The organism is Micromonospora wenchangensis, from assembly GCF_002210435.1.
GTDB classification, from domain to species: domain Bacteria; phylum Actinomycetota; class Actinomycetes; order Mycobacteriales; family Micromonosporaceae; genus Micromonospora; species Micromonospora wenchangensis.
Window position 1 is genome coordinate 1 of sequence record NZ_MZMV01000044.1, and the last position, 56749, is coordinate 56749.

The 56749-nt window shown below is 73.5% G+C and carries 54 protein-coding genes (1 of these 54 cut by a window edge); 19 read left to right on the forward strand and 35 right to left on the reverse strand.

Translation table 11 applies throughout. The features are described 5' to 3' along the window. The 4 genes from B5D80_RS22835 to B5D80_RS22850 form a co-directional block, all read right to left on the reverse strand. Positions 1–334, reverse strand: a 334-nt coding sequence (locus tag B5D80_RS22835) for a hypothetical protein (protein ID WP_211291616.1), incomplete at its 3' end; no start/stop codon positions are given. Between the two features lie 48 nt (positions 335–382). After that, complete coding sequence (gene cutA / locus B5D80_RS22840) at positions 383–703, reverse strand: divalent-cation tolerance protein CutA (RefSeq protein WP_088645978.1); 321 nt, start codon at positions 701–703, stop codon at positions 383–385. Positions 704–755: 52 nt separating this feature from the next. After that, positions 756–1775, reverse strand: coding sequence for a 1-acyl-sn-glycerol-3-phosphate acyltransferase (locus B5D80_RS22845; protein ID WP_088645979.1), 1020 nt, complete (start codon positions 1773–1775; stop codon positions 756–758). Next, complete coding sequence (locus B5D80_RS22850; protein WP_088645980.1) at positions 1775–2605, reverse strand: patatin-like phospholipase family protein; 831 nt, start codon at positions 2603–2605, stop codon at positions 1775–1777. Before B5D80_RS22850 ends, B5D80_RS22845 begins: the two co-directional genes overlap by 1 nt. 191 nt (positions 2606–2796) lie before the next feature. On the opposite strand from B5D80_RS22850, the gene B5D80_RS34495 reads away from it, so the two are divergent. After that, a complete protein-coding gene (locus B5D80_RS34495) occupies positions 2797–4518 on the forward strand; it encodes a serine/threonine-protein kinase (RefSeq protein ID WP_245854892.1) in 1722 nt (573 codons plus the stop codon). Between the two features lie 18 nt (positions 4519–4536). Here B5D80_RS34495 and B5D80_RS22865 read toward each other — a convergent pair whose 3' ends face one another. The 8 genes from B5D80_RS22865 to B5D80_RS22900 form a co-directional block, all read right to left on the reverse strand. Next, entirely contained in the window at positions 4537–5592 is a 1056-nt protein-coding gene (locus B5D80_RS22865; protein ID WP_088646019.1) for a glycosyltransferase family 4 protein, read from the reverse strand. Between the two features lie 244 nt (positions 5593–5836). Beyond that, positions 5837–7462 carry a S1C family serine protease gene (locus B5D80_RS22870; RefSeq protein WP_088645982.1) on the reverse strand — a complete coding sequence of 542 codons (1626 nt, stop codon included), beginning with the start codon at positions 7460–7462 and terminating at the stop codon, positions 5837–5839. Between the two features lie 84 nt (positions 7463–7546). Next, complete coding sequence (locus B5D80_RS22875) at positions 7547–9097, reverse strand: sensor histidine kinase (RefSeq protein WP_088645983.1); 1551 nt, start codon at positions 9095–9097, stop codon at positions 7547–7549. Next, on the reverse strand, positions 9094–9795 hold the full coding sequence (locus B5D80_RS22880; protein ID WP_088646020.1) for a response regulator transcription factor: 702 nt from the start codon (positions 9793–9795) through the stop codon (positions 9094–9096). The genes B5D80_RS22875 and B5D80_RS22880 overlap by 4 nt, the downstream gene beginning before the upstream one ends. A 119-nt stretch (positions 9796–9914) precedes the next feature. Then, positions 9915–10532 carry a PadR family transcriptional regulator gene (locus B5D80_RS22885; RefSeq protein ID WP_088645984.1) on the reverse strand — a complete coding sequence of 206 codons (618 nt, stop codon included), beginning with the start codon at positions 10530–10532 and terminating at the stop codon, positions 9915–9917. Further along, positions 10529–11359, reverse strand: coding sequence for a DUF4097 family beta strand repeat-containing protein (locus B5D80_RS22890; RefSeq protein WP_088645985.1), 831 nt, complete (start codon positions 11357–11359; stop codon positions 10529–10531). The genes B5D80_RS22885 and B5D80_RS22890 overlap by 4 nt, the downstream gene beginning before the upstream one ends. Positions 11360–11658: 299 nt before the next feature. Then, positions 11659–12639 carry a lysophospholipid acyltransferase family protein gene (locus B5D80_RS22895; protein ID WP_088645986.1) on the reverse strand — a complete coding sequence of 327 codons (981 nt, stop codon included), beginning with the start codon at positions 12637–12639 and terminating at the stop codon, positions 11659–11661. Next, positions 12636–13412, reverse strand: coding sequence for a GNAT family N-acetyltransferase (locus tag B5D80_RS22900; protein WP_088645987.1), 777 nt, complete (start codon positions 13410–13412; stop codon positions 12636–12638). The genes B5D80_RS22895 and B5D80_RS22900 overlap by 4 nt, the downstream gene beginning before the upstream one ends. A gap of 198 nt (positions 13413–13610) precedes the next feature. Here B5D80_RS22900 and B5D80_RS22905 point away from each other — a divergent pair, with 198 nt between their 5' ends. The 5 genes from B5D80_RS22905 (at position 13611) to B5D80_RS22925 (ending at position 20559) form a co-directional block, all read left to right on the forward strand. Continuing rightward, a complete protein-coding gene (locus B5D80_RS22905) occupies positions 13611–14276 on the forward strand; it encodes a hotdog family protein (protein ID WP_088645988.1) in 666 nt (221 codons plus the stop codon). Positions 14277–14426: 150 nt separating this feature from the next. Continuing rightward, positions 14427–15359 (forward strand): ABC transporter ATP-binding protein, encoded by a 933-nt coding sequence (locus B5D80_RS22910; protein WP_088645989.1) that lies wholly within the window; start codon positions 14427–14429, stop codon positions 15357–15359. Continuing rightward, positions 15356–16180 carry a DUF2705 family protein gene (locus B5D80_RS22915; protein WP_088645990.1) on the forward strand — a complete coding sequence of 275 codons (825 nt, stop codon included), beginning with the start codon at positions 15356–15358 and terminating at the stop codon, positions 16178–16180. Before B5D80_RS22910 ends, B5D80_RS22915 begins: the two co-directional genes overlap by 4 nt. 302 nt (positions 16181–16482) lie before the next feature. Further along, positions 16483–20301 (forward strand): multifunctional oxoglutarate decarboxylase/oxoglutarate dehydrogenase thiamine pyrophosphate-binding subunit/dihydrolipoyllysine-residue succinyltransferase subunit, encoded by a 3819-nt coding sequence (locus B5D80_RS22920; RefSeq protein WP_088645991.1) that lies wholly within the window; start codon positions 16483–16485, stop codon positions 20299–20301. Between the two features lie 78 nt (positions 20302–20379). After that, entirely contained in the window at positions 20380–20559 is a 180-nt protein-coding gene (locus B5D80_RS22925) for a DUF6104 family protein (protein WP_088645992.1), read from the forward strand. A 35-nt stretch (positions 20560–20594) separates the two neighbouring features. Here B5D80_RS22925 and B5D80_RS22930 read toward each other — a convergent pair whose 3' ends face one another. Both B5D80_RS22930 and B5D80_RS33455 read right to left on the reverse strand, forming a co-directional pair. Continuing rightward, positions 20595–22805 carry a bifunctional polysaccharide deacetylase/glycosyltransferase family 2 protein gene (locus B5D80_RS22930; RefSeq protein ID WP_088646021.1) on the reverse strand — a complete coding sequence of 737 codons (2211 nt, stop codon included), beginning with the start codon at positions 22803–22805 and terminating at the stop codon, positions 20595–20597. Beyond that, entirely contained in the window at positions 22798–23394 is a 597-nt protein-coding gene (locus B5D80_RS33455; protein ID WP_158224229.1) for a hypothetical protein, read from the reverse strand. Before B5D80_RS33455 ends, B5D80_RS22930 begins: the two co-directional genes overlap by 8 nt. 255 nt (positions 23395–23649) lie before the next feature. Between B5D80_RS33455 and pta the strand changes: the two genes are divergently transcribed. The 4 genes from pta (at position 23650) to B5D80_RS22955 (ending at position 28850) form a co-directional block, all read left to right on the forward strand. After that, a complete protein-coding gene (gene pta, locus B5D80_RS22940; RefSeq protein WP_088645994.1) occupies positions 23650–25725 on the forward strand; it encodes a phosphate acetyltransferase in 2076 nt (691 codons plus the stop codon). Beyond that, positions 25722–26843 (forward strand): acetate/propionate family kinase, encoded by a 1122-nt coding sequence (locus B5D80_RS22945; protein WP_088645995.1) that lies wholly within the window; start codon positions 25722–25724, stop codon positions 26841–26843. The genes pta and B5D80_RS22945 overlap by 4 nt, the downstream gene beginning before the upstream one ends. A gap of 87 nt (positions 26844–26930) precedes the next feature. Then, positions 26931–27833, forward strand: a complete 903-nt coding sequence (locus B5D80_RS22950) for an alpha/beta hydrolase family protein (protein ID WP_088645996.1) — start codon at positions 26931–26933, stop codon at positions 27831–27833. 39 nt (positions 27834–27872) lie between these two features. Beyond that, positions 27873–28850 (forward strand): alpha/beta hydrolase family protein, encoded by a 978-nt coding sequence (locus B5D80_RS22955; protein WP_088645997.1) that lies wholly within the window; start codon positions 27873–27875, stop codon positions 28848–28850. Between the two features lie 12 nt (positions 28851–28862). On the opposite strand, the gene B5D80_RS22960 is transcribed toward B5D80_RS22955, so the two are convergent. The 3 genes from B5D80_RS22960 to B5D80_RS22970 all read right to left on the reverse strand — a co-directional run bounded on the left by B5D80_RS22960 (position 28863) and on the right by B5D80_RS22970 (position 31612). Continuing rightward, complete coding sequence (locus B5D80_RS22960) at positions 28863–29825, reverse strand: zinc-binding dehydrogenase (protein WP_169733094.1); 963 nt, start codon at positions 29823–29825, stop codon at positions 28863–28865. A 110-nt stretch (positions 29826–29935) separates the two neighbouring features. Next, positions 29936–31114, reverse strand: a complete 1179-nt coding sequence (locus B5D80_RS22965) for an NAD(P)-dependent malic enzyme (RefSeq protein ID WP_088645998.1) — start codon at positions 31112–31114, stop codon at positions 29936–29938. Between the two features lie 147 nt (positions 31115–31261). Next, a complete protein-coding gene (locus B5D80_RS22970) occupies positions 31262–31612 on the reverse strand; it encodes a S24/S26 family peptidase (protein WP_281253492.1) in 351 nt (116 codons plus the stop codon). 84 nt (positions 31613–31696) lie between these two features. Between B5D80_RS22970 and sodN the strand changes: the two genes are divergently transcribed. From sodN to B5D80_RS22985, 3 genes are read left to right on the forward strand one after another with little or no spacing between them, the layout of a single operon-like run. After that, positions 31697–32101, forward strand: a complete 405-nt coding sequence (gene sodN / locus B5D80_RS22975) for a superoxide dismutase, Ni (protein ID WP_088645999.1) — start codon at positions 31697–31699, stop codon at positions 32099–32101. Next, positions 32098–32658, forward strand: a complete 561-nt coding sequence (locus B5D80_RS22980; protein WP_245854898.1) for a GNAT family N-acetyltransferase — start codon at positions 32098–32100, stop codon at positions 32656–32658. The genes sodN and B5D80_RS22980 overlap by 4 nt, the downstream gene beginning before the upstream one ends. After that, the gene (locus B5D80_RS22985) at positions 32655–33062 is read left to right on the forward strand and encodes an ATP-binding protein (protein WP_088646000.1); all 408 of its coding nucleotides are present in this window, start codon (positions 32655–32657) and stop codon (positions 33060–33062) included. The genes B5D80_RS22980 and B5D80_RS22985 overlap by 4 nt, the downstream gene beginning before the upstream one ends. 45 nt (positions 33063–33107) lie before the next feature. Here the strand turns inward: B5D80_RS22985 and B5D80_RS22990 are convergent, their stop codons facing one another. Next, entirely contained in the window at positions 33108–33497 is a 390-nt protein-coding gene (locus B5D80_RS22990) for a hypothetical protein (protein WP_088646001.1), read from the reverse strand. Between the two features lie 42 nt (positions 33498–33539). Here B5D80_RS22990 and B5D80_RS22995 point away from each other — a divergent pair, with 42 nt between their 5' ends. After that, entirely contained in the window at positions 33540–34490 is a 951-nt protein-coding gene (locus B5D80_RS22995) for a diacylglycerol/lipid kinase family protein (protein WP_088646002.1), read from the forward strand. A 443-nt stretch (positions 34491–34933) separates the two neighbouring features. Next, the gene (locus B5D80_RS23000) at positions 34934–35191 is read left to right on the forward strand and encodes a WhiB family transcriptional regulator (protein WP_067311984.1); all 258 of its coding nucleotides are present in this window, start codon (positions 34934–34936) and stop codon (positions 35189–35191) included. 108 nt (positions 35192–35299) lie between these two features. Here B5D80_RS23000 and B5D80_RS23005 read toward each other — a convergent pair whose 3' ends face one another. The 4 genes from B5D80_RS23005 to B5D80_RS23015 are packed head-to-tail and all read right to left on the reverse strand — an operon-like array spanning position 35300 to position 38743. Further along, the gene (locus B5D80_RS23005) at positions 35300–36124 is read right to left on the reverse strand and encodes a sirohydrochlorin chelatase (protein WP_425437238.1); all 825 of its coding nucleotides are present in this window, start codon (positions 36122–36124) and stop codon (positions 35300–35302) included. Further along, on the reverse strand, positions 36106–36870 hold the full coding sequence (locus B5D80_RS23010) for a phosphoadenylyl-sulfate reductase (protein WP_088646003.1): 765 nt from the start codon (positions 36868–36870) through the stop codon (positions 36106–36108). The genes B5D80_RS23005 and B5D80_RS23010 overlap by 19 nt, the downstream gene beginning before the upstream one ends. Further along, positions 36867–37025, reverse strand: a complete 159-nt coding sequence (locus tag B5D80_RS33725; RefSeq protein ID WP_141723017.1) for an IS1 family transposase — start codon at positions 37023–37025, stop codon at positions 36867–36869. Before B5D80_RS33725 ends, B5D80_RS23010 begins: the two co-directional genes overlap by 4 nt. Further along, entirely contained in the window at positions 37022–38743 is a 1722-nt protein-coding gene (locus tag B5D80_RS23015; protein WP_088646004.1) for a nitrite/sulfite reductase, read from the reverse strand. Before B5D80_RS23015 ends, B5D80_RS33725 begins: the two co-directional genes overlap by 4 nt. An 875-nt stretch (positions 38744–39618) precedes the next feature. Here B5D80_RS23015 and B5D80_RS23020 point away from each other — a divergent pair. Further along, positions 39619–41181, forward strand: coding sequence for a glycosyltransferase family 39 protein (locus tag B5D80_RS23020; protein ID WP_245854901.1), 1563 nt, complete (start codon positions 39619–39621; stop codon positions 41179–41181). Positions 41182–41196: 15 nt separating this feature from the next. Here the strand turns inward: B5D80_RS23020 and B5D80_RS23025 are convergent, their stop codons facing one another. The 5 genes from B5D80_RS23025 to B5D80_RS23045 all read right to left on the reverse strand — a co-directional run bounded on the left by B5D80_RS23025 (position 41197) and on the right by B5D80_RS23045 (position 48246). After that, positions 41197–42732, reverse strand: a complete 1536-nt coding sequence (locus tag B5D80_RS23025; protein ID WP_088646006.1) for a glycosyltransferase family 39 protein — start codon at positions 42730–42732, stop codon at positions 41197–41199. Further along, entirely contained in the window at positions 42729–43727 is a 999-nt protein-coding gene (locus tag B5D80_RS23030; RefSeq protein ID WP_088646007.1) for a glycoside hydrolase family 26 protein, read from the reverse strand. Before B5D80_RS23030 ends, B5D80_RS23025 begins: the two co-directional genes overlap by 4 nt. Beyond that, complete coding sequence (locus B5D80_RS23035; RefSeq protein WP_211291617.1) at positions 43724–45376, reverse strand: glycosyltransferase family 2 protein; 1653 nt, start codon at positions 45374–45376, stop codon at positions 43724–43726. The genes B5D80_RS23030 and B5D80_RS23035 overlap by 4 nt, the downstream gene beginning before the upstream one ends. Before the next feature lie 262 nt (positions 45377–45638). Next, positions 45639–47162: a sensor histidine kinase gene (locus tag B5D80_RS23040; protein WP_088646008.1), complete on the reverse strand. Its 1524-nt coding sequence runs from the start codon at positions 47160–47162 to the stop codon at positions 45639–45641. Positions 47163–47214: 52 nt separating this feature from the next. Beyond that, entirely contained in the window at positions 47215–48246 is a 1032-nt protein-coding gene (locus B5D80_RS23045) for an SIS domain-containing protein (RefSeq protein ID WP_088646009.1), read from the reverse strand. A 188-nt stretch (positions 48247–48434) separates the two neighbouring features. On the opposite strand from B5D80_RS23045, the gene B5D80_RS23050 reads away from it, so the two are divergent. Next, positions 48435–50276, forward strand: a complete 1842-nt coding sequence (locus tag B5D80_RS23050; RefSeq protein ID WP_088646010.1) for a tetratricopeptide repeat protein — start codon at positions 48435–48437, stop codon at positions 50274–50276. A 163-nt stretch (positions 50277–50439) separates the two neighbouring features. Here B5D80_RS23050 and B5D80_RS23055 read toward each other — a convergent pair whose 3' ends face one another. Beyond that, a complete protein-coding gene (locus tag B5D80_RS23055; protein WP_088646011.1) occupies positions 50440–52029 on the reverse strand; it encodes an MDR family MFS transporter in 1590 nt (529 codons plus the stop codon). A gap of 116 nt (positions 52030–52145) precedes the next feature. Between B5D80_RS23055 and B5D80_RS23060 the strand changes: the two genes are divergently transcribed. Beyond that, positions 52146–52727 (forward strand): TetR/AcrR family transcriptional regulator, encoded by a 582-nt coding sequence (locus B5D80_RS23060; RefSeq protein WP_088646012.1) that lies wholly within the window; start codon positions 52146–52148, stop codon positions 52725–52727. Between the two features lie 6 nt (positions 52728–52733). Here B5D80_RS23060 and B5D80_RS23065 read toward each other — a convergent pair whose 3' ends face one another. Both B5D80_RS23065 and B5D80_RS23070 read right to left on the reverse strand, forming a co-directional pair. Continuing rightward, the gene (locus B5D80_RS23065; RefSeq protein WP_088646013.1) at positions 52734–53282 is read right to left on the reverse strand and encodes a GNAT family N-acetyltransferase; all 549 of its coding nucleotides are present in this window, start codon (positions 53280–53282) and stop codon (positions 52734–52736) included. Continuing rightward, positions 53279–53494: a biotin/lipoyl-binding carrier protein gene (locus B5D80_RS23070; RefSeq protein ID WP_088646014.1), complete on the reverse strand. Its 216-nt coding sequence runs from the start codon at positions 53492–53494 to the stop codon at positions 53279–53281. Before B5D80_RS23070 ends, B5D80_RS23065 begins: the two co-directional genes overlap by 4 nt. A gap of 235 nt (positions 53495–53729) precedes the next feature. On the opposite strand from B5D80_RS23070, the gene B5D80_RS35150 reads away from it, so the two are divergent. Then, entirely contained in the window at positions 53730–53804 is a 75-nt protein-coding gene (locus B5D80_RS35150; protein ID WP_369700219.1) for a 50S ribosomal protein bL37, read from the forward strand. Between the two features lie 126 nt (positions 53805–53930). Here B5D80_RS35150 and rsrA read toward each other — a convergent pair whose 3' ends face one another. The 5 genes from rsrA to B5D80_RS23095 form a co-directional block, all read right to left on the reverse strand. Then, positions 53931–54218, reverse strand: coding sequence for a mycothiol system anti-sigma-R factor (gene rsrA, locus B5D80_RS23075; RefSeq protein WP_088646015.1), 288 nt, complete (start codon positions 54216–54218; stop codon positions 53931–53933). 1 nt (position 54219) lies between these two features. After that, positions 54220–55041, reverse strand: a complete 822-nt coding sequence (locus B5D80_RS23080; protein WP_088646016.1) for a sigma-70 family RNA polymerase sigma factor — start codon at positions 55039–55041, stop codon at positions 54220–54222. Between the two features lie 259 nt (positions 55042–55300). Next, positions 55301–55912 carry an alpha/beta hydrolase family protein gene (locus B5D80_RS23085; RefSeq protein ID WP_088646017.1) on the reverse strand — a complete coding sequence of 204 codons (612 nt, stop codon included), beginning with the start codon at positions 55910–55912 and terminating at the stop codon, positions 55301–55303. A gap of 32 nt (positions 55913–55944) precedes the next feature. Continuing rightward, complete coding sequence (locus B5D80_RS23090; protein ID WP_088646027.1) at positions 55945–56337, reverse strand: WhiB family transcriptional regulator; 393 nt, start codon at positions 56335–56337, stop codon at positions 55945–55947. Between the two features lie 200 nt (positions 56338–56537). Then, positions 56538–56749, reverse strand: the final stretch of a protein-coding gene (locus tag B5D80_RS23095; protein ID WP_088646018.1) for an SOS response-associated peptidase. The gene runs 487 nt beyond the window's last position; the window shows 212 of its 699 coding nt (coding positions 488–699); the start codon falls outside the window, past its right edge; its stop codon occupies positions 56538–56540.

The window sequence follows — 56749 nt, forward strand, 5'->3', positions numbered from 1 at the left end:
CCGGCGCGGCGACCGGAGGGCCCGCCGGCGCGGCGGGGCGGGCTGCCGGCGCGGGCGGGCGGACCGCCGCGCCGACCGGGACCGGGGCGGGGATCTCCCGGCGGATGCGGGCCGCCAGCTCCGCCCGTCGGCGCTGCGCCGCGAGCAGTCGGGTACCGAGCCCCTGGTACGTCTGCCGGGCCCGCTCGACCTCCCGGCCGAGCGAGACGATCTCCCGGTCCAACCGGACCACCTCGGCGGCGGGCGGGTACGGCCCGAGCCCGCAGCCGGCGCACCCACGGGTCAGCTCGGCGGGTGCTCCGCAGCGGGGGCAGGGGTAACCGGTGTTCTGCACCCGGCCATCCTGCCGGTGGGCCGCAACCGGAGGCCAGAGTGCCCGTACCTAGGTACGGGTGTTCTCGTGCACCCAGGTGGCGTATGCCGGGTCGCCGCTCTCGGCGTGGGTGACCAGGATCTCGGGCACCTCGTAGGGATGGTTGGACCGGATCTGGGCGACCAGCGCCGTGGCCCGGTCGGGGGCGGTCTTGAACTGCACCGACCACTCGGTGCTGGTCTCCACCCCGGCCCGCCACCAGTACGTGCTGTCGACCTGGCCGCCGACCTGGGCGCAGGCGGCCAGTCGCCCGGCCACCGCGGCGGCCGCCATCAGGTCCGCGACGGAGCGCGAGTCCACCACCGTCGTCACCACGCAGATCTGGTCCACCTGCGCACCTTACGCGGGAACGGCGGCGAACCGGTCGACCGTCACGGCGCGTTCACCGTGCCGTCACGCTGTCCCGGTTGTCGGCGATCCACCTGTCGATCCGGTCCCACCAGTCGAAGAGCCAGTCGATCCGCTCCTGCCGGCCGGTCGGGACGTCCTCGGGCGGCACGGACCAGAACCGCATGATGATCCGTTTGTCCATCGGCAGTTCGCGCCACACGTCGGCGACGGTGAGCATCCGGTCCAGGCCGGTGTGCGCCACGAAGATCACCCCGGCCTCCGGGGCGGCGTCCAGGGCGGCGAGCACCCCACCGGGCTGCGGGGCGAGCACGTGCTGCATCCGCTCGGCGCGGACCGCCATCCGTTCCAGGCCGAGCGCGCGCAGCTTGGCGATCGCCCGCAGCCGCCGGCCGGGGGTGAAGTTGCCGCCCTCCGGGAAGATCACGAAGGCGTCGTCGTCGTCCAGCCCGGTGGCCAGGTGACCGATCTGCCGGACCGCCGCCCCCTGCCCGTCACCGGGGGCGATGAAGCGGTTGGGCAGGCGGTTGAGCAGCACGTCGATCGCCGGGTCCCACTGGAGCGTCTCCTTGAGCACGATCCGGGGCTCCCGCTGGAACCAGTTGACCAGGGAGTGGATCAGGATGAACGAGTCACCCGGGCCGGCGTGCCGGCAGAGCACCAGCTCCGGCCGGCCGGGCAGGGCGGTGTCCGGGTCGGTGCCGACCACGTCGATGCTCAGCCGCAGCGTCCACCGGGCCTGCCAGAACAGCACCCGCAGGAACCAGCCGGCGAGCACGTAGTGCGCCCGCTGGAAGGCCGGCGCGCGCTTCCACCTGCCGAACCCGGAGGCCAGCCAGAGCACGAAGAGGGCGACCAGCGCCGCGGCGTCCCAGACCAGGTAGACGCAACCGATCCAGAGCAGCCGCAGCGGGCGCAGCCGGCCCGGCACGAACGGCGACGCGGCCAGCGCGAGCAGCGCCCAGACCGGCACCGTGGTCAGCACCGTGACCGCGAGCAGGATCACCCCGGGCGCGAACAGCAGCCGGCGTACCCACCGAGGGGGCAGCGGCATCAGCGGTCCAGGCTCGCCAGGTAGTGCCGGGACGCGGTGTAGGCGCGGCTGATCCGCCGCCCCACCGCCGCCATGTCCCGGTACGCCCACGGGCTGTCGTCGCGCGGTTCCAGCCCGCCGGTCGGCAGGACGTGCACCCGTACCCCTTCGGGCAGGGCGGCCATCTCCCGGGCGAACCGGTGCCGGCGGGCGATCTCGAACGCGACCTGGGCGATCTCCCACGGCCGGCGGGGCGGCGTCAGCTCCCGCTCGATCCGCCCCACCTGGAGGACGAAGATCTGCGTCGCGCCGACGGCGACCGCCTCGCCGATCGGTATCGAGTTGACGATCCCGCCGTCTATGTAGTGCTGGCCGTCGATCTGTGCCGGTGGCAGCAGCCCCGGCACGGAGGCGGAGGCGAGCACCGCCGACACCAGTGGTCCGGTGTGGAACCAGTGTTCGGCGGCCCGCTCGATGTTGGCCGCGCAGCAGCGGAACGGCACCTTCAGGTCGGCGAAGGTGGTGTCCGCGCCCAACTCCCCCTCCAGCAGCTTGCGCAGCGGCCGGGGCGAGTGCAGGTGGGTACGGGCGGCGAAGCGGCGCAGTTGCCGGGCGACCGAGTCGCCGTACACCTCGCTCGCCTCCGGGGAGGCCCACAGCCGCACCAGCCGGTCGGTGACCGCCTCGGACGGGTCGGCGGCGACCAGCGCGCCGTTGACCGCGCCGATCGAGGTGCCGAGCACGACGTCGGGGCGGATCCGGGCCCGGAACAGGGCACGCAGCATCCCCACCTCGACCGCGCCGAGCACTCCCCCGCCGCCGAGCACGAACGCCACCGGACCGCCACTCATGCCGTTCATCCTGGCACGCCACCCCCCGTGACCGTGGCGCAGCCGCTGGTCACCGCTGCGCGCTCCGCACCGGTGGCGGTCGGCGAACCCACCACTGCGGAGGGTCATCGGGCAACTGGACAACCGTTGACAGGGGGGACACATTCCCGCAACCTGACACCACCCCGAACCCCAGGCAGGTGCGAACACTGATGGCAGCCCTGAACGCCGGTAGGTTGCTGGCCCGCAGGTACCGGCTACTCGACAGGATCGGGGCCGGCGGGATGTCGGTGATCTGGCGGGCCCGCGACGAGGTGCTCGACCGGGTCGTCGCGGTCAAGGTGCTCGCCCCGTCGCTGGCCGCCGACGCCCGTTTCCGGGACATGGTGCGCGAGGAGGCGCGGTCGGCCGCCCAGCTGGTCCACCCGCACGTGACCGCGGTGCACGACTACGGCGAGGCGCTCGCCCCGGACGGCGAGATCACCTCGTTCGTGGTGATGGAGCTGCTCACCGGCGAGGAGCTGGAGCACCGGCTGAGCGAGGGGCCGTTGCCCTGGCCGGAGGCGGTCGAGGTGGGCGCCCAGGTGGCCGAGGCGTTGGCGGCGGCGCACCGGCTCGGCATCGTGCACCGGGACATCACCCCGGCGAACGTGATGATGACCCGGATCGGCGCGAAGGTGCTCGACTTCGGCATCGCCACCCAGGCCGGCACCCCCGACGACGACGAGGACGGCGGCACCTTCGGTACCCCGGCGTACGTCGCGCCGGAACGGTTGGACGGCGCGCCGGCCCAGCCGTCCACCGACGTCTACTCCCTCGGTGTGCTGCTCTACGAGACGCTGACCGGCCAACCGCCGTACCCGGCGGAGACCTGGGAGCAGCTCGCCGCCGCGATCGCCGACGAGCGGCCGCCGACGCTGGACGGCGTACCGGGGCTGCCGCCGGTGGTGGTCGACGTCTGCCTGCGCTGCCTGGCCCGGGACCCGCACGAGCGGCCGACCGCGCACCAGGTCGCCACCGCCCTGCGTGACCAGCTGCTGCCGGGTGATCCGCAGGCGGCCACGATGCTCTCCCCGACGGTCACCCTGCCCGCCGTCCCCGGCGCCGACGCCCCGGGCGACCGGCCCACCGCGCCGGTCGCCCTGGCCGGTCCGGCCGCCGTCGGCGCGGCAGCCGGTGCCGGCGCGGCAGCGGGCGTCGTTGCGGCAGCCGGCGGCGGATCGGTGGCCGGTGCCGGCCCGGCGGGCGGTGCCACAGCCGGCCCCGGTGAGGGTGCCGCGGCGGCCGGACGGGTCGGGGTCGGCGGCCGGGCCGCGGCGACGTCGGACACCGGCACCCCCGGTGCCCGGCACGGCCGCGACGGCGGCCCGGATGGTGGCGTCCCCGAACCGGAGCTGCTGCCGCCCTCGCGCCGCCCGCTGGTGGCGGTGGGGGTGCTGGTGGTGCTGACGGCGGCGGCGGTCCTCCTGCTCGCCCCGCTGCTGGAACCCGGCACCCACACCCCGCCGGTCGCCGGACGCAGCGAGACCCCGGTGGCCGAACCGTCGCCGTCACGCACCCAGCCGGCGGCGGACCCCACCCCGCCGCCGGCCCCCCGGCGGGCCACCAGCGCACCCGCGCCGTCGCGCCCGCCGGCCACCACCCCGGACGGGGGCCAGGGCGGCGGCGGGCTGACCGAGGCCGCCGACCGGATGCGCCGGCTGATCGACGACGGGGTCCGCACCGGCGAGGTCCGCGAGGACGTCGGCCTGGACCTGCGCAACGTGCTGGCCAATCTGACCCGGTCCGCCGCCGAGGGCCGCTCCGACGTGCCCGCGCAGGTGACCGCGCTCCGCGAGAAGGTCACCCGCCGCATCGACGAGGGGGGCATCACCCCGGCGTACGGCCGGCAGCTCGACGCCGCCGTCCGGGACCTGGCCGCGACCACCGTCTGAGCACCCGCTGCGTACCCGTCAGCGGGTACGCAGCCCGACGGGCCGGCGCAGGGGCGGGGCCGTGCCGAACGCGACGGCCCGGTAGACCGCCTCGTAGCCGTGGGCCATCCGCTCGGTGGAGAAGTGCTCGGCCACGTGCGCGGTGCAGGCCGCCGGGTCGAGCCGGACCACCTCGCGCAGGGCCGCCGGCAGCTCCCGGGCGTCGTCGCGGACCAGCCCGGTCACGCCGTCGACCACCACCTCGGGCACCGCGCCCCGGCGCAGCGCCACCACCGGCGTGCCGGTCGCCATGGCCTCCACCATCACCATGCCGAACGGTTCCTCCCACTGGATCGGCATGATCAGGCAGCGGGCGTCGGCCAGCAGCCGCAGGGCCGCCTCCCGGTCGGCGTTCATGACCACCTCGACGTCGTGGCCCAGCATCGGCTGGACCACCTCGGCGAAGTACCGGCGCTCGGCGGGCTCGTTGCACTTGCCGGCCAGGGTGAGCGGGAGGCCGGCCGCCCGGCAGGCCCGGATCGCCGTGTCGGGGCCCTTGTCCGGGCTGAACCGGGCCAGCCAGAGCACCGGGCCCCGGCCGGGTTCCTGCTTGACCGGCACGTCCCGGCTGTCGAACGCGTTGTGCACCGTGCCCACCCAGGGCAGGGCGGGGTTGGACCGGCGCTGGGCGTGCGAGATGGCCACCAGGCCCACCCCGTGGTCGGTGTCGCTGAGCACCGCCCCGTACTCGCCGACCGGGTTGCCGTGCACGGTGGCCACGGTGGGCACCGCACGCCGGCCGGCGACCAGCGGCCCGATCGTGGTGTGGTCGTGGATCACGTCGAATTCGGCGGCGGAGACCAGCCGGTTGATCCGGGCCAGGTGGGCCAGTTCCGGCAGCGACTCGCCCAGCCGGTCGTACTGCAACTCGTCGATCGTGGAGACGAAGTCGGCGGTGGTGCCGTGCTGCCGGCCGGCCCCGAAGAGGGTCACCCGGTGACCGTGCCCGACCAGCGCGTCCACCAGCCCGTGCACCACCTGCTCCAGCCCGCCGTACCCGGGTGGCGGCACCGACAGCCAGGGTGGCACGAGCATCGCGACCCGCAGCGGCGGCCCGGACGGCGGACGTTCCGACGGACGGTGGGTCACTGCCACGAATCCTCCCCCGTTGTCCCGGTCCGGCAGGTGTGTCCGGCGGGATCGGCGGCGATTTCCCCCTGCCCGGACAGGCAAACGCGCCCCGGCCGGGTGGGGCCCGTCCGGGGCGCGTGCGGCGGCGGGCGGTGGAGCCAACCCCCTTGGCTCCACCGCCCGCCGCCCGGAGGAGGCAGGTCTGTGGTTACGACGTCTCGGCGAGCGTCACGGTTGCGGTCGCCTCGGCACCATTTCGCTTGTAGGTCACCTGGACCCGGTCGCCGACCTTGCCGGCCTGCACCGCGCCGACCAGATCGTTGGAGTCGTTGATCACCTTGTCCCCGAACCTGGTGATCACGTCGCCGCGCTGGATGCCGGCCTTCTCGGCGGCGCTGCCCCCGGCGACGGAGGCGACCAGGGCCCCGCCGTCCTCGGCCGCGTTGACGCTGACCCCCAGGGACGGGTGGCTGATCTTCTCGCCCCGCTGGAGCTTCTCGGCGACGTCCTTGGCCTTGTTGCTCGGGATGGCGAAGCCGACCCCGATGTTGCCGGTGCTGCCCTGCCCGGCGGTGGCGATGGCGGTGTTGATGCCGATCACCTCGCCCCGGGTGTTGACCAGCGCGCCACCGGAGTTGCCCGGGTTGATCGGGGCGTCGGTCTGGAGCAGGCCGGAGATCGAGCTGGCGCCACCCTGCGGGGACTGCTGCGGGCCGTTGCCGCTGCCGGCCTGGATGGTGCGATCCCGGGCGCTGAGGATGCCGGCGGTCACCGAACCCTGCAGACCGAGCGGGCTGCCCAGGGCGAGCACCTGGTCGCCCACCTGCATGGCGTCGCTGTCGCCGAACTTCGCCGCCTTGAGGTTGTCGATGCCGCTGGTCTGGACCACCGCGAGGTCGGTCTTCGGGTCGGTACCGACGATCTTGGCGGGGGCGGTCTTGCCGTTGGCGAAGACCACCCGGACGGCGTCCCCGGAGGCCGAGGCGACCACGTGGTTGTTGGTCAGCACGAAGCCGTCGGAGCTGAGGACCACGCCCGACCCCTCACCGCTGTCGGTCATGATCGAGACCACGCTGTCCTGCACCGAGGCGGCGATCTTCGGCAGGTCGGCGCTGTTGATCACGGGTGCGGCCGAGTAGTTGCGGGTGATCCCGCCCCGGTCGCCGTCGACCGCCAGGGCGAGCGCGCCACCGGCCACGCCGGAGCCGAGCATCAGGGCGAAGACCGCCACCCCGGCGCCGACGAACTTGGCCACCTTGCCGGCCTGCGGTGCCGGGGCGGGCGCCCACGGCGGGGTCGGCTGGCCGGGGTGTTGCGGCCCACCCGGGCCACCCTGCCCCGGGTAACCGGCGGACGGCTGGCCCACGCCGGGCTGGCCGTATCCGGCACCGGGCTGACCGGGGTAGCCGGCCGACGGGGTGCCCACGCCCGGCTGCCCGGGACGGTGCTGGCCGGGGTAGCCACCGGCCCACCCGGACTGCTGCTGGCCGGGCTGGTAGCCGGCCGACGGGTACTGCCCCGCCGGGGAGTGGCCCGGGTAACCGGTGGGCGCGGGATGGCCCGGCCGGTACGCCTGGTCGCCGCCACCGGACGGGTACGAGGTCTGCGGGTACGGCGTGGCGGCGGGCGGCGCATACGGCGACGCGGGCGGCGCGTACCCCGGTCCGGGGTTGGCCGGGCCGGCCGGCTCCCCCGCGGCGCCGGCGGCCTGACCGGGGGTGTTGGTGGTGTCGGACTCGCCGCGCGTGGCGCGGGACGGCTCGGCGGAGGGGTGCGACGGCTCGGCGTCGGGGGAAGCCGGCCGACGCTGCGGGTCGGTCTCGAACTCGGTCATGCCCCTAGTTTTCCCCGTCGCACTGTCACCCACCTGGAACCCGCCTGGAAGTTTTCTGAAAGTCACGGCGGGCCCGTCGGAGCGTCACTCCGGGTCGCCGTCCGCCTCGGGCAGCAGGGGCAGCCGGACCCGGAAGGTCGCCCCGCCGCCCGGGGTCTCGTCCACCTCGACGGTGCCCTGGTGGGCGGTGACCAGCGCCGCGACGATGGCCAGACCCAGGCCGGTGCTGGTGATCCCGCTGGCCCGGCGGGTCCGGGCCGCGTCGGCGCGGTAGAACCGCTCGAAGACCCGCTCGGCCTGCTCCGGGGCGAGCCCCGGCCCGGTGTCCGCCACCTCCACCACGGCCACGTTCCCGGCCTCGGAACGCAGCCGCAGGGTCACCGACGCCTCCGGCGGGGTGTGCGTCAACGCGTTGGTCATCAGGTTGCCGATCACCTGCCGCAGCCGGGCGTCGTCGGCGTGCACGACCAGCGGGCCCGAGTTCGGGGCGATCTCCAGCTCGATGTGCCGTTCGGGGGCGACCACCCGGGCCGCCTCGACCGCCTCCGAGGCGAGCACCGGCAGCTCCACCGGGGCGAGCGACAGCGGACGTTCCCGGTCCAGCCGGGCGAGCAGCAGCAGGTCCTCCACCAGCAGCCCCATCCGGGCCGCCTCGTCCTCGATGCGGCGCAGCAGGTCGGCGGTCTGCTCCGGGGCGCGGGCGGCCCCCTGCCGGTACAGCTCGGCGAAGCCCCGGATGGTGGTCAGCGGGGTCCGCAGCTCGTGCGAGGCGTCCGCGACGAACTGCCGCATCCGCTCCTCCGAGCGCCGGGCGCGGGCCTCCGACGCCAGCGCGGCGTGCGCCGCGTCCCGGGCCCCGGCCTCCGCCGTACGGGCCGCCATCTCCGAGGCGGCGCGGGCGGTGAAGGCGGCCTCGATCTGGGCCAGCATCGCGTTCAACGCCCGGGAGAGCCGGCCCAGCTCGGAGGTGGCGCACTCCTGCCCCTCCTCGGGGTCGGGCACCCGGCGGCTCAGGTCACCACCGGCGATCGCGGCGGCCGTCCGTTCGATCTCCACCAGCGGTTTCAGGCTGGTCCGCACGATGGCCGCGCCGATCGAGGCGAGCAGGATCAGCACCGCCCCGCCGACCAGCATGTCTATCCAGATCAGCCGCTTGACCGCCAGGTCGACGTCGGTCATGTGCTGGCCGAAGGCGAGGACCCGGCCGTCGCCGAGGTCGGTGTAGAGCATCCGCCACCGGGTGCGGCCGTCCTTGGACTGCACGGTGAACGGGTCGCCGACCAGGGCCGAGAAACCGGCGAAGTCGGTGGGGAACTCCGGCAGTTCCTCCGGGCGCAGGCCGGAGTAGCGCGACGGCCCCTCCACCTCGGCCCGGCTGGCCTGCGCGGCCACGTAGTCGGTGGGGATGCCCACCAGGAGCGGGCCCCGGCCCTGGCCGAGCGCCCGCGCCACCCCGTTGGTGTCGCCGCGCAACTGGTCGTCGACCTGGCCGATCAGGTACTCCCGGAGGAAGTACGTGGTCAGCGAGCTGATCACCACGAGGGCGATGGCGACCAGGGTGAGGACCGCCGCGACCAGCTTGACCCGCAGCGGGATGCTCCGCAGCCGCCCCTTCGCCTCGTCGAGCGGGCTCACGCCGCCGGCTTGCGGAGGACGTAGCCCACGCCGCGCAGGGTGTGGATCAAGCGGGGCTGGGTGTTGTCGACCTTGCGACGCAGGTACGAGATGTACGACTCGACGATGTTGTCGTCACCCCGGAAGTCGTAGTTCCACACGTGGTCGAGGATCTGCGCCTTGGACAGCACCCGGTTGGCGTTGAGCATCAGGTACCGCAGCAGCTTGAACTCGGTAGGCGAGAGCTGCACCCGCTGACCGGCCCGGTGCACCTCGTGGGTCTCCTCGTCCAGCTCCAGGTCGGCGAAGGTGAGCCGGGAGGGGGCGTGCTCGCCGGTGGCCGTACGCCGCAGCACGGCCCGGATCCGGGCGGTCAGCTCCTCCAGGCTGAACGGCTTGGTGACGTAGTCGTCGCCACCCAGGGTGAGCCCACGGATCTTGTCGTCGGTGGCGTCCCGGGCGGTGAGGAACACCACCGGGGTACGCGTGCCGCCCTCGCGGAGCATCCGGATGACCTCGAAGCCGTCCAGGTCGGGCAGCATCACGTCGAGCACCACCAGGTCGGGGCGGTGGTCCTTGGCCGCGTGCAGGGCCGCGCTGCCACTGGTGGCGGTCGCCACGTCGAACCCCGCGAAGCGGAGGCTGGCGGAGAGCAGTTCGAGGATGTTGGGGTCGTCCTCGACGACGAGCAGTCGCGCCTCGGTCTGGGTAGCGGCCATGCTGGCCATCATCCGTGACGTCGCTGCGTCGGCGCTGGGCGCTTCCTGCAAAAACCCTGTGAAGCCGTGCCGACGCAGGCTCCCCGCCCTCAGCCGGCCCGCACGCTGCGAACCGGCGGTCACCGCAGCAGCCGGCGTAACCCGTCCAACGCGCCGTCGAGCACCCGGATCGCGGTCCGCAACTGGGTGTCGCTGAGCCGCCCGGCCCGCACCAGCGCACCCACCTCGACGGTGAACTCGGCCAGCCGCCTGTCGAACTCGACCAGCAGGGGGGAGCCGTCGGTCGGGGGGGTCGCCGGGCGGGGGGTGGGGCCGGGTGCCGGCCGGTCCCAGCGGGTCTGCCGGGTCTGCCGGGTGGCCTCGCGCAGCTCCCGCTTGAGGTCACGCACCGAGCCGCGTACCTCGGTCTGGATCTCGCCGGCCAGCGCGGACAGATCCTCCACCGAGGCCGAGATGTCGGATTCCAGGGCGGTCAGCTCGTCGGCGCGCTGGCGCAGCTCGGCCCGGCCACCCTCGGTGATCTCGTAGACCTTGCGGCCACCGGCGGCGGTGTGGGTGACCAGCCCGTCGGCCTCCAGCCGTTGCAGCCGGGGGTAGATGGTGCCGGCGCTCGGGGCGTACAGGCCGAGGAAACGCTCCTCCAGCAGCCGGATCAGCTCGTAACCGTGCTTGGGACCGTCGTCGAGCAGTCGCAGCAGGTAGAGCCGCAGCCGCCCGTGACTGAACACGGCGGTCACGGCAGCTCCTCCTGGTCGTCGTCCACGGGCCGGGCGAGCAACGCGATGCTGCCGGAAGTCGCGGACGCCCAGAGCTTACCCGCGCCCGCGCCGAGCACCCCGTGGCTGTCCTTGACCGGGCCGACCCCGACCCCGCCGCCGACCTGGGGGAAGCCGCTGGTGATCCGGCCGGAGGTGGTGTGCAGGTGGACGTCGAGGTCGCTGTCCTCGCGGACCCGGACGGTGATCGGCCCGGAGATGGTGGTGAGCCGGATCTCGCTGCGCCGGGGATTGTCCAGGTCGCAGGTGATCGCCCCGGAGACGGTGTTGGCGTGCACCCGACCGGCCGAGCTCTCGGCGAGGGTCACCTCGCCGGAGACCGTGTCCAGGGTGAGGTCGCCGGTGACGCCGAGCGCCTCGACCGGGCCGGAGACGATCCGCGCGTTGGTGCGCCCGGCCAGGCCCATCAGCGTGACCTGCCCGGAGGTGACGTTGACGGTGGTGTCGTTGACCAGCCCGGAGGCGACCAGCGTGCCGTCCACCAGGTGCAGGTCGGCCAGGGTGCCGGCCGGGACGGCGATGGACACCTCGGCCCGGAACCGGCGACCGAGCTGGCCGAGCCACCAGAGGAACCCGGGCCAGCGGGGTGGGTGTTCGTGCCCGATCCGCAGGACGCCGTCGCGGTGCTCGACGATGACCGGCCGGCTGCTGATCCGGGTGACGTCGACCCGTGCCGGCCCGTCGGTGCCGACCACGTTGAGCCGCCCGGTGACCAGGCGGACGTCGAGCCGGGTGACCGGCTCCTCGATGGTGATCCGTTGTGGTCTGTCGACCGTCCAGTTGGTCATGACGTCTCCCTCCGGGGTCACGGCCGACGGCCGCGCCACTGCACGGAGAAAGCGTAACGCGATACATCGCGATAGAACAAGACTGTCGCGAGTCGCCACCCACCCGACGCGCCCCGCCACCCCCGACCCGGTCGGAGGGTGGGCGGGCCGGCCGGGCCCACAGTCGGCAAGATCCACTCATCTGGGCCGATCCAGCGGTATCCCGCGGCCAGGTCACCGCGACATCGGCCCCCATGAGTCGATCACGCGGAGAACGCGGGGCGATCGCCCGGCCCAGGCGGGGCGATCGCGGCCTGCGGTCAGGCGGCCAGGCCGAGGCCCGTCCCGGCGGCCGGCGAGGTCACCGGACCGGGCGAGGCCACCGCGCCCGGCGAGGCCACCGCGCCCGGCGAGGCCACCGGGCCGGGCGAGGCCACCGGGCCGACGACGGCCAGGGTGGGGCGGCCGACGGTCGGGCGAGGCGGCAGCAGGTGCACGGCCGACTCGGCGGCCCGGGCCAGCACCCGGCGGTCCGCGCCGGGGACCGGGTGCAGGGCGGCGGTCACCGCGACGTCGACCACCAGGTCCCGGGCGGCCAGCACCCGACGTACCGAGCGCCACAGCGTGTCGTCGCCGAGGAAGGCGGCGGTGGTGGTCGTCGCCCCGGTGGCAGCGCAGCGGTAGCTGATCCGCAGCGGCACCACGGGGACGCCGGCGTCGACCGCCGCCTGGAAGACCGCCGGCCGGAAGCCCCGGCGCGGCCGGCAGCCGGCCGAGGGGACGACGCCGCACCAGGTCGTACCCTCGGGGAAGACCGCGACCGGGTGACCGGCGCGCAGGGTGGCCGCGAGCCGGGCCACCGTGCGCGGCAGGTCCCGGGGCCGGGACCGGTCGACGAAGACCGTGCCACCGGCGCGGGCCAGCAGTCCCAGCACCGGCCAGTTCCGCACCTCCCGCTTGGCCAGCAGCCGGGCCGGCGCGACCGCCAACACCGCGAACACGTCCAGCCAGGAGACGTGGTTGGCGACCAGCAGCGCCCGCCGTCGGGGCAGCCGCCCGCGCACCACCAGCCGCACCCCGAGCACCCCGGCGGTGCGTCGGGCCCAGGCCCGCAGCACCACCGCCCGCCGCGCCGCCGGCAGCACCGGCAGCAGTACGGCCATCCCGGCACCGGCCAGCAGCATCCCGAGTACGCCCACCAGCCGCGCCACCTGCCGCACGGGCGACACCCCGGTCCGCCCCTCCCCCGGCAGGCAGTCCGGCCCGCAGCCGGCGGTCGGCCGCCACAACTCGGCGCTCACCGGGTCACCCCGAGGAAGTGCCGGCGGTAGCGCGGGTTCATCCGGTCCAACGAGAACAGCAGGTAGAAGTCGGCACAGCGGAAGTCCGGGTCGTACGCCGGTTCCCCGGCGACCCACGCGCCGAGCCGCAGGTAGCCGCGGACCAGCGGAGGGATCAGCGCCCGCCCGGCGGGGTCCCCGGTGGCCGACTCCGGTGCCGCCGCGCCCGGCTCGGCGAACCACGGCCGCAGCGGGCGGACCCGCATCAGCGGGGGCGCGAGGTGCCCCGCCCGGCCCAGCGCCCACGTCTCGGCGACGGCCCGGCCGCCGTCACCGACCGGCACCGAGGCGCAGCCGCCCAGCCAGTTCGCCCCGCGCAGGTGCAGGTAACGGGTCAGTCCCGCCCACATCAGGTTGAGCACCGCGCCCGAGCGGTGGTCCGGGTGGACGCAGGAGCGGCCGGTCTCGACCAGCAGGTCGCGCAGCGGTTCGAGCGGGGTCAGGTCGAACTCGCCGGCGGCGTACCGGCGGTCGGTGCGGCCGGGGGGCAGCAGCCGGTAGGTGCCGACCACCGCGCCGGTGCGCTCCTCGCGGACGATCAGGTGGTCGCAGTGGACGTCGAGGTCGTCGGTGTCCAGCCCGGCGGCACCCGGGCGCAGGGTCGCGCCGAGTTCGGTGGCGAACACCTCGTGGCGCAGGCGTTGCGCGGCCGCGACCTGGGTCGGGTCGTCGGCGATCAGCAGGGTGTATCCACTGGTCGTCAGGGGTGCGCCAGCGGCATGCAGAACAGCCATGGGACCTGTGTAGGTGCCCCGGGTTGCCGGTCGGCCGGGGACGGGTGTCGATCCGGTGAACGCCGGTCGGCGGGACCGGTCCCGGGTGTGACCAGGGTGGCGTACGGGGTCGGTGGGGCGGTCGGGGGGCGTGGCCGGGGCGTGCGAGGCTGCCTGCGGGGGCCCGGCCGGCCGGGCCGACGACACGGTGGAGGGGCGATGATCATCGAGGCGCGGTACCAGGGGCCACCCGGCACGGGCAACGGCGGCTGGAGCGCGGGGATCTTCGCCGGGGCGTACGGCGCGGACGGGCCGGTCGAGGTGACGTTGCGTCGCCCGCCGCCGCTGGACACCCCGCTCACCCTCGCCGACGGTGACGTGCGCGACCCGGACGGGCACCTGGTCGCCGAGGTACGCCCCGCCGGTGAGCCGCCCGTCCCGGTCCCGCCGGTGGACCCGGCGACCGCGCGGGCCGCCTCGGCCGGCTACCAGGGGCTGGTGGACCACCCCTTCCCCGGCTGTTACGTCTGCGGCCCGGAGCACCCGGACGGCCTGCGGATCCACCCCGGGCGGCTGCCCGACGGCCGGACCGCCGCGCCGTGGCGGACGCCCGCTCAGGTGGGCGCGCCGACGGTGTGGGCGGCGCTGGACTGTCCCGGGGGCTGGGCGGTGATCGCTCCGGGCCGGCCGTACGTGCTGGGCCGGCTCGCCGTGACGCTGGACGCGCTGCCCGCGCCGGGCGGGGACTACGTGGTCACCGGGGCGGTGGACACCGTCGAGGGACGCCTGGCGGTGGTGCGTACCAGCCTCTACGACGGTGCCGGCGGGCTGCTGGGCCGGGCCCGCGCCACCTGGGTCGCGCTGCCCGCCGGGCCTCGTCCCTGAGGACGACCCGCTCCTGCCTGAGTCGGAGCAGGGCCTACCGACCGGGGCTGATGGCGTAACTTGACCTGACCAGCAAGGCTGGCAGCGGCGCATTCCGCAACGGCGTCGCAGAACGCGGTGCCCCGCGCGCCGCCGCACGGGAGGAGAACGATGTCCGACGGGCAGTGGAGCCCCAGCACCGGCCAGATCGTCGTGTCCGGTTTGACCAAGCAGTACAAGAACGTCCGGGCGGTCGACAACCTGTCCTTCACGGTCGAGTCCGGTCGGGTGACCGGCTTCCTCGGCCCGAACGGGGCGGGCAAGACGACCACCCTGCGGATGCTGCTGAACCTGGTCACCCCGACCGGTGGCACGGCGACCATCGGCGGCCGGCGGTACGCCGACCTGACCGACCCGCTGCGGCACGTGGGCGCGGTGCTGGAGGCGTCCAGCGCGCACAAGGGCCGTACCGGCATCAACCACCTGCGGGTGATCTGCGCGGCGGCCGGCCTGCCCCGGAGCCGGGCCGACGAGGCGCTGGCCCTGGTCGGGCTCACCCCGGCGGCGAAGCGCAAGTTCAAGGGTTACTCGCTGGGCATGAAGCAGCGGCTCGGCATCGCCGCCGCGATGCTCGGCAACCCCCAGGTGCTGATCCTCGACGAGCCGGCCAACGGTCTCGACCCGGAGGGCATCCGCTGGATGCGTGGCTTCCTCAAGGGGCTGGCCCACGAGGGACGTACGGTGCTGGTCTCCAGCCACCTGCTGTCCGAGATGCAACTTCTCGCCGACGACGTGGTGATCATCGCGGCCGGCAAGCTGATCCGGCAGGGGCCGGTGGAGCAGGTGCTCGGCTCCATGGCGCAGGGCGGCCGGGTGCGGGTGCGTACCCCGCAGGCCGAGGAGCTGACCGTGGCGCTGCGTGAGCAGTCCGCCACGGTGGAGACCGACGAGCACGGCCTGCTGCTGGTCAGCGGGGTGGACGCGCCGGCGATCGGCCGGGTCGCGCTGGCCGCCAAGGTCGAGCTGCACGAACTGACCCCGGAACGACCCGACCTGGAGCGGGTGTTCCTGGAGCTGACGGCCGGGAAGGCGGGCATCCGATGAACCTGGTCCGATCCGAGCTGTTGAAGATCCGCACCACCAGCACCTGGTGGATCTTCGGGCTGATCACGGTGCCGCTGTGGGCGCTCACCGCCCTGATCAACTGGTTGCAGACCGACGCGCTGGCCAGCAACAACTTCGGCGACGTGCCGGCCGAGCAGGCCGACCAGATCCAGGCCGCGCAGTCGGTGGACAGCCTGGCCGCCAACGTCTACACCAACGGGCAGTTCTTCGGTCTGATGATCGTGATGCTGCTCGGCATCATCGTGGTGACCAGCGAGTTCTTCCATCAGACGGTCACCACCACCTTCCTCACCGTGCCGCACCGGACGGCGGTGATGCTGGCCAAGCTGGCTGCCGCGGCCGTCCTGGCCGTGCTGTTCTGGCTGGTCACCACCGTGTTCAACCTGGCCTTCGGGGCACTGGTGATGAACAGCGTCGACCTGGGTTCGCAGCTCGGCAGCGGCGCGGTCTGGCGGGCCACCGCGCTCAACGGCCTGGCGTACCTGCTCTGGTCGGTGCTCGGGGTCGGGATCGGGGTGCTGATCCGCAGCCAGATCGGCGCGACGGTCACCGGCATCCTGCTCTACCTGGGCGGCGCGGTCGGCGCGGCCATCGCGATCAGCATCCTGGCCGCCCGCTGGGGTGACTGGATCAACGACCTCCAGGTGCTGGTGCCGTCGCTGGCGTCGTCGCTGATGGTCAGCGGCACCGAGATCCCGGGCAACCCGCCGCGCTGGGCGGGTGCGGTGGTCCTGATCGGGTACGCGGTGGTGGCCGGCGCGATCGGCACGCTCACCATGCGGCGGCGGGACATCTCCTGACCGACCCGTTCCCCGGCCGGCCCGGCGCGACGACCCGTCGCGCCGGGCCGACGCCTTTTCGGGCGTCGGCCGCGCGGCGGTGTGACCCACTACTCAGCGCAACTCCGGTAAGGAGTCATCGGAACACGAAGAGGTGATTGACTTTCGGTATCTTCTGTGAAACCGCACACCCCTTGGAGGTGGAAATGCCTATGGTATTTCTGCGGCGTAGCCTGGGAGCCGTCGCCCGTCCACGTGCACGTTAGGACGACGGCGGACACCGCGTGACACACAGACCCGCGTGAAAGAGGCGATTACCGGCCGTGTCGACCCAGCAGACTTCGCAGGAGAACCCACTGGCGGGTTTCGGCCCGAACGAGTGGATCGTCGAGGAGATGTACCAGCGCTACCTCGCCGACCCGTCGAGCGTCGACTCGGCCTGGCACGACTTCTTCGCCGACTACCGACCCGCTCCCGGCGCGGCGACCCCGCGTCCGGCTGACGGCCGGGCCGCCGCGGCGGCGACGCCGGAGCCGGCCGAGCAGCAGGAGCCGGTCGCCACCGTCGCGACCGGGCCCGCCGCGAAGGCGACGGCGGCCGACGCCAAGCCGGCCGCCACCCGGCCGGCCGCCACCACCAAGCCGGCCGCCACCAGGTCGACCGCCACCGCCAGGCCGGCCACCGCCCCGAAGCCGGCCACCGCGAAGACCGCCACCAGGTCCGCCGCGAAGCCGGCGGCCGCGGAGAAGGCGGCCCCGAAGCCGGCGGCGAAGGCGCCGACGGCCAGCGCCGCCGGCACCACGCCGCTGCGCGGGGTGGCCGCCCGGATCGTGCAGAACATGGACGCCTCGCTGTCCGTGCCGACCGCCACCAGCGTGCGCGCGGTCCCGGCCAAGCTGCTGGTCGACAACCGCATCGTGATCAACAACCACCTCGCCCGGGGGCGCGGCGGCAAGGTCAGCTTCACCCACCTGATCGGGTACGCGCTGGTCCGGGCCGTGGTCGAGCACCCGGAGCTGAACAACTCGTACGCCGAGGTGGACGGCAAGCCGGCGATGGTCCGCCCGGAGCACGTCAACCTGGGCATCGCCATCGACCTGGTCAAGCCCGACGGCACCCGCAACCTGGTGGTGCCGTCCATCAAGGGCTGCGAGCAGATGGACTTCAGGCAGTTCTGGCAGGCGTACGAGGACATGGTCCGGCGCGCCCGCCGCAACGAGCTGACCATGGAGGACCACTCGGGCACGACGATCTCGCTGACCAACCCGGGCGGCATCGGCACGGTGCACTCGATCCCCCGGCTGATGCAGGGGCAGAGCGCGATCATCGGGGTCGGCGCGATGGAGTACCCCGCGCCGTACCAGGGGATGAGCGAGGCGACCCTGGCCGAACTGGCGGTCAGCAAGATCATCACGCTGACCAGCACGTACGACCACCGGATCATCCAGGGCGCGCAGTCCGGCGAGTTCCTCAAGGTCATGCACGAGCTGCTGCTCGGCGAGCACGGCTTCTACGACGAGGTCTTCACCTCGCTGCGCATCCCGTACGAGCCGGTGCGCTGGATGCGCGACGTGGCCGTCGACTCCGAGGGCCAGATCAACAAGACCGCGCGGGTGCACGAGCTGATCCACGCCTACCGGGTCCGGGGCCACCTGATGGCCGACACCGACCCGCTGGAGTTCACCATCCGCAAGCACCCCGACCTGGACGTCCTCCAGCACGGGCTGACCCTGTGGGACCTCGACCGCACCTTCCCGGTCAACGGCTTCGCCGGCAAGCAGCGGATGAAGCTGCGCGAGATCCTCGGCGTGCTGCGCGACTCGTACTGCCGTCGGCTCGGCATCGAGTACATGCACATCCAGGACCCGGAGGAGCGCCGCTGGATCCAGGAGCGGATCGAGCGCCGCTACGAGAAGCCGACCGCCGACGAGCAGAAGCACGTGCTCAACCGGCTCAACGCCGCCGAGGCGTTCGAGACCTTCCTGCAGACCAAGTACGTCGGCCAGAAGCGGTTCTCGCTGGAGGGCGGCGAGTCGTTGATCCCGCTGCTCGGCGAGGTGCTGGAGGCGTCCGCCGAGGACGGGCTGGACGAGGTCGTCATCGGCATGGCCCACCGGGGCCGGCTCAACGTGCTGGCCAACATCGTCGGCAAGCCGTACGAGAAGATCTTCTCGGAGTTCGAGGGGCACCTCGACCCGCGCTCCACCCAGGGCTCCGGCGACGTCAAGTACCACCTGGGCCAGAACGGCAAGTTCACCACCCCGGACGGCGACCACTCGGTCAAGGTGTCGGTGGTGGCGAACCCGTCGCACCTGGAGGCGGTGGACCCGGTGCTGGAGGGCATCGTCCGGGCCAAGCAGGACCGGATCGACCTCAAGCTGGAGGGCTACACCGTGCTGCCGCTGGCGGTGCACGGTGACGCCGCGTTCGCCGGGCAGGGGGTCGTCGCCGAGACGCTCAACCTGTCCCAGCTGCGTGGCTACCGCACCGGCGGCACCGTGCACGTGGTGGTCAACAACCAGGTCGGGTTCACCACCGCCCCGGAGTACAGCCGGTCCAGCCTGTACAGCACCGACGTGGCCCGGATGATCCAGGCGCCGATCTTCCACGTCAACGGCGACGACCCGGAGACCGTGGTCCGGGTGGCCCGGCTGGCCTTCGAGTACCGGCAGGCGTTCAACAAGGACGTCGTGATCGACATGGTCTGCTACCGGCGGCGCGGGCACAACGAGGGCGACGACCCGTCGATGTCCAACCCGCAGATGTACAAGATCATCGACTCGAAGCGGTCGGTCCGCAAGCTCTACACCGAGGAGCTGATCGGCCGGGGCGACATCACCGTCGAGGACGCCGAGGAGCTGCTGCGCGACTACCAGGCGCAGCTGGAACGGGTCTTCAAGGCCACCCGCGACGCCGCCACCACTCCCCGCCACGTCAGCCGGACGAGCCGGGAGGAGGAGCCGGAGCCCCAGGTGGCGACCGCCACCGACGCCTCCGTGGTCAAGGCCATCGGCGAGGCGCACGTCAACCTGCCCGAGGGCTTCACCCCGCACAAGCGCATCCAGCAGTTGCTCGACCGGCGGGCCAGGATGTCCGCCGAGGGCAACATCGACTGGGGGTACGGCGAGATCATCGCGTTCGGCGCGCTGCTGCACGACGGGGTCACCGTCCGGCTCGCCGGGCAGGACTCCCGCCGGGGCACCTTCGTCCAGCGGCACGCCTCGATCGTCGACGCCAAGACCGGCGAGGACTACCTGCCGCTGAAGTCGCTCACCGCCGACGGCGAGCGGTCCCGGTTCTTCGTGCACGACTCGCTGCTGAGCGAGTACGCCGCGATGGGCTTCGAGTACGGCTACTCGGTGGAGAACGTCAACGCGCTGGTCTGCTGGGAGGCCCAGTTCGGTGACTTCGTCAACGGCGCCCAGTCGGTGATCGACGAGTTCATCTCCTCCGGCGAGGTGAAGTGGGGCCAGCGTTCCGCGGTCACCCTGCTGCTGCCGCACGGCCACGAGGGCCAGGGCCCGGACCACACCTCCGGTCGCCCGGAACGGTTCCTCCAGCTCTGCGCCGAGGACAACATGCGGGTGGCCGTCCCGACCACCCCGGCGAACTACTTCCACCTGCTGCGCCGCCAGGCCCTGTCGCCCAAGCGCAAGCCGCTTGTGGTGTTCACGCCGAAGTCGCTGCTGCGGCACAAGCTCTGCGTCAGCCCGGTGGAGGACTTCACCACCGGCACCTTCGCCCCGGTGCTGGCCGACCCCACCGGGCCCGCCCCGGAGCAGGTCAAGCGGGTGCTGCTCTGCTCGGGCAAGGTCTACTACGACCTGTTCACCGCCCGGCAGGAGCGGGGTGTCACCGACACCGCGATCGTCCGGATCGAGCAGCTCTACCCGCTGCCGGTGCAGGAGATCCGGGACGCGCTGGCGGCGTACCCGAACGCGGAGGACTTCGCCTGGGTGCAGGAGGAGCCGGCCAACCAGGGGGCGTGGAGCTTCGTCGCGCTCAACCTGCTGGAGCACCTGGCCGACGTCCGGCTGCGCCGCATCTCCCGGCCCGCCGCCGCCGCCCCGGCGGTCGGCTCGGCCAAGATGCACGAGGTGGAGCAGACCGCGCTGATCGACGCCGCGCTGCCCCGCCCCTGATCCGATCCCCAGCCACCCACCCGGCCCGCCCCTGTCCAGGGCGCGGGCCGGGCCCGTCAGCGAGGAACGAGGAACACGGTGTACTTCACCGATCGTGGGATCGAGGAACTGGTGCAGCGCCGGGGCGACGAGCAGGTCACCCTGGAGTGGCTGGGTGAGCGGCTGCGCGACTTCGTCGACCTCAACCCGGAGTTCGAGACGCCTGTCGAGCGGTTCGCCACCTGGCTGGCCCGGCTCGACGACCTCGACGAGGACTGATCCGGCTGACCGCCCCCGCACCGGTGCGGGGGCGGTCAGCCGTTGCGCACCGCCGGTTCCAGGCCGGTACGCCGCAGCTTCTGCCAGCCCAGCCGCCCGCCGGTCAGCGCGGTGACCACCGCCTGCACCATCACCAGGTACATGAGCTGCCGGTAGACGAACTGTTGCAGGGGCAGCACCCACAGCACCCCGAGCTTCTCCCGGTCCAGCCGGAACGCCACCACGGCGGTGAGGGTCTGCACGCCGAGCATGACCAGCCAGGCCACCGCCGTGGCCCGACGGTCGAGGAAGAACAGGCCGTACAGGGCCAGCAGGTCGATCACCGGCGCGAGCAGCGGCAGCAGCACCCCGAAGAGGCTGAGGAAGAACAGGCAGCGTCGGGTGAACCGGCCCGACGCACCCCGGTCGAGCACCGAGCGCCGGTGCTTCCACATCGCCTGCATGGTGCCGTAGCTCCACCGGTAGCGCTGTTTCCAGAGCTGCCCCATGGTCGCCGGGGCCTCCGTCCAGGCGCGGGCGGTCTCCTCGTAGACCACCTTCCAGCCGGCCCGGCCCAGGGCGATGGTGATGTCGGTGTCCTCGGCGAGGGTGTCGTCGGTCATCCCCCCGGCGTAGCGCAGCGCCTCCCGCCGGAACCCGCCGATCGCCCCCGGCACCGTCGACATGCAGCGCAGCGTCTCGTAGAGCCGCCGGTCGAGGTTGAACCCGATGACGTACTCGATGTGCTGCCACTTGGCGATCAGGCTGCGCCGGTTGCCGACCTTGACGTTGCCGGCCACCGCGCCGACCTGCGGGTCGGCGAAGGGCTGGACCAGCCGGCGGACCGCGTCGGGCTCGAAGACGGTGTCCCCGTCGACCATCACGATCAGGTCGTGCCGGGCCAGCGCCAGGCCGGTGTTCAGGGCGCTGGGCTTGCCGCCGTTGGGCTTGCGGACCACCCGGACGTTGGGCAGGCCGAGCGCGTCGACGATGTCGGCGGTGCCGTCGGTGGAGCCGTCGTCGACGACGATCACCTCGATCCCGCCCGGATGGTCGCCGCCGGCCAGGGAGCGGACCGCCGCCGCGATCCCCTCCTTCTCGTTGTACGCCGGGACGATCACCGAGACCGGCGCGGTGACCGGCGGCCCCCAGCTCCAGTCCCTGGCCCGCCGCCGTCGGGCGTGCCGCCCGGCCAGCACGAACAGCACGAGGGTTCGGCCCACGGTGAGCACACCGACGACGACGAAGAGCACACCGAACACGGTCAGCATGCGGTCGGCGCCCTGCACCGCCCAGATCAGCGTCCGGCCGCGCCACCGTTCCCCGGTGCCGGCGGGGGTGGCGGCGTCCATCCGGTGGTCGACCCCGGCGGCGGCGAAGGCGAGGTTCAGTCCCTCGGTCGCGGTGACGAACCGGTACCCCCGTTCCTTCATCATCGGGATGAACCGGTCGAGGGCGGCGACGGTCTGCGACCGGTCGCCCCCGGCGTCGTGCCAGAGGGTGACCGCGCCAGCGTCACCGTCCGGGGCGGCGTTCGCCACGATCCGGTCCACCCCGGGCAGCGACCAGTCCTGGCTGTCGGTGTCGTTGAGGAGGGTCAGGTAGCCCAGGTCACCGGCGGCGGTGACCACGGGCCAGTCCCGGTTGTCGATCGCGCCCGGATGCGACGAGTACGGGAAGCGCACCAGCGAGGTCCGCGTCCCGGTGGCCCCGGCCACGGCGAGCTGGGTCTGGGCGTACTCCAGGCGTTGCCGCCACGCCGGCAGCTCGGCGAGGTCGGGGTGGGTGAAGGTGTGCACGCCGAGCTGGTGCCCGCCGTCGGTCAGCTCACGGGTCACTTCGGGGTGCCGGGCGACCTGCGAGCCCAGCACGAAGAACGTGCCCTTGACCTGGTGGGCGGCCAGGACCTTGAGCACCTCGCGGGTCCAGACCGGGTGCGGGCCGTCGTCGAAGGTCAACGCGATGGTGCGTGGCGGCAGCCGGTAGGAGCGGACCAGTTCGCTGCTGGCGCTGATGATCGGCCCACCGGTCACCACCGAGGTCGGCACCTCCCGCTGCCCGGCGACGTCGTTGCGGCGGTCCGGGGCGAAGGAGGCGTTGGCGTACGCGCCGACCAGCAGCACACCGGCCAGCAGCGCGAGCACCGTGCCCAGCAGGATTCCGCTCGGCGGCGGCACCGCCCGCCGCCGCCGGGCCGGCCCGGGTGTACGACGGCGGGTCGACCCGGGGAGGCGACGGCGGGTGGTCGGGCCGGCCGGCTCAACCATCGACGCGGACGCCGTCGGCACCGCCGGGCAGCGGGTCGGGCAGGGTGGGCGGCTCGTCGGTGGGCGTCGGCGGGTTCGGCGTCGTGGCCTGCGGCGTCGACCGGGTCGGCCGGGGCGACGCCGTGGAGGTGGCCGGGCTGCGGCTCGGCGACCGGCTGGCGCTCGGCGACGGCGAGGGGCTGGCGGTGCCGGGGGTGGCGGACGGGGCCGGGGCGACTGCCGGACCGCTCCCCCGGGACGTCCGGGGGGCGACGGTCGGTGCCCCGGCGCCGGTGGTCGTGGCGGGGGCGGCCGGGGTGGTGGTGGCCGTCCGGGCCGGCGGTGACGACCGCTCGGGCTGCGCGACCTCGTCGACGAAGGGGAGCACCGCGTGCGGGGCGATGCCTCCGGCGAAGCTGACCCCGACCAGCCCGGAGTAGGCCAGGACCAGCAGCCCCAGGGCGTACGCGAGCCAGCGCAGCCGGGAGTGGCGGCGGCCGCTGGGGTCGACGAAGACGGGGACCGGCGGGGGCACGGCGGCGATCAACGCGGTGGGGCCGTCGGTCGGGCCGGCGGTGCGGTCGAGCACCACGGTCGGCCCATCGACCACCGTCACATCATCGATACAATATGGATCGACAACCGACCGACCACCGAGCGCGCCCACGGTCTTCGATCCCTTGGGAGGCGCATTTCTCCTGCTCAGGCGGTCGCCAGTCATGGGATGCGAGTTTAGGCACGAGGATCACTCAGCTTCCAGCCCGTCCCACGAATGAGACTCGGGTCGCACCGGCGCACCCCTTGCGGCGACGGTTCAGGGCGAAGGTCCCGGGCGGGACCCGACGTGATCTCCTAGGGTGGTGCCGTGGCCCGCAGCGTCTACCTGACCAGCGTGGGGTCCGGCGGAGGTAAGTCGACCATCGCCCTCGGCCTCGCGGAACTCCTCTCCCGGCAGGTCGAACGGATCGGCGTGTTCCGGCCGCTGGTCTCCGACACCGGCGACGACCCGATCCTCGCCCTGCTGCACGACCGCTACCGGATCGACCTGCCCGCGGCCGACCTGACCGGCACCACCTACGCCGAGGCCGCGGCCCTGGTCGCCGACGGCCGGCGGGAGGAGCTGATCTCCCGGATCGTCGAGCGGTACCGGGCGGTGGAACGGCGCTGCCCGGCGGTGATCGTGGTGGGCAGCGACTTCACCGACGGCGGGGACACCGCCGGCCCCCGGGAACTGGCGTTCAACGCCCGGCTGGCCACCGAGTTCGGCAGCGTCGTCGTGCCCGTGGTCGACGGCTTCGGGCAGCAGCCGGAGGCGGTCACGGCGGCGGCGCGCGGGGCGTACCACGATCTGGCCGACCTGGGCGCGACCGTGCTGGCGGTGATCGCCAACCGGGTTACCGGGGCGCTGACCCTGCCGGAGCTGCCCGTCCCCGCGTACGCCATCCCGGAGGTGCCGAGCGTGTCCGCGCCGACGGTGGCCGAGGTGGCGGCGGCGCTCGACGCCACCCTGCTGGCCGGCGACGACGCCGCCCTCGGCCGGGACGTGCTCGACTACGTGGTCGGCGCGGCGCACGTGCCGACCCTGCTCGACCACCTCACCGAGGGGGCCCTGGTGATCACCCCGGGTGACCGGGCCGACCTGCTGGTCGCGGCGGCCACCGCGCACGTCGCCGGGCAGGTCTCGCTCGCCGGGGTGGTGCTCACCCTCGGCGAACAGCCCGACCCCCGGGCGATGCGCCTGGTCGAACGGCTCAACACCGGCTTCGCCGTGCTCTCGGTGACCAGCGACAGCTACGACACGGTCGAGGCGTCCAGCCACATCGAGGGCCGGCCCGGCCCGGCCAACCCGCGCAAGGTGGAGGCCGCGCTCGGCGCGTTCGAGGGCCACGTGGACACCGTCGACCTGGCCCGCCGGCTGCGGGTCAGCCGCTCCGAACGGGTCACCCCGCTGATGTTCGAGTACGACCTGCTCGACCGGGCCCGCGCCGACCGCCGCCGGCTGGTGCTGCCGGAGGGCACCGACGAGCGCATCCTGCGGGCCACCGAGATCCTGCTCCGCCGGGGGGTGGCCGACCTGATCCTGCTCGGCCGCCCCGACGAGGTGGCCCGCCGCACCCGCGAGCTGGGCATCGACCTGACCGGCGCGGAGGTGGTCGACCCGGCCGGCAGCGCCTGGCGGGACGACTTCGCCACCCGGTACGCGAAGCTGCGCGCCCACCGGGGCGTCACCGTCGAGCTGGCGCACGACATCGTGGCCCAACCCAACTACTTCGGCACGATGATGGTGGCCACCGGGCACGCCGACGGGATGGTCTCCGGGGCCACCCACACCACGGCCGCCACCATCCGCCCCGCGTTCGAGATCATCCGTACCGTGCCGGGCGTCTCGGTGGCGTCGAGCGTTTTCTTCATGCTGCTCGCCGACCGGGTCCTGGTCTACGGCGACTGCGCGGTCAACCCCGACCCGGACGCCGCCCAGCTCGCCGACATCGCCATCTCCTCGGCCGACACGGCGGCCCGGTTCGGCATCGAACCCCGGGTGGCGATGCTGTCGTACTCGACCGGGGACTCCGGCGCGGGAGCCGACGTGGAGAAGGTCGCCGCCGCCACCAGGCTGGTCCGCGAGCGCCGGCCCGACCTGCTGGTCGAGGGGCCCATCCAGTACGACGCGGCGATCGACCCGCAGGTCGCGGCGACGAAGCTGCCGAGCAGCACGGTCGCCGGCCGGGCCACCGTGTTCATCTTCCCGGACCTCAACACCGGCAACAACACGTACAAGGCGGTGCAGCGGTCGGCGGGGGCGGTGGCCGTCGGCCCGGTGATGCAGGGCCTGCGCCGGCCGGTCAACGACCTGTCCCGGGGCGCGAAGGTCGCCGACATCGTCAACACGGTGGCGATCACCGCCATCCAGGCGGCCGGATCGTCGGAGGAGGGGTCGTGACCGACCGGGTGCTGGTGCTCAACTGCGGGTCTTCGTCGGTGAAGTACCGGCTCTACGCCGGGGAGTCGAGCGTCGACTCCGGCACGGTGGAGCGGGTCGGCGAGCCGGGCGGCGGTCCGGCCGACCACGCCACCGCCGTCCGGGACATCCTCGGCCGGCTCGACCTGACCGGACTGACCGCGGTGGGGCACCGGGTGGTGCACGGCGGCCGGCTGTTCAGCGCGCCGGTGCGGATCGACGACGCGGTCTTCGCCGCGATCGGGGAGCTGGTGCCGCTGGCACCGCTGCACAACCCGGCCAACCTGGCCGGCATCGCGGTCACCCGGGAACTGCTGCCGGACGTCGCCCAGGTGGCGGTCTTCGACACCGCGTTCCACCACACCCTGCCCGAGTCCGCCGCCACGTACGCCATCGACCTGGACACCGCCCGCCGCCACGACATCCGCCGGTACGGCTTCCACGGCACCTCGCACGCGTACGTGTCGCGGCGCACCGCCGAGCTGCTCGACCGGCCGTACGACCGGCTGCGCACCATCAGCCTGCACCTGGGCAACGGGGCGAGCGCCTGCGCCGTGGACGGCGGACGCAGCGTCGCCACCTCGATGGGGATGTCCCCGTTGGAAGGGCTGGTGATGGGCACCCGCAGCGGCGACCTCGACCCGACGGTCATCTTCCACCTGCGCCGCGAGGGCGGGATGGGCGTCGACGAGATCGACGACCTGCTCAACCACCGCAGCGGGCTGCTCGGCCTCACCGGGGCCAACGACATGCGGGAGGTGCAGGCCCGGCGGGCCGCCGGAGACCCCGCCGCCGTCCTCGCCTTCGACGTCTACTGCCGGCGGATCACCGGCTACGTCGGCGCGTACCACGCGCTGCTGGGCGGGGCGGACGCGATCGTGTTCACCGCCGGGGTGGGCGAGCACTCCCCCGAGGTGCGGGCCGCCGCCCTGGCCGGGCTGGACCGGCTCGGGATCTCCGTCGACCCCGACCGCAACGCCGGCACCGGCGACCGGGTGATCTCCCCGGCCGGCGCGCCGGTCAGCGTCTGCGTGGTCGGCACCGACGAGGAACGGGAGATCGCCCGGCAGACCCGCGCGGTGCTGGCCGACGCCCCCTGAGCGGTGGAGCCGGACCGACCGGGCCGGTGACCACCATCGTCCGGACGGCCGGGCCGGACCGGGCCGCCGACCACCTACCGTGCAGGCATGGGGGAGAGGCGGCTGTGCGCCGTGGTGCTGGCCGCGCTGCTCGCCGGCTGCGGCCCGGCCACCGCCGCCACCGACGCCCCGGCACCGCCGCCGGCCCGGCACGCCCCGGACCACGCCCTGCCGGTCGCGGTACGCACCCTCACCGTCGACCCGTCCGGGTCGCGTCCGCTGCCGGTGACGCTCTGGTATCCGACCGTGGGTGGCCGGGTCGCCCCGGGCCGGTTCCCGGTGGTGCTGCACAGCCACGGCCTGCGCAGCCTGCCCGCGTTGCACGCCGCGCTGGCCGTCCGGTGGGCCGCCGCCGGTTTCGTGGTGGCCGCGCCGGCCTACCCGCACACCAACCGGCGGGCGGCCCGGTTCAGCCGCGCCGACGTCCGCAACCAACCCGCCGACGCCTGGCGGGTGATCCGGCACCTGGTCCGGTTGGACGCCCGTGCCGGTGACCCGCTCGCCGGGCACCTGGACGTGGGCCGGTTCGCGGCGACCGGGCACTCGGCGGGCGGCTTCACCACGGCCGGCATGTTCACCTCCGGCCACCCGGCCCGGCTGCGCTCCGGCGTGATCATCGCCGGGGGCGGGCTGGCCGGTGCCTTCGCCGGGCCGGGCGCCCCGCTGCTGTTCGTGCACGGCACCGCCGACCCGGTGGTGCCGCTGGCCGTCGGCCGGGCCGGTTACCAGCGGGCGAGCGGCCCGAAGGCGTTCCTCAGCGTGCTCGGGCAGGGGCACGGCGAATACCTCACCCCGGGCCGACCCGGCTTCGAGCAGGTACTCGCCACCGTCACCGATTTCCTGCGCTGGACCCTCTACGACGACCGGGACGCCGACCGGCGGCTGCGCTCCGACGCCACCCGCCCCGGCGTGACCACCCTCGACGACCGGTTGGCCGACGCCGGGCCGTAGCCCGCCGGGCCGCCGCGACGGGCGGGCACAATCGTTCTCATGTTCCGTCGCCGTACCCCGGTCCTGCTGACCGCCGCGCTGCTCGCCGCCGGTCTCGTCGGCTGCTCGACGTCTCCGTCCGCGCCCACCGCCGCCCCGTCGCCGACGCCGGAGGCGAGCGCGCCGCAGGCCGCCCCGCAGGCGTCGCGCGTCCCCGCCGGGACCGCGCCGACGCGGGCGTTCGCGGTGGGCGTACGGCAGCTCACCCTGAACCGGGGCGGCGACCGCCCGCTGCCGGTGACCCTCTGGTATCCGGCCCGGGGCACCGCCGGTGGGGCGGCGCAGCGCGACGCCCCGGTGGCGGCCGGACGGTTCCCGGTGGTGGCGTTCAGCCACGGCCTCGACGGGCGGCCGACCGACTACCGGGCGTTGACCACCCGCTGGACGGCGGCCGGTTTCGTGGTGGCCGCGCCGATGTTCCCGCACACCGGCAAGGGCACCGACGGCAGCGTCCTGGACGTGCTCAACCAGCCCGCCGACGTGTCGTACGTGCTGGACGAGGTGCTGGCGCTTGACGTGAAGGCCGGCGACCCGCTGCGCGGCCGGCTGGCCACCGACCGGGTGGCCGCGGCCGGGCACTCGGCCGGCGGGGTGACCACCATCGGCCTGTTCACCACCGGCCGGGACGAGCGGCTGCGCGCCGGGGTGGTCCTCGCCGGGACCGGGCTGGGCGTGGGCACCGCCTTCGCCGGGGCCGCCGCCCCGCAGCTCTTCGTGCACGGCCGGGCCGACGAGGTGGTCGACTACGCCGCCGGCAGGGCCGTCTACGACGCGGTGCCGTGGCCCAAGGCGATGCTCAGCCTGACCCGGGGCGACCACGGCCGGATCCTGCTCGGTGACGACACGGCCCTGCGGGTGGTCTCCGACACCACCATCGAGTTCCTCCGCTGGACGCTCTACGGCGACGCGGCGGCCCGGGACCGGCTGCCCGCCTCGGCCACCCGGGGCGACGTCGCCACCCTCGACGACCGCCTCTGAGTTGGCCGGAGGTCAGGCGGTGTGGTCGACCACGACCTTGCCGAAGACCTCACCGGAGTGCAGCCGGGCGAACGCGTCGGCCACCCGGCTGAACGGGACCACGCTGTCGACCACCGGGCTCACCTCGTGCTCGGCGCAGAAGGCGAGCAGTTCGGTCAGCTCGTCCGGGGTGCCCATCGAGGTGCCGAGGATCTCCAGCTGCATGGCGAAGACCCGGCGCAGGTTCACCGGCGGCAGGTGACCGGAGGTCGCACCGGAGACCACGATCCGGGCCATCGGGGCGGCCGACTTCAACGAGTGGTCGAAGGTGGCCGCGCCGACCGTCTCGATCACCACGTCGACCCGCTCCGGCAGCCGGGCGCCGGGTTCCAGCGCGGTCGCCCCCAGCGCGGCGACGCGCTCCCGCTTGGCGGCGTCGCGGCTGGTGGCGTACACCCGTTTGCCCAGTGCCAGGCCGAGCGCGACGGCCGCGGTGGCGACCCCGCCGCCGGCCCCCTGCACCAGCACCGCCTCGCCGTCGGCGATCCGGCCCCGGGTGGTGAGCATCCGCCAGGCGGTGAGCCAGGCGGTCGGCAGGCAGGCCGCGTCGGTCGCCGACAGGCCGGTCGGCAGCGGCAGCAGGTTCATCCGGGGTACGGCCACCCGCTCGGCCAGGGTGCCCTGGTAGTGCTCGGAGAGGATGGAGACGCCCCGCGGGTCGCCGGGGGTGGGCAGCACCGGGTAGATCACCACCTCGTTGCCGTCCGGGTCGGTGCCGACCGCGTCGCAGCCCAGGATCATCGGCAGTTGACCGTCGGCGAGCCCCACCCCGCGCAGCGACCACAGGTCGTGGTGGTTGAGCGAGCTGGCCCGCACCTGCACCGTCACCCAGTCGTCGTCGAGGTGGGCGGGCTCGGGACGGTCGCCGACGGTGAGCGCGGCGAGCGGGTTGTCGGCGTCGAACCGGGAGGCATAGGCGGCACGCATGATCCGCACCGTAACAGCGGAACGATCGTTCAAGAAGGGTCCGGGCCGGCCGGCCCGGACCCTTCGCACCCGGTGGGGGGCACGTCACGCGCCGGTCGGGCGGCACGCGACGTGGCGGCTCAGGCGCGGGCGACGCCGTCGTGGCGGGCCGCCCGGGCCACCGCCTCCGCCACCGCCGGGGCGACCCGGGGGTCGAGCGGGGACGGCACGATGGCGTCCGGGGTGAGCGCCCCGTCGACCACCCCGGCGATCGCGTCGGCGGCGGCCACCTTCATCCCGTCGGTGATCCGGGTGGCGCGGGCGTCCAGCGCGCCCCGGAACACCCCGGGGAAGGCGAGCACGTTGTTGATCTGGTTGGGGTAGTCGCTGCGCCCGGTGGCGACCACCGCCACGTGCCGGGCGGCGACCTCCGGGTCCACCTCGGGGGTGGGGTTGGCCAGCGCGAAGACGATGCCGCCCGGGGCCATCCCGGCGACCGCCACCTCGGGGATCCGCCCGCCGGAGACGCCGATCAGCACGTCCGCGCCGCGCAACGCCTCGGTGACGTCACCGCGCCGTCCCTGCGCGTTGGTGGTCGCGGCGAGGTGCGCCTTGGTCTCGGTCAGGTCGTCGCGGTGCCGGCCGATGACGCCCCTGGAGTCGCAGACCACCACCTGTTCGGGGTCCACTCCCCCGGCGACGAGCATGTGGGTGACCGCGACCCCGGCCGCGCCGGCCCCGCTCACCGTCACCCGCAGGTCGCCGAGCTTGCGGTTCAGCAGGCTGGCCGCGTTGCGCAGCGCGGCCAGCACCACGATCGCGGTGCCGTGCTGGTCGTCGTGGAAGACCGGGATGGGCAGCGCCTCGTCGAGCCGCCGCTCCACCTCGAAGCAGCGTGGGGCGCTGATGTCCTCCAGGTTGATCCCGCCGAACGAGGGGGCGAGGGCCCGGACCGTCGCCACGATCTCGTCGACGTCCTGGGTGTCCAGACAGACCGGCACCGCGTCGACGCCGGCGAACTGCTTGAACAGCACGGCCTTGCCCTCCATCACCGGCAGCGCCGCGCGCGGGCCGATGTTGCCGAGGCCGAGCACGGCGGAGCCGTCGGTGACGACGGCGACGGTGTGCGACACCCAGGTGTAGTCGTCGACCAGCGCGGGGTCGGCGGCGATCGCCTCGCACACCCGGGCCACCCCCGGGGTGTACGCGAGCGAGAGGTCCTCACGGCTGGTCAGCGGGACGGTCGAGGCGACGGCGAGCTTGCCGCCGAGGTGCAGTCGGAAGACGGGATCGGCGGGATCCACGGTGGACGCAGACATGGTGACTCCAGGATCTGTCGAGCAGACGGAGCGGCCGGCGCGAGGGCGCGAGGTGAGGCGGAGCGGCGACACGCGGTACGCGGTACGGGGGTCACCCGGGCACACCCCGAGCATAGTCAGCCCACCCGCACCGGGTTGTGAGGAGGGTCATATCGGTGCGGGGGCCGGCCGGCCGGGGCGGGGCCAGTAGCGGAACACCACCCGACCCAGCACGTCGGCCACCCCGTACGCCCGGGAGTCGTCGGTGACCAGCGCGTTGTCGCCGTGCAGCCACCACCCCCCGTCCTGCGGGCGTACGGCGCGCTTGACCACCAACAGGTCCGGGCGGCTGCGGAACACGGCCACCACCACGTCGCCGGGGCGGACGGGCCGGCCGCCCCGGCGGACCAGCAGGGCGTCGCCGTGGCGCAGGGTGGGCGACATGGACGGCCCGGTCACGCCGACGGCGGTGAGCGGGGCGCGCGACCGAAGGGTGGGACCGGAGCCGCCGACCGTCACGAGGTTTCCCCTCCGTCCCTGCCGGGGACGTCGTCAGGAGTAATGTCGGCTCGGATCATCGCAAACATCCCATGGAGGAGCCTGATGCGACTTCCCCGCATCCTTTCGCCCCGTGTGACCGCCAGCGCACACTGTGACCTGCCCTGCGGCGTGTACGACCCGGCACAGGCCCGGATCGAGGCCGAGTCGGTCAAAATGATCTGCGAGAAGTACCAGGCGAACACGGACCCGGAGTTCCGCACCCGGGCGATCCTGATCAAGGAGCAGCGCGCCGACCTGGTCAAGCACCACCTGTGGGTGCTCTGGACGGACTACTTCAAGCCGCCGCACTTCGAGAAGTACCCGCACCTGCACCAGCTGTTCAACGAGGCCACCAAGGCGGCCGGCGCGGCCGGCGCCAAGGGTGCGACCGACCCGGCCAAGGCCGACGAGCTGCTCCAGAAGATCGACGAGATCTCCAAGATCTTCTGGGAGACCAAGCAGGCGTGAGCCTGCCCGTCACGGCACCGACGATCCGGCCGGCGCGTCCTGGGGACGTGCCGGCCATCGTCGCGATGGTGCACGAGTTGGCCGACTACGAGAAGGCCGCCGACCGCTGCGGGCTGACCCCGGCACAGCTCGACACCGCCCTGTTCGGGCCGGCCCCGGCACTGTTCGGGCACGTCGCGGTGGACGACGCCGACCGGCCGGTCGGCTTCGCGCTGTGGTTCCTCAACTTCTCCACCTGGGCCGGCGTGCACGGCATCTACCTGGAGGACCTGTACGTCCGCCCGGCGTACCGGGGCACCGGCGCCGGCCGGGCGCTGCTCGCCACCCTCGCCGGGATCTGCGTGGAGCGCGGCTACCGGCGGCTGGAGTGGTGGATGCTCGACTGGAACCCGGCGGCCCGGTTCTACGCCTCGATCGGGGCCGAGCCGATGACCGAGTGGGTGCCCTACCGGCTCGACGGGGCGGCCCTGCACGACCTCGCCGCCGAAGGGGTGACGTCGGCCACGCGTCCGTCCGCCCGGCCGGGTAGAGTCCCGGACCGGGGGGATGAGGCGTGACTCAACTGACCGGCCAGCCAGCGACCGACGACGACGTCGTGCACCTCACCGTGCCCGCCGACGGCGGCTACCTGGGCGTGCTGCGCACCGCCACGGCGGGGCTCGCGGCCCGCCTCCAGTTCGCGCTCGACGAGATCGAGGACCTGCGCATCGCGGTCGACGAGGCGTGCGCGATGCTGCTCGCCATCGCCACCCGCGACGCCGAGTTGGAGTGCCGGTTCTCGGTCACCGAGGACGCGCTGACCGTCGAGGTGACGGTGCCGACCGTGCGGGGCGCGGCCCTGCCCGGGGAGTCCTCGTTCGCCTGGAAGGTGCTCACCGCGCTGACCACGGCGGCGGCGGCCGAGTCCGCCCAGGGCCGGGCCACCATCTCGCTGCTGACCCGCCGCTCCGCCGGCTACTGACCGGGCCTGCCGGCGTCACCGCGCCCCGCCCCCGGGCGGCGTGGGTCAGCCGAAGCCCAGGGCCCGGGTGGTCGGCGGGCTGACCAGCAGCGCGCAGACGCCCACCCCGAGCGCCATCAGCGGTACGCCGAGCCAGCCCAGCCCGCCGGAGATCATGAACCAGCCGACCGGCAGCAGCATCAGCTCCAGCACCATCGCCGGGGCGCGGGCACCGGCCCGACGGCGGCCCAGCGCCCCGCCCAACGCCCAGAGCGCGACCGCACCGGCGATGGCGAACCCGGTCACGAAGAGTGCCGAGACCAGGTCGGTCTTGGTGGCGGTGAGGTCGGCCCAGACCAGCCAACCGGCGAGCAGCGCGAGGGCGACGGCCTCGGCCCGCAGCAGGCGTACCGCCCAGCGCAGGGTGTCGGGAACCGGCGCGGAGTCGATCGTCACGCGGGCCACGATACCCCCGTCCCATCACGTAAAGTGCCGGCCATGCGGGCCGTCCTGGTGGTCAATCCGAAGGCCACCACCACCAGCGAACGCAGCCGGGACGTGCTGGTCCGGGCGCTGCGCAGCCAAGTAGACCTGTCGGTGCGGTACACCCGACGCCGGGGCCACGCCACCGACCTGGCCCGGGAGGCCGCCCAGGAGGGCGTCGACCTGGTGGTCACCCTGGGTGGTGACGGCACGGTCAACGAGGTGGTCAACGGCCTGATGACGGCCGATCCCCCGACGATCCGCACCGGTGGCTCCCCGGCGGAGCGGCTGCCGGCGCTGGCCACCGTGCCGGGCGGCTCGACGAACGTCTTCGCCCGCGCCCTCGGGCTGCCCCGGGAGTGGGCGGACGGCACCAGCATGATCCTGGAGGGGCTGCGGCTGGGCCGGTCCCGCACGATCGGGCTGGGCCGGGCCGACGACCGCTACTTCACCTTCTGCGCCGGCTTCGGGTTGGACGCGGCGGTGATCCACCGGGTGGAGCAGGCCCGGCGGCGGGGGCGGGTCTCCTCACCCTCGCTCTACTTCCGTTCCACCCTGAGTCACTACTTCCTCGGCTCCCACCGGCGGCATCCGACGATCAGCCTGGAGCGGCCGGGCGAGCCGGCCGAGGGCGAGCTGGCGACCGTGATCATCCAGAACACCGCGCCGTGGACGTACCTGGGCGACCGGGAGGTCAACCCGAACCCGGAGGCGTCGTTCGATCTCGGGCTGGACGTGATGGCGCTCCGTCAGCTCCGCGTCGCCAGCACGACACGGACGGTGACGCAGTTCCTCTCCCGACACCCCGATCCGCGGGGCAAGCAGGTGCTCCGGTTGCACGATCTGGAGGAGTTCACGCTGGTCTCGGCCCGCCCGCAGGCCTTCCAGCTGGACGGGGACTACCTCGGCGAGCGACACAAAGTCAGATTCACCTCCGTTTCCGGCGCACTGAGAGTAATCTGCTAGGTCTCGGGTAACGCCCTAGGTCGAGCGGTCGGGACACCGCGCGGCGCGGTGGCCGCCACACCGAGGAGGAGTGCCGGAAATGTCAGCAATGTCACGCGGACTGTACTATATTGATCCTCGACTGTGGTACGCCGGGTAACAGGGAAGCCTGGAAACCGGACAAAAGGGTCGTGAGCTTGCTCACCGAGCGGAGTTTTTCCGAGCGTCACCCCTTGACATCGCGTTCGTTCGTGAAAGTATTCACAAGCGAACTTGAGTTACCGGGACATTGCCTGGATATGCTCGGCCGGTTGAGCAGTTCCAGCAGGCCCAGGCGCTGAAACGAGTCTGCTCACGCATTGCCGAATAGTCGTACGCGAACCGTGACGACCGGCACTGCGGACGGATATAAGAAAAGCACCAGCGTTAACTGCCATCCATCCAGAATGAGGAGTGTTGCCGCCATGGACTGGCGTCACAATGCCGTCTGCCGCGACGAGGACCCGGAGCTGTTCTTCCCGATCGGGACGTCCGGCCCTGCTGTCCTGCAGGTCGAGCAGGCCAAGGCCGTCTGCCGGCGCTGCTCCGTGACCGACCAGTGCCTCCAGTGGGCACTGGAGTCCGGTCAGGACGCCGGCGTCTGGGGCGGGATGAGCGAAGAGGAGCGCCGCGCGGTCAAGCGCCGTGGCGGTCTCCGGGTGCTGCGCGCTCACTCCGCCTGAAAAAACCGATCACACACGCTGTCCGCCCCGGCCGGGTCCGCCCGCCGGGGCGTTCTGCTGCCCGCACTCCCCGTGATCAGAATTCGTCAATGTATTGTCGCGAGACAATTACCGACGGTAATGAACATGTGAGTGACTCCCGTCACCCGACGTGTCGACCCGGCGCAGCACCAGATCCACCAGATCCGGCGAGTCGTTCAGCGGGGCGCTGACGGCCACCGCGCCGGCCCGCTCCGCCGCCGCCACCACCGCGTCGTGGAACAGCCCCGGCGCGAGGAAGTACGCCACCACCGCCACCTGTCGCGCCCCGGCCGCCCGCAGCCGGGTCACCGCCACGCCGGCCGTCGGCGGGGCCGCCGAGGCGTACGCCACCGTGCAGGGCACCCCGTACCCGGCGGCGAGGGCGGCGGCGACCCGCCCCACCGAACCCCGGGCCCGCGCGTCCCGGGTGCCCGCCGCCGCCAGCACCAACGCGTCCACCGGCCCCGGCCGCGCCTGCGCCAGCCGGTGGCCAAGCCCCGCCAGCAACCCCGCGTCCACCGTCCCGTCGGCCGGCCCGAGCACGTCGGTGACCCGTACCGTCAGCCCGGGAGCGGCCTGCCGGGCCGCCGCCACCGCCGCCGGGACGTCCACCCGCCTGTGGTACGCGGCGGTCAGCAGCAGGGGCACCACGACCGCCGTACGGTGACCGTCGGCCGCCAACCCCCGCAGCACCTCCGTCGGCCCCGGCTCGGTGTGGTCGAGCCAACTGGGCAGCACCGGCGTACCGGGACGGGCGGCACCGACGGCACGGGCCAGCGCCCGGGTCGCCGCCGCAGCCCGGGGGTCCCGGCTGCCGTGCGCCACCAGCACCACCGGCACACCCGCGCCGGCCCGCGCCGAAGCGCCGGGCGTCGGGGCGTGCTCCGGCCCGGTCAGACGTGCAGGCCGCACTCGGTCTTCTCGAACATGGCCCAGCGGCCGGCCCGGGGGTCCTCCCCCGCCCTGGTCCGGCGGGTGCACGGCCAGCAGCCGACCGAGCCGTAGCCCCGGCTGAGCAGCTCGTTGACCGGGATGTCGTAGCGGGAGATGTAGGAGTCCACGTCGGCCTGGGACCAGGCGGCGATCGGGTTCACCTTCACCTTGCCGCGTCGGGGGTCGAACGTCACCACAGGCGTGTTCGCCCGGGTCGGCGACTCGTCCCGGCGCAGCCCGGCGGCCCAGGCGTCGTACCCGGACAGGGCCCGTTCCAACGGCTCGACCTTGCGCAGCTGGCAGCAGTCGTCCGGGGAGCGGTTGAACAACCGGGGGCCGTACTCGCCGTCCTGCTGGCCGACGGTCTGCCGGGGCCGGATCGAGCGCACGTTCACCGGCAACCGGCGGGCCACCTCGTCGCGGACCCGCAGCGTCTCCGGGAAGTGCAGCCCGGTGTCCAGGAAGATCACGTCCACCCCGGGGGCGACCCGGGACACCAGGTGGGCCAGCACGGCGTCGGCCATCGAGCTGGTCACGCAGAACCGGTCGCCGAAGGTGTCGGCCGCCCACCTGGCGATCTCCAGCGCCGGGGCGCCCTCCAGCTCGCGGCCGGCCCGCTCGGCCAGCGCCCGCAGCTCCGCCGGGTCACGACGGGCCGGGTCGGCCGTCCTCGGGCCACCGGGGCCGACCAGGCCCAGACCGGTGGCGGAGAGCAGCCCGGTCACCGGGTCACCGCCCGACTCAGCAGGCCGTTGAACTTGACGGTGAAGACCCGGGCGCAGGCGTGGCACTCCCAGGCGCCGTGTCCGGCCTCGTTCGGCCGCAGGTCCTCTTCGCCGCAGTACGGGCAGTGCAGCGGCGCGGATCGGGTTTCGCTCATCGGAGTTCCTCCTCGTCGACCCTGATCACCCAGTTGGCGAACGTCTCGCCCTCGGTCCGGCCGGCCAGGTAGCGGCGGGCCAGTCGTTCCACGTACTCCGGAAGCTCGTCGGCGGTGGTCTTCAGGCCGCGCAGCTTGCGGCCGAACCCGGCGGTCTGCCCCTGGGCCATGCCCAGCCCGCCGCCGAGGTGCACCTGGAAGCCCTCCACCTGCCGGCCGTCGGGGCCGACCACCAGCTGACCCTTGAGGCCGATGTCGGCGACCTGGGTGCGGGCACAGGCGTTCGGGCAGCCGTTGATGTGGATGGAGATGTCCGCGTCGAAGTCACGCAGCCGCTCCTCCAGCCGGGCCACCAGCTCCTCGCCGCGCGCCTTGGTCTCGACGATGGCCAGCTTGCAGAACTCGATGCCGGTGCAGGCCATGGTGCCGCGCCGCCAGGCCGACGGCCGGGCCTCCAGGCCGATCCCGCGCAGCTCGTCGACCAGGGACTCGGTCCGCGCCGGCGGCACGTCCAGCACCAGCAGCTTCTGGTACGGCGTGAGCCGGACCCGGTCGCTGCCGTGCGCCTCGACCACGTCGGCGAGCTTGGCCAACTGCCCGCCGGAGACCCGCCCGACCACCGGGGCGGCCCCGATGTAGTTGCGCCCGTCGCGCTGCCGGTGCACGCCGATGTGGTCGACCGGCTTGTCGGGCAGCTGGGGGGCCGGACCGTCGAGCAGGGTGCGCCCCAGGTACTCCTTCTCCAGCACCTCGCGGAACTTCTCCACGCCCCAGTCGGCGACCAGGAACTTCAACCGGGCGCGGTTGCGCAGCCGGCGGTAGCCGTAGTCGCGGAAGATGCCGACCACGCCCGCCCAGACGTCCGGCACCTCGGCCAGCGGCACCCAGACGCCGAGCCGCTTGGCCAGCATCGGGTTGGTGGACAGGCCGCCGCCGACCCAGACGTCGAAGCCGGGGCCGTGCTCCGGGTGCTCGACCCCGAGGAAGGCGATGTCATTGGCCTCGTACGGCGTGTCGACCAGCCAGGAGATGGTGGTCTTGAACTTGCGGGGCAGGTTCGAGTACGCCTTGTCGCCGACGTACCGGCGGACGATCTCGTCGAGCGCGGGGGTCGGGTCGAGCACCTCGTCCTCGGCCACCCCGGCGACCGGGCTGCCCAGCACGATCCGGGGGCAGTCGCCGCACGCCTCGGTGGTCTGCAGGCCGACCGACTCCAGCCGACGCCAGATCTCCGGCATGTCCTCGACCCGGATCCAGTGGTACTGGATGTTCTGCCGGTCGGTGATGTCGGCGGTGTCCCGGGCGAACTCCCGGGAGATGTCGGCGATCACCCGGAGCTGGGCCAGGGAGAGCTGGCCGCCGTCGACCCGGACCCGGAGCATGAAGAACTCGTCCTCCAGCTCGTGCGGCTCCAGCACGGCGGTGCGCCCGCCGTCGATGCCGGCCTTACGCTGGGTGTAGAGGCCCCACCAGCGGAACCGGCCGCGCAGGTCCTGCGGGTCGATCGAGGCGAACCCGCCGTGGGCGTAGATGTTCTCGATCCGGGCCCGGACGTTCAGCGGGTCGTCGTCCTTCTTGATCCGCTCGTTGGGGTTGAGCGGCTCGCGGTGGCCGAGGGCCCACTGTCCCTCGCCACGGGGACGGCGGGGGGCACGGGTGGCGGGGACGGTGGTGGCCGTCGGGTTCCCGGGACGGGCCGGGGTGCTGCTGACCGCCATCGCGGCGTCCTCCGTTGTCTCTGCGGTGCCTCGGGGGGAGCGCGGACGCGGCGGCGGCCGGCCCGGTAAGGGCCGAGGACAACGGTGTCGGAACGGCCGGCGCAGAATACGCGCCCGAGACGGATGGGTCGGGCGTCGTCAGTGGGCCGGACAGATCGCGCTGCGCACGCGGCCGTAGTCGACGTGGCGACGTGCCACGAAGCGGCGGACGACAGCGGCGGTCATACAGCCATGTTCCCACACCCTGCGGAAACCGGCCAATGACCGCGTGCGGCATCCCACATCACGGGCCGCATCCCCACCGTCACCGCCCCCGGCGGGCGGGGCGGCCCGACGGCCGGCCGGACGGTCAACGGGGCGGCCGGGGGCGGGGGCGACCGGGGCGGGACGGCCGGGGGCGGGGACGGCCGCCAATGGGCGCGAAAAGGGGTATCCGGCCGGAAAGACACCGCAACATCGGCCCACATGAGTCGATCGAGGGCGATCGGCCGCTCGGACGGCAACCCGTGGGTCGGGACGGGACCCGGGATGCGTCCGGGGAGCGGACGGGGAGCGGACCGGGAGCGGACGGGCGTCGCCGCGAAGGCGACCCCGGCAGGAGGACCCGGACGACCGGTCGCCGGGATCGCGGAGCGGGCGGACCGGCTGCGACCGGGTGAATCGTCTTCGACATCAGCTCGAAAGGACGCGCACCCCACCTCGTGTCCGCCGAGGCAGCCTGGTCACCTCCGGCTCCGGCGGTGCCGCCGGGTCGGGTGTGGGACCCTCGACCCATGGGCACAATGTCCCAAAAAGGGCATTCGGGTGGGCAGTCGGATGCGCACCCGCCTCTTCCCGAATCTCAATCGACGGGCCCGCAGGCTGGACCGGCGCGGGTGGCGGTGTGGGCCGTGCCGCTGCTGGTCACCCTGGTCGCGGGCGGCTCGGGGCTCAGCAGCGCCCAACCCTGGCGGGACGAGCTGGCCACCTGGAGCGCGGCCACCCGACCGGTCGGGGACCTGTTCCGGCTCACCCGTACCGTCGACGCGGCGACGGGGCCGTACTACCTGGTGGTGCACGGCTGGACCGGGGTGTTCGGCGACTCGGTGGCGGCGTTGCGGCTGCCCTCGGTGCTGGCGATGGCGGGGGCGGCGGGCCTCACGGCCGTCCTCGGGCGGCGGTTGTCCGGGGCGTCCGCCGGGCTGCTCGCCGGCCTGCTCTTCGCGGTCCTGCCCGGCACCTCCCGGTACGCGCAGGAGGCCCGGCCGTACGCGCTGGTGACCCTGCTCGCCGTGCTGGCCACCGTGCTGCTGGTCCGCGCCCTGGACCGTCCCGGCCGGCTGCGCTGGGCCGGCTACGCGGCGGCCGTCGCCGGGCTCGGCCTGGCCCACCTGCTCGCCCTGGGTCTGCTCGCCGGGCACGCCGTGGCGGTGCTGACGTTCGCCGCCTGGGGCCCGCCCACCACCGGCCCGACCCGCCCGGCAGCCGCGGACCGCCGACCGGGTATCGACGGACCGGGCGACGGGAGGTGGTGGGGACGGCGGCTGCGCGGGTGGCTGCTGGCCGTGTCGGCCGCCCTGGTGGTGCTGGTGCCGCTGCTGGTCACGGCGCAACGGCAGCGGTCCCACCAGCTCGACTGGGTCGCCGCGGCCCGGCTGGCGGACCTGGCGGCCCTGCCGGGCGCGCTGGCGCAGAGCGGCGTGGTGGGGGGCGTGCTCGTCGGGCTCGCCGCGCTCGGGGCGGCCCGCTCGGGGCGGCGGGCCCTGCTGCTCGGCCTCTGCGTGCTGCTGCCGGTGCTCCTGGTCTTCGTCGCCGCGCTGGCCGTGCCCCTCTGGGTGCCCCGGTACCTGTTCTTCACGGTGCCCTTCGCCTGCCTGCTCGCCGGTGCCGCCCTGGCCGGCCCCGCACCGCCGGCGGGCCGGGCACAGGCCCGGCCGGTGCGCGCCCTGGCCCGTCCCGTCGGGGCGGGGTTGGCGGTGGTGGCGTTCGCCGCCCTGCTCGGGCTGCCCGACCAGGCGGCGGTACGGCACAGCCACGGCTGGCCGCGCAGCGCGACCGTCGACTACCGGGGGGCGGCGGCGGTGATCGCCGCCGGTCAGCGGCCCGGCGACGCGGTGGTCTACGCGCCCCGCCACGGGTGGCTCTTCCTCGACCTCGGCATCGACTACCACCTGCCCCGGATCACCGGTGACCGGGCCGCCGACGGGCCCCGGCCCCGGGACGTGCTGGTCGCCGAGGGGCGGCGGGACCGGGCCGACCTGTGGGTCCGCGAGTGCGACCGGCCCGCCGGGTGCCTGGCCGGCGTGGACCGGGTCTGGCTGGTGGTCGCCGGGCGACACGACGATCCGCTCGCCGCGGTGCCGGGCGGTAAGGGCGACGCGCTGCGGGCCGGGTTCACCGTCGAGCAGGTCCGTTCCCGGCCGGGGGTGACGGTGGCGCTGCTCGTGCGGCGACGCTGACCGCGTCCACCCCGGTCAGGCCGGTTTGCGTTCCAGCAGGACCACCCGTACCCGGTCGAACCGTTCGACGTGCCGGATCAGGAAGCGCTGCCGCAGCAGGGCCTCCCGGGCCGGCGGCAGCCCGGCCAGCGGGTCGTCGAGGTGGCCGGTCTCCACCAGCCAGATCCGCCTGGTGTCGCCGAGACAGGGCAGCGGTTCCGGGCACTCGCGGGCGGTCAGCCAACCGGTCTGCCGGGCGGGGACGGCCACGAAGACGTCCCGGGGGTGGGCCCGGTCGCGCAGGCCGTAGTCGGTGGCCTTGCGGGCCACGTCGCTGGAGCCACCGAACCCGTCGTTGTACGCGACCCCGTCACCCGGCTTGACCTGGGTGCCCAGGTAGCGGACCGCGTCGAGGTAGCGGGGCTGGCCGTCGGCCTCGTTGGAGCGGACCCGCTCCTGGGCCGGCAGGGTCTGCCAGGCCAGCACCGGCAGCAGCACCAGCGCCCCGGCCAGCCAGGCCGCCGGCAGCCGCTCCCGGGTCGCCAGCCGCGCGGTGCGGCAGACCGCGAACGCGGCGAGCAGCGCCCACGCCGGGACGGTGAACAGGAAGTACCGGGCCAGGAAGAGGTGCAGCGTGCCGGCGGTGAGGTAGCCGGCGACCGGGGGCAGCACGGCCCAGACCAGCAGCATCAGCACCGTGGCCCGCCAGCGTGGGCCGGCGACCGCCACCGCGGGCACGGCGAGCGCCGCGACCAGCGCCAGGGTCGCCGTGGTGCCGGTCAGGTTCGCCAGGAAGCGGAGCACGGCGTCGCCGTCGCTCTCCACCCAGGAGATCTGCCCGGACTGCCGGCTGCCGAGGATCAGCACCGGCAGGATGAACAGCCCGGCGATGCCGGTGGACGCCGCCCACCGCCACCTCGGTTCCTCGCCGGGGACCGACCGCCACAGGTGGAACAGGTGCGCGGGCACCACCAGCAGCGCGACGAAGTGCAGCCAGCCGACCAGCACCAGCAGCACGCCGTACGCCCACCAGCGGCCCCGGGTCGGCCGGTCGACCGCGCGGAGGAAGATCCAGGTGGCCGCCACCGCCGCCAGGGTGACCAGGGCATACGAGCGGGCCTCCTGGGCGTACCGGGAGACGGTGGGCAGCAGGGCGAGGACCAGGCCGGCGAGCACCCCCACCGGGGTGTCGAAGAGCCGCCGCCCGATCAGGGTGACCAGCCCGGCGGTGAGCCCCACCGCGAGCACCGACGGCAGCCGCAGGGCGGTCGTCGAGTCCCCGGTCACCGTGGTCAGCGCCGACATGATCAGGTAGTAGCCGGCGTGCACCAGGTCGATGTTGCCCACCAGCATCCGGAACTGCTCGACCGAGAGCGTCGTGACGTGCCAGGTGACCAGCTCGTCGTTCCACAGGTCCCGGGCGTCGAGCCGCCACCAGCCGAGGCCGAGCGCGACGACGGTAGGCAGCAGCGCCCACCAGCCGCCGCCCCGACCCGCCCGCCGGGGTACGGCGTGGCCGGTGACCTCCGCCGGGTCGGCCTGCCCGGTCCACTGCACCGTCGGCGCGGTCACTTCACGGTCCTGATGTCGAAGCCGAAGGTGTCCTTCGCGGCGGACCGGCGGAACGCGCGCAGCGCGGCGTCGTCCCGGTCGATGTTCCACTTCCCGGAGCCGTTGATGTTGAAGTACGCCACCCCGAGGAAGTCCCTGCGCCGGGCGACGTTGGTGAGCAGGTCGGTGATCTGGGCGGGCCGGCGGCTGCTCGGTTCGGCCCCGGTCTCCACGATCAGCAGCGGTCGCCTGGTGAAGGTGCGGATCTGGGTGATCGTGGGGACGAAGAGGTCCTGGAACGTCTTGGGGCCCCGGTTGGTGTAGTAGCCGTCCATGCCGACCCAGTCGACGTAGGCGTCCCCGGGGTACAGCGCCCTGATGCTGACCTTGCGCAGGTAGTTGACGACGTTCGGGGTCCAGGTCCAGATCACGTTGGTGGCACCCTGCTGGGTGAAGATGTCGTGCAGGTGCCGCCAGGCGGCGACGTACTCGGCGGCGGTGGTCTTCTTCGTCCCCCAGGAGTACCAGTGCCCGTTCATCTCGTGGGCGAAGGTGAGCGCGATCGGCAGGTTGAGGGTGCGGACGGCGGCGGCGAACTCCTTGACGTACGCGTCGTGCCTGCCGGCGGCGATGTCCCGCAGGGGCACGTCGTACGGCTCCCAGCGGATCACCGCCAGCGCGCCGTAGTTGTGCAGCTCGCGGACCTCGCTGGCGGCGAATTTGTCGTCGAAGCTCTCGAAGATCGCCACCAGGTTGGGCGTCTTGCCGGTCTCCCCGGCGAACTTCCGGACCCGCTCCATCTCGGCGCCGCCGGTCACGGTGACGCCGAGGTACTTGCCCTTCGGTGACTTCAGCGCGGTCACGTCGTACGCCGGGATCTGTGTCTCGGTGGCGGCGACCCCGCCCGGCCCGCCGGCGGACCCGGCGACCCGGATGTCCACCCTGCGCAGCACGGCGAACTCGGTGAACGCCAGCGCGAGCACCAGCATGAAGGTGACCAGGTACTTCGTCCTCACCTGACGACCTCGACGTCGCGTTCCGGGTCGACCAGCAGCGCCTGCCCGACGACGGCCAGGTAGAAGACCGCACTGAGCAGGGCCGGTACGAAGATCCACGGTGCGGGTTCGACGAGCATCCGCCACCCGGCGACGCCGACCCAGACCAGCCCGGTGCCGGCGGTCCAGACCCTCATGCCGGTCCACAGCCGCCTGGTCTTGCTCTTCTTGGCGGTGCCGCCGGTCGGCTGCCAGCCCATCCGCCGGCCCCGGATGATGTCGATGATGGCGAAGGCGTGCGCCCAGCCGTAGATCATCTTGACCGTCCAGCTCTCCAGGCCGTACCGGTTGCGGTGCCAGAACGGGAAGATGATCAGGTTGTAGACCACGCTGGGCAGGATCAGCAGGTAGTTGGCGATCGCGATCTGGTGCGCGAACACGGTCAGCATCAGCACCGGGATGACCGGCGCGACGAAGGTGAACAGCCCGGTGTGCAGGTAGTAGCAGAAGCCGGAGATGTAGCTGAGCCGGGCCCGCAGCCGCAGCTTCGTCGACCAGAACTTCCTCGACCCGAGCAGGCTCATCGAGCCGGCGCACCAGCGGTACTGCTGGGTGAAGAACGAGTCCACGTCCGACGGGCAGAGCCCGGCGGCCAGCACGACCGGGATGTAACGCAGGTTCCACCCCTTCATCCGCAGGTCGAAGCCGGTGTGCACGTCCTCGGAGTGCTCGATGAGGGTGGACCCGCCGATGGAGAACAGCGCGTCGCGCCGGTAGACGGCGCAGCTACCCACGCAGATCGCCGAGTCGTGGGCCTGCCGGGACACCTGCACCGACCGGTAGAACAGCTCCTGCACCGCCCCGGCCCCGCGCTCCACCCAGGTCTGCCCGAGGTGCACCCGGAAGTACTGCGGCGACTGCACGATGCCCGCCTTCGGCTCGGCGTCGAACCAGGGCAGCATCTGGTCGAGCATGTCCTGACGCGGGACGAAGTCGGCGTCGAGGACCAGGATGAAGTCGCTCATGGTGCGTTCGAAGGCGTACCGCATGTTGCCGGCCTTCTTGTACCAGCCCCGGTTGGGTCGCCGCTGGTAGACGAAGCCGAAGGCGAGCGCCATCCGTTCCATCGCCTCGTTGGGCGAGTCGTCGAGCACGTAGACGGTGACCTCGCCCCGGTAGTGGCGGCCCATCGCCCGCACGTGCTCCCAGGTGTTGCGCAGCACGTGCGCGGGTTCGCCGCAGACCGGCAGGAAGACGTCGACGGTCGGGTACCGGGCCGGCCGCCAGGTGCGGACCAGTTCCTGGTGCCGGGCCAGGTCGAAGCCCGGGGTGAACAGGTTGACCGCGAGCGAGATCAGGTAGTAGGCGACGGTGAAGAACAGCAGCGGGGCGAGCAGCCACAGCCACGGCGCGAGCCGGACGAAGAGCAGTTGGCTGGTGATCAGGCAGCCGAAGCTGACCAGCGACGGCACCATCAGGGCGGCCAGCCGCCGCTTGCGGTAGGAGAGCATCTCGGCGTCCGTCGGCGGCAACGGCACCGGAGCGTACGCGGGCCGGTGCGGCGCGTCGCCGGTCCTGCGCGGGGTCCACTTCGACACCTGCCGCGGCACCCGGAACTCGGCGGTCGGCGACAGCACCGCGGCCGGATCGACCGCAGGCGGTGAGGTCATCGCTTTCGTCTCCCCCGCTCGCCGGGCCGCACGGCCTTCCCGGCAGTGCGAGCGGGATGGGTCGCCGGACGCGTCCAGGAAGCCGGGCACGGTGAACTGGCCGTGTCTGCTTGATGGTGAAGCTAGAAAACTATTCAGTAGGCCGCAAGGTGTCAATGCCCGCGAATCGATCGAAAGCCCCACCGGGCCGCAGATCGTGCGTAGCACTACTCACATTCACCGGAACGTCACCGGTGGGAAACCGGTGCGTCGCCGAGCGTCGTCAGCCCTTCGCCAGCGGGAGCACCAGCACCGCCTCGGTGCCGCCGGTCGGGCCGGGACGCAGCTCGATGCTGCCCCGCAACTCCCCGGTCACCAGGGCCCGGACGATCTGCAACCCGAGCCGCCCACCCCGGTCGGCGTCGAACTCGGCCGGCAGCCCGCGCCCGTTGTCGGTCACCGAGACGTGCAACTGCTTGCGCTGCCGGTGCGCCGAGACGACCACCTCGGGCCGGGTCGCCGGCTCCACCGCCTCGTCGCCCTCCTCGGCCGGCGGGAAGCCGTGCTCGACGGCGTTGAGCAGCAACTCGTTGAGCACCATCACCAGCGAGGTGGCGATCTCGGCGGGCAGCACCCCGAAGCTGCCGGTACGGCGCATCCCGACGCTCACCTCGGTCGCGGCCACCTCGGTCGCCGCGCTCGCCACCCGGTCGACGATCCCGTCGAACTCGACCGCCTCGTCGCTGGACATGGAGAGCGTCTCGTGCACCAGGGCGATGGAGGCGACCCGGCGTACCGACTCCTCCAGGGCGACCCGGGCCTCCGGCATCGACACCCGACGGGCCTGGAGGCGCAGCAGGGCGGCGACGGTCTGCAGGTTGTTCTTCACCCGGTGGTGGATCTCCCGGATGGTGGCGTCCTTGGTGATCAGGGCCCGGTCGCGGCGGCGTACCTCGGTGATGTCGCGGACCAGGACCAGCGCGCCGATCGGCACCCCGGCGGGCATCAGCGGCAGGGCCCGGGTGAGCATCGTCGCCCCCCGGGCGTCGATCTCCCGGCGCGGCGGGCCCTCCCCACGCAGCGCGGCGAGGATGCCGTTGGCCGCCTCGGTGCCGTCGAGCGGGTCGCTGGCCAGCCGGCGGTGCAGCTTCGCCAGGTCCTCGCCCACCAGGTGGGAGGCGTACCCCAACCGGCGGTACGCCGACTGCGCGTTCGGGCTGGCGTAGGTGACCTTGCCGCCCGCGTCGAGCCGGACCAGCCCGTCGCCGACCCGGGGCGCGGAGGTGGTCTCGCCCGGGTGCCGGGGCGGCGGGAAGGTGCCGTCGGCGATCATCTGGGCCAGGTCGTCGGCGGTGGTGAGGTAGTTCAGCTCCAGCTGGCTGGGGGTGCGGGCGGTGGACAGGTTGGTGTCCCGGCCGACCACCGCGATCACCTCGCCGGCCTCCCCGTCGGCGGTCCGCAGCCGCACCGGGATCGCCTCGTGCCGGGCCGGCACGTCGCCGTACCAGACCGGGTCGCCCTCCCGCCAGATCCGGCCCTGCCGGTAGGCGACCTCCAGGTGCGCCACCTCCGGCCCGCCCACGATCCGGCCGACCTGGTCGTCCAGGTAGGCGGTCGGGGCGGTCGTCGGGCGGACCTGGGCGACGCAGAGGAACGTGCCGTCGGCGTCCACCGGCACCCACAGCAGCAGGTCGGCGAAGGACAGGTCGGACAGCAGCTGCCAGTCGCCGGCGATCCGGTGGAGGTGGTCGATGTCGGCCGGGCGGAGCTGGGTGTGCTCCTCGGCGAGGTCGCGCAGCGTGGACACGAGACACAGCGTGCCACGCCCACCCGGACGCCGTCGCGCTGGCAGGGCCGGGTCACATCGTCGCGGTGACCTTCTTCAGTCCGCGCGGGGCGTCCGGGTCCTCACCCCGGGCCAGCGCCAGGGCGAGGGCGAGGCGTTGCAACGGCAGGATGTCCAGCAGCGGCGCGTACCGCTCGTCGACCTCGGGCACCGCCATCCGGGTGGCCCCCTCGACCTCGGCCGAGCCGACCACCACCACGTCGGCCCGCCGCTCGCCGAGGCGGGGCAGCACCTCGCCCATGGACCGGCCGCCGGGGCCGGAGCCGACCACGGCCAGCACCGGCACGTCCGGGTCGGTCATCGCCAGCGGGCCGTGCAGCAGGTCGGCGCCGGAGAACGCCAGCGCCGGCAGGTAGGACGTCTCCATCAGCTTCAGCGCCGCCTCCCGGGCGGTCGGGTACGCGTACCCCCGGCCGGTGGTGACGAGCTGGCCGGCGAACCGGTACCGCGGGGCGAGCTGGGTCGGGGTGGGGTCGGCCAGGGTGCGCTCGGCCAGCTCGGGGAGGCGTTCCAGGGCGGCCCGCTGGTCGGCCGGCAGCACGCCGTCCCCGGCCCGGATGCCCTCCACCAGCAGCAGCAGGGCGAGCAGCTCGGCGGTGTACGTCTTGGTGGCGGCGACCGCCCGCTCGTGCCCGGCAGCGATGTCGACGCCCAGCTCGGCGGTCCGCGCCAGCGGCGAGTCGGGGTCGTTGGTGACCGCCAGGGTGAGCGCGCCGGCGTCGCGGGCGGTGCGCAGCACCTCGGTCAGGTCAGGTGAGCCGCCGCTCTGGCTGACCCCGACGACGAGCGCGTCGGAGAGGTCGGGGCGGGCCCCGTAGACGGTGACCGCGCTGGGCGAGGCGAGCCCGGCGGGCAGCCCGAGCCGGATCTCGGTCAGGTACGCCCCGTAGAGGGCGGCGTGGTCGGAGGTGCCGCGGGCGGTGAAGACCACGTGCCGGGGGCGGCGTCGGGCGACGACCGCCGCGACCCGGGCGATCGCCGCGGCGTGCTCGGTGGAGAGCAGCCGCGCGTAACCGGCCGGCTGCTCGGCGATGTCGGCGGCCATGCCGGCCCCTGGCTGCGTCACGGAGACTCCCTTCGCTGCGCGAATGCCGCGCGTTTCATGTTCAGTCTTGCACGATTGAGTCCTGATCGACAATCCATCGCGCACTAACGCGCAGAAGATCGGCACCTGTTGCCGGTATCCCCTACGCTTGCCCAGCCCTGGCAACCCCCTGCTAGCGAGAGGCCGACGTGTCGGAGGAGCCACCCGCGTTGACCGCGGCCGAGGAACTCGCCCTCGCCCGGCTCGCGCTCGACGAGGGCGACCTGGCCCACGCCGCCGACCACCTCGCCGCCGCGCTGGTGCTGGCACCGACCCTGCCCGACACGCACGAGACGCTCACCCGGATCGCCGCCGCCTCGGGCGGCGACCTCGACCTCTTCCCGCTCGGCCAACGGGCCCACGTCGGGGCCGTGGTCGCCCGCGCCCACCTGCTCGCCGCCGCCGGCCGCCCGGCCGAAGGGCTCGACCTGCTGGTCGCCGCCACCGGCCACGCCCCCGGCGTCGACTGGGCCGGGGTGCCCTGGGTCACCGCCCCCGAGCTGGCCCAACGGCTCGACCCGGACCGCTGCGCCCGGATCCTCATGCAGGTCTGCGCCGCGGTGCCCGACCCGGTCCCCCGCGCCGGGCGGGCGCCCCTGACGCCGTACCTCACCCTGGCCCGGCACGCAGTCGCCGCGCACCCCCGGCACGCGCTGCTGCTCGGCGCGGCGTCCGCGCTGGCCCGGCGGCTCGGCGAGGTCACCCTCGCGGTCACCTGGGCCAGCCGGGGGGTACGCGAGGCACCGTCCAAGCTCGGCGAGGTCTGGCTCGGGTACGCCTACCGCAGCGCCGGGCGGACCCGCGACGCCCTGGCCGCGCTGGAACGGGCCGTCGGGCACGACCCCGACGACCTCGCCGTCTACGCCGACATCGCCGGCACCCTGGCCGACCACGGCCGGCTCGACGAGGCCCTCGGCTGGATCGACCGGGCGCTGACCCGCGACCCGACCTTCGACTGCGCGGTGCACACCGCGCACCGGCTGCGGTTCCTGCGCGACGGCGACGTGGCACACCTGGTCGACCTCGCCGACTTCACCCGGGACCACCCCGACGACAGCCACGAGCACACCGACCTCGCCGAGTCCTGCCGGGGACGCCCCTGGCTGGGGCAGGTCACCCCGGCGACCGGCGCGATGGTCGACGCGCTGCGCCGCGCGCTCGCCGCCGACGGCTTCCCCGACGCGGCGGTACGCCTCGACACGGTCGAACCGCCGAGCGCGATGCGTACCGTCGCCGCCGCCGTGCCCGGCCTGCACGTCGAGGTGACCGGGGTGGCCGAGCCGGACCCCCGCGAGCCCCGTCGGGACACCGGCTACCGGCTCTGGCGTTACGAGGGCACCACCGCCGCGCCGGCCCTGCCCACCCCGTCCCCGGCCGCCGCCGAGCGGGTACGCCACCTGGCCCACCCCGCCTGGCCGCACCCACCGGCCGCGTACGACGCCGCGGTCGGGCTGGCCACCCTGGACCTGGCCGACCTGCTGGGCCTGCTGGTGCACCCGCCCGACGCGCCACCGACCGCGCTGGGCCGGGTGCTCAGCGGTCAGGACCCGTCGCTGTGGGTCCGGTGTGTGCAGGTCTGGGCCTGCCTCGGCCTGCTGCACCACCGCACCGACGAGCCGTGGGCGACCTCGACCCGCCGCCGGGTGCTGGTGGAACTGATCTGGGGCGTGGAGGACTGGATCACCGAGGCGGCGCTGTTCGCCCTGGTCACCGCCGCCTGGATCGACCCGACGGTACGCCCCGACGTGGCCGGCCTGGTGGCCGAGCGGCTCGCCGACGTGGCGGCCGTCGCGCAGGGCCGGGCGGTGCCGATCGCCGTCTCCCTGGCCCACCTGGCACTGGCCACCCCGGCCGTCGACCCGGACACCACCGCGCTGGCCCACCGGCTGCTCGCCACCCCGCCCGGGGCCCGCCGGGGCCGCCGCCTGACCCGTGCCTGGCGTCGCCTCACCGCCCTGGTCCGCCGCCGCCCCGGCCCCCGCCCAGCTTGATCGACTCCCCGGGGCCGAGGTAGCGGTATCCGAGCCGGTTGATGCCGCAACATCGGCCCAAGCGAGTCGATCACGGAGGCGGGCACGACGGAGGCGGGCACGACGGGCGCGGCCGGCCCGTACCCCTGGCGGGGACGGACCGGCCGTTACGGACGGGACCGGGTCAGGAGACCGGGGCCTTGCCGAGGGCGACCTCGGCCTGCTCCTCGCCGCTGGCGTCCGGCGGCGGGACGGCGTTCGCCGTGCGGAGCGGGATCTCCCGGATGAACCAGGCGAGCACCGGCACCGCGATCGTGATGATCGTCGCCCAGAAGAAGACGTGCGAGATGGCGTCGGAGAGCCCGCCGAGCACCACCTCACGCGCCTGCGCCGGCAGTTCCTTGAGCTTCGTCAGGTCCATCCCCCGGCCCTCGCCGGTGCCGCCGGCGAACGCGCTGCCGGCCGGCGAGTCGGCGAGCCGGTTGGCGAAGATCGCGCCGAACAGCGAGATGCCGAACGAACCGCCGATGGAGCGGAAGAAGGTGGCCGCGCCGCTGGCCGCGCCGAGGTCCTTCTGCTCCACGCTGTTCTGTGCGATCAGCATCGAGGTCTGCATCAGGAAGCCCATGCCGGCCCCGAGGACCAGCATGTAGAGCGACGACTCGACCTTGCCGGTGTCGACCTTCAGCAGGGACAGCAGCGCCATACCGACGGCCATCACGACGCCGCCGACGATCGGGAACATCCGGTAGCGGCCGGTCCTGGTGATGGCCCGGCCGACCACCAGCGACACCACCAGCATCCCGAACATCAGCGGGAGCAGGAGCAGGCCGCTGTTGGTGGCCGAGGCGCCCTGCACGGTCTGCTGGTAGAGCGGCAGGAAGTTCATCGCGCCGAACATGGCGAAGCCGAGCAGGAAACCGATCACCGAGATCAGCGCGAAGTTGCGGTTGGCGAAGAGGCCGAGCGGCAGGATCGGCTCGACGACCCGCCGTTCGACGATGCCGAAGGCCACCAGGCTGACCAGGGCCAGCGCGGCGAGGCCGAGGATCTGCGCGGACGCCCAGTCGTACTCGTTGCCGCCCCAGGTGGTGATCAGGACGATCGCGGTGATGCCGACGGAGAGCAGGCCCGCGCCCAGCCAGTCGATCCGGTGCTCGGTGCGGTACTTCGGCAGGTGCATGCTGGTGGCGAGGATCAGCAGCGCGAGGCCACCGAGCGGCAGGTTGACGTAGAACGCCCAGCGCCAGGAGAGGTTGTCGGTGATGAACCCGCCGACCAGCGGGCCGGCGACCATGGCGACCGCCATGATGCCGGCGATCATGCCCTGGTAGCGGCCCCGCTCACGCGGCGGCACGAGGTCACCGATGATCGCCATCACGCCGACCATCAGACCGCCGGCACCCAGCCCCTGCACGGCCCGGAAGGCGATCAGCTCGACCATCCCGTTGCCGGTGCCGCCGAGCATCTCGGAGCCGGACATCCCGCACAGCGCCGACCCGATCAGGAAGATGACCACCGAGGTCAGGAAGACCGCCTTGCGGCCGTAGAGGTCGCCGAGCTTGCCCCAGATCGGGGTGGAGACCGTGGTGCCCAGCACGTACGCGGTGACCACCCAGGTGAAGTGGTTGACACCGCCGAACTCGCTGACGATCCGCGGCAGCGCGGTGCTGACGATCATGTTGTCGAGCATCGCGAGCATCATCGCGATCATGAGGCCGAACAGCACCACCCGGATGTTGGGTTTCGCCCTCGCCTGGGTTTCCTGAGTCATGGGTAAGCTCCCCCGGAGATCTCTAGCACTTACTTACCGGCCGGCTAGTCACTTTACTAGCCGCACGGTAAGTTGGAGAGCGGGACCCCGTCAAGCGAGTTGGGTGGTAGGTACAGGTGACTCAGAGCACAGGCGGCACGCGCGGGCGCATCCAGGCCGTCGCCCTGGAGCTCTTCACCGAGCAGGGGTACGAGAAGACCTCGCTCCGGGAGATCGCCGAGCGGCTCGGTGTCACCAAGGCCGCGCTCTACTACCACTTCAAGAGCAAGGACGAGATCGTCAACAGCTTCGTCGAGGACCGGTTGCACCGGATGGACGAGCTGATCGACTGGGCCCGCGACCAACCCGCCAGCCGGGCCACCCGACGGGAACTGGTCAGCCAGTACGCCGACATGATGTTCGGCACCGGGCAGTCCCTGGTGATGCGGTTCTTCGAACAGAACCAGACAGTGCTCAAGAGCCTCGCCGCCGGTCAGCAGATGCGCGAACGGATGTACCAGCTCGCCGACGCGATCTGCCTCGGCGACGACTCCCCCCGGGCCCAGCTCCGGGCGACACTGGTGCTGTTCGCCGTGCACAGCAGCTGGTTCGCCGTCCGGACCCCGGACGTCACCGACGACGAACGCAAGAAGATCGCCCTTGAGGTCGCCGACGAGCTGCTGGCCGGCATCGAGGAGGGCGGCCCGGCAGACCGCTGACGGCGTTCAGCCGACGGCGGGCCGGTCCGGGCCGGCGGGCAACGCCATCCGCAGGGCCAGCAGGTCGACACCGGGCAGCGGCGACCAGTCCCGCTGCGGGGTACGCACGAAACCGAGCCCCGCGTACAGCCGGTGGGCGGCGTCGGCGAGCCCGCTGCGGACGCAGATGACCATCGCCGTGCAGCCCTGCGCCACCGCCCGGGACAGGCAGGCCCGCACCAGCGCCACCCCCACGCCCCGCCCCTGGGCGGCCGGGTCCACCGCCAGCATCCGGAACTCCGCCTCGCCCGGCCCGGACAGCTCCGCGTACGGGCTGCCGGGCAGCACGTAGGTGACCGAGCCGAGGACCGTGCCGGTCGCCCCGTCGACGGCGACCAGGATCTCGCCGTGCTCCGCCCGACCGGCCACGTCGGCCAGCACCGCGCCGTAGCCGTTCTCGCCCTTGAGCTGACCGTCGGCCTCGTAGGCGGCGACGGTCAACCGGGCCACCGCCGGGAACTCGGCCGGTACGGCCCGCCGGACCAGCAGCCCGGCCGACCGGTCGCCGGGGCTCAACCGATCACCGCAATCAGGTCACCGTCCTGCACCACGTCGCCCTCGTTGACCACGAGCTGCTCAACCACCCCGTCGGACTCGGCGACGACCGGGATCTCCATCTTCATCGACTCCAGGATCACCAGCGTGTCCCCCTCGGAGACGGTGTCCCCCCTCGACGCGACGACCTTCCACACGTTGGCCACCATCTCGGCGCGGATCTCCTCGGCCATCACGGCCCTCCCTCTCCACCGGGTGTGCTTGCGTCGGTATCCAATCACGGACCGACCCCGCGTGGGCGGGAGAGCGCCACGCGCACCCCGGCGTACCCCTGCCGCCCCGGCGCACGACGGCGCACGCCGGCCGCACTAGCATCATCAGGTCGGACCCGACGCCGGGAGGCCGGCGGCGTGCACGCGGTCGCGGGTCGACCGCAGCAGGGGTCGGACCCATCACGAGGAGGTCAGTATGGCGAAGAAGGCCCGTAAGAAGAAGGCCCGTAAGAAGAGCGGCGCGAACCACGGCAAGCGCCCCAACTCCTGAGCCGTTGCGGCGGGCGACCGCCGCGACGTCAGGTCCGGCCCCGCGCCGGACACGCCGGTGGCCCGGGTCGACTCGACCCGGGCCACCGGCGTTCGTCTCGTCCACGGCGGGTCCGCCGTGCGGGTGTCACTCGGCGAGTTCGCGGGACTCGCTGGCCTCGAAGACCACCAGCTCGGTGAGGCGTACCCGCAGCCGCTCGCGCAGCTTGTCGGGGGCGGTCTCGTTACCGCAGCACCGGGCCACCAGCGCCCGCACCTCCTGCTCGATGCCGTACTCGCGCAGGCAGGGCCCGCACTCGTCCAGGTGGTAGCGGATCAGCGAGCGGCGTTCCTCGGCGCACTCCAGGTCGAGGTAGAGGTAGACCTCCGCGAGCACTTCCCGGCAGTCCGTCTCGTGCGGCTTCCCACAGCTCACGTCACACCTCCCGACCGGCAGTGGCGGTGGTCGAACCCTTCGCGGGCTGCGCGGCGCTGAAGCCGCGCTCCGCGGCGTACCGCTCCAGCAGCTTGCGCAGGTTACGACGCCCGCGGTGCAACCGGGACATCACGGTGCCGATCGGCGTGCCCATGATGTCGGCGACCTCCTTGTACGAGAAGCCCTCGACATCGGTCAGGTAGACGGCCAGGCGGAACTCCTCAGGCAACTGCTGGAGGGCCTCCTTGACGTCGGTGTCCGGCAGCCGGTCCAGTGCCTCGGTCTCGGCCGACCGCAACCCGCTGGAGGTGTGCGACTCGGCCTCGGCGAGCTGCCAGTCGGTGATCTCCTCCGTGGGCGCCTGGATGGGCTGGCGCTGCCGCTTGCGGTAGGAGTTGATGTAGGTGTTGGTCAGGATCCGGTAGAGCCAGGCCTTCAGGTTGGTGCCCTGCTCGAACTGGTGGAAGGCCGCGTACGCCTTCAGGTACGTCTCCTGGACCAGGTCCTCGGCGTCGGCCGGGTTACGCGTCATCCGCAGCCCGGCGGCGTAGAGCTGATCGACGAAGGGCATCGCGTCCCGCTCGAAGCGGGCCCTGCGCTCGTCCGTCTTCTCGGTGGTCAACCGCACATCCCCTCGCGTCGGATGCTGTCCCGCCGAGGATACGCGGACGGACCGGTCCGCAGCTTCCGTTCTGCCGGGTGTGCCCGTACTCACCACCCGGGGGCCGGTCCCCACCGCCGGCCAGTCCGGGCCGTCGAGCAGCCTTCTGAGCTGCCGCGCGTCCCGATCGTCCCGCTCCCGGCTCCGTGTCTCGGTCGGCACCGGTCACCCCCCTCGCCAGATTCCTCGTCCGGGAGTCGTAACACCCGACCGCCGGCCGCACATTCCGCCGGCCCCCGCTCCTGGTCCCGGCCCGCCCGGTCGGCTACCGGAGGACTGGGACCAGGAAGGGCCTGGGAGGGACGGTCCCGACCACCCGAACCGGAAGGTCGGCACCACCGGATGCAACGAGGGGTCCGGCGGGGCGGAAACGGGTGGTCAGCACGGCGAACGGGCCCGGCGATGCGGGTGGCCGCAGCGGTCAGCGGGCCCACCGGTAGGTGCGCAGCCAGGCGAGCACCGCGGCGGCCACCCCGGCCGGGTCCTGGCGCAGGTCGTGACGTTCGCCACGGCGCACGACCACCTGCACCGGGCCGGCGGCGACGGGCAGCCCGAACGGGTCCCGGTCGCCGTTGACCACCAGCGTGGGCAGGCCGGTGACCAGCTCGTCGGCCCGGGAACGCTCCGGGCGGCCGGGCGGGTGCAGCGGGAAGGCCAGGGCGACGACCCCGACCGCCCCCACCGCGCCGGCCGTCCGGCAGGCCACCCGGGCGCCGCTGGACCGGCCACCGACCAGCAGCGGCAGGTCGGGGTGCCGGCGGCGCAGTACGGCCAGCACCGCCGTCCACGCCTCGTCCAGGTGCCCCGCCGGGGCCGGCGCCCGGCGGCCGGCCACCCGGTAGGGCTGGGTCACCCGGGCCACCAGCACCCCGGCGTCGCGGGCGGTGTCGCGTACGGCCAGCAGGTCCGGGGCGTCCACCGCACCGCCGGCCCCGTGGCCGAGCACGAGTAGGGACGTCGGCGGGCCGGTCGGCCGGTCGGTGTCGACCCGGGCCGGGCCGCGCGGGGTGTCGAGCTGCGTGGAGCGGGACATCCGGCCATTCTGCGCCGTGGCCGGCGGGATGATCAGCTCAACGGCACCAGGGTGAGCAACTGGTCGCGCACCGGTGGACCGGCGTCGCCGGCCGCACCGGAGTCGGCGCCGACCTCGCCGCGCCAGGCGACCAGCATGGCCCGGCGCTCGCGGGGCGTGGTGCCGCCCCACACGCCGTGGGTGTCGCCCACCTCCAGCGCCCAGGCCAGGCAGGAACCCTGCACGTCGCAGCTACGGCAGAGCGCGACCGCCGCGTCGGCCGGTTCGTTGGGCGCCGGAAAGAACGTCTCCGGGTCCACGCTCTGGCAGGTACCTCTGGTCCGCCAGGCATCGTCGGAACGGCGGTCCCGCAACGCGCGGAGCAGTCGCGGATCTCGTCGTGCGGCGGCCACCTCGTGCGGTCGGGGCATACGTGCCCGGGTCATCACACCCACCTCCCCCGTGGGACCGGCAAGATCGACGGGCGTCGTTCGCACTGCGCGAGGACGCTCCCAGTGCCAGCGCTGTGTTGTATCGCACTGTCGGCTACCGAGACAAGAGGTGTGCCGGAAAGATGGCAAAAGATCCGAGCGACGTTTCACCCGGAACTCTGGCAATTCGTACGCGCCAATGTCACCTATCGCGATCAGAACAGTGCGTCGTTCCCGTGGGAGCGTTCCCGGTCCGGCGACACCCGGACGGTCAACTCCGGGCCGTCGTTGCGCACGTCGCCCACCGCCGTACCGACCGGGCGGATCTCCAGCCCGGCGAGCCAGTCCGCCGGCGGCGGGACCAGCAGCGCCGCCGGGTCGTCGGCCGGGGCGAGCCAGTCCGCCCACCGGTCGGGCGGCAGCAGCA

What these genes read in the sequence shown, in the direction of transcription:
- B5D80_RS22845 (WP_088645979.1), bottom strand. Translation starts at nt 1,775, where the DNA reads ATGCCGCTGCCCCCTCGGTGGGTACGCCGGCTGCTGTTCGCGCCCGGG.
- B5D80_RS22850 (WP_088645980.1), bottom strand. Translation starts at nt 2,605, where the DNA reads ATGAGTGGCGGTCCGGTGGCGTTCGTGCTCGGCGGCGGGGGAGTGCTC.
- B5D80_RS34495 (WP_245854892.1), top strand. Translation starts at nt 2,797, where the DNA reads ATGGCAGCCCTGAACGCCGGTAGGTTGCTGGCCCGCAGGTACCGGCTA.
- B5D80_RS22865 (WP_088646019.1), bottom strand. Translation starts at nt 5,592, where the DNA reads ATGCTCGTGCCACCCTGGCTGTCGGTGCCGCCACCCGGGTACGGCGGG.
- B5D80_RS22870 (WP_088645982.1), bottom strand. Translation starts at nt 7,462, where the DNA reads ATGACCGAGTTCGAGACCGACCCGCAGCGTCGGCCGGCTTCCCCCGAC.
- B5D80_RS22880 (WP_088646020.1), bottom strand. Translation starts at nt 9,795, where the DNA reads ATGGCCGCTACCCAGACCGAGGCGCGACTGCTCGTCGTCGAGGACGAC.
- B5D80_RS22890 (WP_088645985.1), bottom strand. Translation starts at nt 11,359, where the DNA reads ATGACCAACTGGACGGTCGACAGACCACAACGGATCACCATCGAGGAG.
- B5D80_RS22900 (WP_088645987.1), bottom strand. Translation starts at nt 13,412, where the DNA reads ATGGCTGTTCTGCATGCCGCTGGCGCACCCCTGACGACCAGTGGATAC.
- B5D80_RS22905 (WP_088645988.1), top strand. Translation starts at nt 13,611, where the DNA reads ATGATCATCGAGGCGCGGTACCAGGGGCCACCCGGCACGGGCAACGGC.
- B5D80_RS22910 (WP_088645989.1), top strand. Translation starts at nt 14,427, where the DNA reads ATGTCCGACGGGCAGTGGAGCCCCAGCACCGGCCAGATCGTCGTGTCC.
- B5D80_RS22915 (WP_088645990.1), top strand. Translation starts at nt 15,356, where the DNA reads ATGAACCTGGTCCGATCCGAGCTGTTGAAGATCCGCACCACCAGCACC.
- B5D80_RS22930 (WP_088646021.1), bottom strand. Translation starts at nt 22,805, where the DNA reads ATGGTTGAGCCGGCCGGCCCGACCACCCGCCGTCGCCTCCCCGGGTCG.
- B5D80_RS22950 (WP_088645996.1), top strand. Translation starts at nt 26,931, where the DNA reads ATGGGGGAGAGGCGGCTGTGCGCCGTGGTGCTGGCCGCGCTGCTCGCC.
- B5D80_RS22955 (WP_088645997.1), top strand. Translation starts at nt 27,873, where the DNA reads ATGTTCCGTCGCCGTACCCCGGTCCTGCTGACCGCCGCGCTGCTCGCC.
- B5D80_RS22965 (WP_088645998.1), bottom strand. Translation starts at nt 31,114, where the DNA reads ATGTCTGCGTCCACCGTGGATCCCGCCGATCCCGTCTTCCGACTGCAC.
- sodN (WP_088645999.1), top strand. Translation starts at nt 31,697, where the DNA reads ATGCGACTTCCCCGCATCCTTTCGCCCCGTGTGACCGCCAGCGCACAC.
- B5D80_RS22995 (WP_088646002.1), top strand. Translation starts at nt 33,540, where the DNA reads ATGCGGGCCGTCCTGGTGGTCAATCCGAAGGCCACCACCACCAGCGAA.
- B5D80_RS23000 (WP_067311984.1), top strand. Translation starts at nt 34,934, where the DNA reads ATGGACTGGCGTCACAATGCCGTCTGCCGCGACGAGGACCCGGAGCTG.
- B5D80_RS33725 (WP_141723017.1), bottom strand. Translation starts at nt 37,025, where the DNA reads ATGAGCGAAACCCGATCCGCGCCGCTGCACTGCCCGTACTGCGGCGAA.
- B5D80_RS23015 (WP_088646004.1), bottom strand. Translation starts at nt 38,743, where the DNA reads ATGGCGGTCAGCAGCACCCCGGCCCGTCCCGGGAACCCGACGGCCACC.
- B5D80_RS23035 (WP_211291617.1), bottom strand. Translation starts at nt 45,376, where the DNA reads ATGACCTCACCGCCTGCGGTCGATCCGGCCGCGGTGCTGTCGCCGACC.
- B5D80_RS23045 (WP_088646009.1), bottom strand. Translation starts at nt 48,246, where the DNA reads ATGGCCGCCGACATCGCCGAGCAGCCGGCCGGTTACGCGCGGCTGCTC.
- B5D80_RS23055 (WP_088646011.1), bottom strand. Translation starts at nt 52,029, where the DNA reads ATGACTCAGGAAACCCAGGCGAGGGCGAAACCCAACATCCGGGTGGTG.
- B5D80_RS23070 (WP_088646014.1), bottom strand. Translation starts at nt 53,494, where the DNA reads ATGGCCGAGGAGATCCGCGCCGAGATGGTGGCCAACGTGTGGAAGGTC.
- B5D80_RS23085 (WP_088646017.1), bottom strand. Translation starts at nt 55,912, where the DNA reads ATGTCCCGCTCCACGCAGCTCGACACCCCGCGCGGCCCGGCCCGGGTC.
- B5D80_RS23090 (WP_088646027.1), bottom strand. Translation starts at nt 56,337, where the DNA reads ATGACCCGGGCACGTATGCCCCGACCGCACGAGGTGGCCGCCGCACGA.